Below are 56,826 nucleotides of genomic sequence, written 5' to 3' on the forward strand. Positions count from 1 at the left end.
GTCTCGATGGGCCTCGGCCCGCTCGGCGCGATCTACCAGGCCCGGATGAACCGCTACCTGGAGCACCGCGGCATCAAGGACACCTCCGACTCGCAGGTGTACGCCTTCCTCGGCGACGGCGAGATGGACGAGCCCGAGTCGCTCGGCCAGCTGTCCCTGGCGGCCCGCGAGGGCCTGGACAACCTGACCTTCGTGGTGAACTGCAACCTGCAGCGCCTCGACGGCCCGGTCCGCGGCAACGGCAAGATCATCCAGGAGCTGGAGTCCCAGTTCCGGGGCGCCGGCTGGAACGTGATCAAGCTCATCTGGGACCGCAGCTGGGACCCGCTGCTCGCGCAGGACCGCGACGGCGTGCTGGTCAACAAGCTGAACACCACGGTGGACGGCCAGTTCCAGACCTACGCCACCGAGTCCGGCGAGTACATCCGCGAGCACTTCTTCGGCTCCGACCTGCGCCTGCGCAAGATGGTCGAGAGCATGACCGACCAGCAGATCCAGCACCTGGGTCGCGGCGGCCACGACCACAAGAAGATCTACGCGGCCTTCAAGGCGGCCCGCGAGCACAAGGGCCAGCCGACGGTCATCCTGGCCCAGACGGTCAAGGGCTGGACGCTGGGCCCCAACTTCGAGGGCCGCAACGCCACCCACCAGATGAAGAAGCTGACGGTCGAGGACCTGAAGCGCTTCCGCGACCGGCTGCACCTGCCGATCACCGACAAGCAGCTCGAAGAGGGCTACCCGCCCTACTTCCACCCGGGCCGCAACTCGGAAGAGATCCAGTACATGCACGACCGCCGGCAGGAGCTCGGCGGCTACGTGCCGACCCGCAAGGTCCGCCCGCGCAAGCTGGAACTGCCCGGCGACGACGCGTACAAGGCGGTCAAGAAGGGCTCCGGCAACCAGACCATCGCCACCACCATGGCGTTCGTCCGGCTGCTCAAGGACCTCATGCGGGACAAGGGCATCGGCAACCGCTTCGTGCCGATCGCGCCGGACGAGTACCGCACCTTCGGCATGGACTCGCTCTTCCCGTCGGCGAAGATCTACAACCCGCTCGGCCAGACCTACGAGTCGGTCGACCGGGACCTCCTCCTCGCCTACAAGGAGTCGCCGACCGGCCAGATGCTGCACGACGGCATCTCCGAGGCGGGCTGCACCGCCTCGCTGATCGCCGCCGGCTCGGCCTACGCCACCCACGGCGAGCCGCTGATCCCGGTGTACGTCTTCTACTCGATGTTCGGGTTCCAGCGCACCGGCGACCAGTTCTGGCAGATGGCCGACCAGCTGGCCCGCGGCTTCGTGCTCGGCGCCACCGCCGGCCGCACCACCCTGACCGGTGAGGGCCTGCAGCACGCCGACGGCCACTCGCACCTGCTGGCCTCCACCAACCCGGGCGTCGTCGCGTACGACCCGGCGTACGGCTTCGAGATCGCGCACATCGTCCAGGACGGTCTGCGCCGGATGTACGGCTCCAGCGCCGAACACCCGAACGGCGAGGACGTCTTCTACTACCTCACCGTGTACAACGAGCCGATCAAGATGCCGGCCGAGCCCGAGAACGTGGACGTCGAGGGCATCCTCAAGGGTCTGCACAAGTACGCGCCGGGCACCGCCGGCCAGATCCCGGCCCAGATCCTCGCCTCCGGCGTGGCCGTGCCGTGGGCCCTGGAGGCCCAGCGCATCCTCGCCGAGGAGTGGAACGTCAAGGCCGACGTCTGGTCCGCGACCTCCTGGAACGAGCTGCGCCGCGACGCGGTGGAGGCCGAGGAGTTCAACCTGCTGCACCCCGAGGAGCAGCAGCGCGTGCCGTACGTCACCCAGAAGCTCCAGGGTGCCGAGGGCCCGGTCGTCGCGGTGTCCGACTGGATGCGCGCGGTGCCGGACCAGATCGCCCGCTGGGTGCCCGGCCAGTACCAGTCGCTGGGCGCCGACGGCTTCGGCTTCGCCGACACCCGTGGCGCGGCCCGTCGCTTCTTCCACATCGACGCGCAGTCGGTCGTCCTGGCGGTGCTCACCGAGCTCGCCAAGCAGGGCAAGGTCGACCGCTCGGCGCTGAAGGACGCGATCGACCGCTACCAGCTGCTGGACGTCACCGCGGCCGACCCGGGCGCCGCCGGCGGCGACGCCTGATCACCCTCCGGTGACCGAAGGGGCCGGACCTCCACAGGAGGTCCGGCCCCTTCGCGTTCCGCGTCCTGCTCCTCACACCGGTGCGAGGAGCCCGGCCGGACACCACGACGGCCCCGGACTCCGCCGAGTCCGGGGCCGTGGCGTTGCGGGGCCGGTCAGATGTGCACGGCGGGGCCCGCGTCGGTGGTGCCGCGGCGGGTGAGCAGGCCGAGCACGGCGGCGGCGAAGGCCACCACGGCGGCGACCGCGAAGGCGAGCGACATGCCGCTGACGAAGGACTCGTGGACGGCGCCGGCCATCGCGTCCACCGCCTGCTGCGGGGTGCCGGGCGGGGCCGGCGGGGCGATGCCGAGCTGGGCCGCCTGCTTGAGCCCCTCGGCCTGCGGGCCCTCGACGGGCGGCAGGCCGGCCTTGGCCCAGTTGCCGGGCAGCGCGTCGCCGACCTTGGCGGCCATCAGCGCGCCCAGCACCGCGGTACCCAGGCTGCCGCCGACCTGCATCGCGGCCTGCTGCAGGCCGCCGGCCACGCCGGACAGCTCCAGCGGGGCGTTGCCGACGATCACCTCGGTGGCGCCGACCATGACCGGGCTGATGCCGAGGCCCATCAGGACGAACCAGAGCGACATCACGCCGGTGCCGGAGCCGGTGTCCAGGGTGGACATGCCGAACATCGCGGTGGTGGTGATCAGCATGCCCGCCACGATCGGGATCCGCGGGCCGAGCTTGCCGATCGCGATGCCGGCCACCGGCGCGCCGATGATCATCATGCCGGTCATCGGCAGCAGGTGGACGCCGGCCTCGACCGGCTTCATCCCGTGCACGTTCTGCAGGTAGAAGGTCACGAAGAAGATCGCGCCGAAGAACGCGAAGGCCATCAGCACCATCAGCAGGACGCCCGCCGACAGCGGCACCGAGCGGAACAGGCCGAGCGGGATCAGCGGCTCGCGCGCCTTGCCCTGCCAGAGCGCGAAGAGCACCATCAGCACCACCGCGCCGCCCAGGAGCAGCAGCGTCCTCGCGTCGCCCCAGCCCCACTCGGGGGCCTTGATGATGCCGAAGACCAGTGCGAACATCCCCGCCGACAGCAGCACGATGCCGGGTACGTCGAAGGACTTGGCGGCGTTCTCGGCCCGCACGTCCCTGAGGATCCACAGGCCGAGCGCCAGGGCGATCAGACCGACCGGGATGTTGATGAAGAACACCGACTCCCAGCTGACGTGCTCGACCAGCAGGCCGCCGACGATCGGGCCGGCCGCGGTGGAGGCGCCGATCACGCCGCCCCAGATGCCGATCGCCATGTTGAGCCTGTCGGCCGGGAAGGCGCCGCGCAGCAGGCCGAGCGCGGCCGGCTGGAGCAGCGCGCCGAACAGGCCCTGGAGCACCCGGAAGGCGATCACGGTCCGGATGTTGCCGGCGAAGCCGATCGCGGCGGAGGTGGCGGCGAAGCCGACCGCGCCGACCAGGAAGGTGGTCTTGTGGCCGAAACGGTCGCCGATCTTGCCGGCGGTGATCAGGAAGACCGCCAGGGCGAGCAGGTAGCCGCTGGTGACCCACTGGATCTCGGAGGGCGCCGCGTTCAGCTTCTCCTGGATCACCGGGTTGGCGATGGCGACGATCGTGCCGTCCAGCGCGACCATCATGACGCCGACCGCGACGGTCAGCAGGGTCAGCCAGGGGTGCCCCTTGAGGCCGCCCCCGGACGGTGGCGTCGGCGGCGGTGCCGCGTCCGCCTCGGAGTTCTTGACGACGGACTGGCTCATCTGGGCCCTCCGGGGGCGTGGCTCGGTCGGAACGTGGTCGTGGCGCCCCGGCCCACCCGTCCCCACAGGTGCCCCGGCCCGACGGGCGCCACTCGCGGCAGATTATGTCAGCAACTGACATTCGGCAAACAGTGACTTCTGGCCATTACTGCCATTTGTCAGAACGCTAAGGTTGTGCTCCCACCCGCCACACCAGCGCCCCGGAAGGCCCCCGCCATGGCCGCTCACGCCCCCCGCCCCACCGGCACCCCGGAGGACCTCGGTCGGACACCCGGGCTGCGCGAGCGCAAGAAGCAACAGACCCGGTACGCCCTGGTCCAGGCCGCCCACATGCTCTTCCTCAGCCAGGGCTTCGCCCGGACGACCGTCGACGAGATCGCCTCCGCCGTCGACGTCTCCCAGCGCACCTTCTTCCGCTACTTCGCCAACAAGGACGAGGTCGCGCTCGCCGTCATGGCCGAGGCCGAGGACTACTTCATCGAGTGCCTGCGCCACCGCCCCGTCGACGAGGCCCCGCTGCAGGCCCTGCGCGCCTCGATCGTCAAGGCCTGGCGCGACCTCGGGAACGCCGAGGCCTCCGGCCCCGGCTCGATCACCAGCGCCCTCGAACTCATGCGGATGATCGAGGACGCGCCCACCCTGCTCGCCGCCCACCTGCGCCGGGTCACCGAACAGGAGCGGATCGTGGTCCGGGTGCTCGCCGAACGCGAGGGCCTGGACCCGCGCGAGGACCTGCGCCCCACCGTGCTCGCCGCCGTCTTCGGCAGCGTGCTGCGCGCCGCCCACCTGTCCTGGACCGCCGACCGCGAACCCGACGGCCCGGAAGGCATGATCGCCCTGATCGAGCGTCACTTCGACCAGCTCGGCCCCGCCCTGGCCGGCCACTGGCGCACCGCCGGACCGCAGCCCGAGTAGCACCCCCCTGTCATACCGGGGTATCACCCGGTACCCCGGTGGCAGCCGGAAGATCGCGCTGGAGTGCGACTCCCGTCGGGCGCCGCGCTCCTAGGCTGGCCCACGATGAAGAACCTCACCGTCGCCGATCTCCGCCGGACTGCGGGCCGCCTGCTGCGCTCGCTCTGGCTCCACCTCACCACACCGAGCGCCAACCACACCCCGCTGCTCGGGGAGTCGCCACGGGCCTGGCTGCGCAGGCTCCCGTACTTCGTGGCGCTGGCCCTGCTGTCCTCGCTGATCCCCACCGGGATCGTCGTCCTGGTCGACTCCTACGCCCTGGTGCTCCCGGTGGCCGGCGCGCTGACCGTCGCCCAGACCGTGCCGCTGCTGCTCGCCGTCACACGGCCGCTGCCCGCCTGGTGGATCAGCGCAGCCACCCTGGTCGCCACCGCCTCCGTCACCGCCCGGTACGACCAGCACGGCGGCACCTGGCCGTGGACCGCGCCCATGATCCTCGCCTACGTCTTCCTGCTGTTCGCCCTGGCACTGCGGGAGAGCCGGGCCACCCTGATCGCGGTCTGGGTCGCCACCGTCGCGCTCACCGCGCTCACCACCACGCTCGGCCTGCCCCGCTCCGGCGACGGCACCACGATGCTGATGATCGCGCTCAGCGGCGCCGCGCTGCTGCTCGGCTGGGCCGTCCGCGACCGCGCCGAGGCCCGCCGGCTGCTCAGCGAGCAGGAGCAGATCAGCGAGGTGGAACGCGAACGGCGCACCCTGCTGGAGGAACGCGCCCGGATCGCACGGGAGTTGCACGACGTGGTCGCCCACCACATGTCGGTGATCGCGGTCCAGGCCGCCAGCGCGCCCTACCGCATCCCCGACGTACCGGCCGACGCCGCCGAGGAGTTCACCGCGATAGCCGGCACCGCCCGGGAGTCGCTCACCGAGATGCGCCGGCTGCTGGGCGTGCTGCGCAGCGAGGAGTCCGGCGGGGAGACGGCCCCGCAGCCCGGCATCGGCCAACTCGCCCAGCTGGCCGAGACGGTCGGACGGGCCGGGGTGCCGGCCGAACTCGCGGTGGACGACGGGCTGGTGGCGGCGGTGCCGCAGGCCGTCGGCCTGTCGGCGTACCGGATCGTCCAGGAGGCGCTGGCCAACGTGGTGCGGCACGCCCCCGGCGCGCAGGCCTGGGTATCGCTCTCCGCGGACGGCCCGGCCCTGCTGGTGACCGTGGTCAACGGGCCGCCGCCGGAGCGCACCGAGTCGCTGGAGGCGTCGGCCGAGGGCACCGGGCACGGTCTGGTCGGAATGCGTGAACGCGTCCGGCTCGTCGATGGCAGGCTGGACACCGGCCCGCTGCCGGACGGCGGCTTCAAGGTGGCCGCCGTGCTGCCCCTCGACACCCCTGCCGACCGCGACGCCCGTGACGCCCGCGATCCGCTCGACACCCCCCGGGAGACCACCGCATGACCATCCGCGTGATCATCGTCGACGACCAGGCCATGGTCCGCGCGGGCTTCGCCGCCCTGCTGGGCGTCCAGAGCGACATCGACGTGGTCGGGGACGCGGCGGACGGCGCCCAGGCCCTGGAGGTCGTCGGCCGCACCCACCCGGACGTGGTGCTGATGGACGTCCGGATGCCCGTGATGGACGGCCTGGAGGCGGCCCGGCGACTGCTCGACCCGGCCACCGGTCCACGGGAAGGAGGGAGCGCCCACCGGCCCAAGGTGCTGATGCTCACCACCTTCGACGTGGACGACTACGTCTACGAGGCGCTGCGCGCCGGGGCCAGCGGCTTCCTGCTCAAGGACGCCCCGCCGGCCGACCTGATCGCCGCGGTCCGGGTGGTCGCCGCCGGCGAGGCGCTGCTCGCCCCCTCGGTGACCCGCCGGCTCATCGAGGACTTCGCCCGCACCCGCCCGGCCAAGCGCCACGACCCCAAGGTGCGGCTCAACGGCCTGACCCCGCGCGAGACCGAGGTGCTGGAGCTGATCGCCCGCGGCCTGTCCAACCAGGAGATAGCCGCGAAGCTGGTGCTCGCCGAACAGACCGTCAAGACCCACATCGGGCGCATCCTCGCCAAGCTCGACCTGCGCGATCGCGCCCAAGCGGTGGTGCTGGCCTACGAGTCCGGCCTGGTGACCCCCGGCCAGTAGGGGGGATGTCCCCCTGATACCCGGGTAGCACCCGGGAGTTGGCCCCGCGGTGTGACGTCCGCGGGGCCGTCGCGTTCCTACCTTCCTCCTCGTCGCAAGCCGAACGAACGAGGGGAAGAAGGACCATGCGCGGATTCCGGATCAGGCGGGCACTCGCCGCCGCGGTGGCACTGGCGGCGGTGCTCGGCACCGGCGGCTGGGCCGCCGACACCCAGACGCCCGTCACCGGTCCGCCGCCCGGCAGCGCCGCCTGGACGGCCGACACCTCGCTCGGCCTGAGCCTGCCCGACCCGGCCACCACCACCCCGGACCGGGTCGCCGCGTTCTTCGCCGCACTGGCACCGGCCGCACAGGACGCGCTGGCCGTCCGGCACCCGCTGGTGGTCGGCAACCTGGACGGCGCCCCGGTCGCACTCCGCTACCGCGCCAACGCCCTGGCCCTCGCCGCCGAACGCACCCGCGAACTCGCCCGCGCCGCCGACCCCGCCCGCACCCCGCAGGACCACGAGGCCGCCCGCACCCGCGCCGAGCGCTACCGCACCCTGCTGGACGGCGGACGGCAGGTCCTCGCCTTCGACCCGCGCGGCCGCGGCCAGGTCGCCGAGGTGTACGGCGACCTCGCCGGCGCCCGCCGCACCGCCGTGATCGTCCCCGGCTCGGACATCGACCTGCTCGACTTCGACCGCACCGCCGATCCGTACGGAACCCCCGCCGGCATGGCCCGCGCGCTGTACGAGGCCACCGGCCGGCAGACCGCCGTGATCGCCTGGACCGGCTACACCACCCCGGTCGGACTCGGCCTCGACGCCGCCACCGAGGACCTCGCCCGGGCCGGCGCCACCCGCCTCACCCGGCTGCTCGACGGACTCGCCGTCAGCACCCGCCCCCAGGCCCCGGCCACCGTGTTCTGCCACAGCTACGGCTCGGTGGTCTGCGGCCTGGCCCGCCCCACCCCGGCCCAGGCCTCCGGCGTGGTGGTGCTCGGCTCCCCCGGCATGGGCGTCGACTCGGCCGCCGGCCTCGACCCGCACGTCCCGCTGTGGGCCACCGCCCGCAACGGCTCCGACTGGATCGGCGACGTGCCCAACGTCCGGCTGCTCGGTCTCGGCCACGGCGCCGACCCGACCGCCCCCGGCTTCGGCGCCCGCCCGCTGCCCGCCACCGGATCCCGCGGCCACACCGGCTACTTCGCCCCCGGCACCGCCTCGCTCGCCGCCTACGCCGCCGTCGCCCTCGGCCGCGCCTGACCGCCCGCACCGGAAGGAGCACCACCATGGCCCACCCCCTCACCGCCCTGCGCCGCGCCGCCCGACAGGTCGACGCCCGGACCCCCGCCACCCGCGACCGCGCCCTGGACGGCCTGCGCGCCCTCGCCCTGCTCGCCGTACCGGTCGGGCACTGGATGCTCGGCGGCTTCACCCGCTCCCCCGACGGCGCCCTGCACAACGCCAGCCCGCTCTCCTCACTCGGCTTCTTCGCCCCGATCAGCTGGGGGCTCCAGATGCTCGGGGTGTTCTTCCTGGTCGGCGGCCACTCCTCGGTCCGCTCGCTGGAACGGTCCCGCGCCCGGGGCGAGTCCTACGGCGGCTGGCTGCGCGCCCGTACCGTCCGGCTGCTGCGCCCGGTGCTCGGGGTCACGGCCGTCTGGGCGCTGCTGATCCCGCTGCTGCCCGCGCTCGGCGTCCCCGCGGACACCCTGCGCACCGGCGCGACGCTGGTGGTGCAGCCACTCTGGTACATCGCCGTCTACCTGGGGCTGACCGCGCTCACCCCGCTCTGCGTGGCCGCCGGACGCCGGCTGGGCGGCTGGTCGGCGGGCCTGCTGGTGACCTCGGTCGCCGCCGTCGACCTGCTGCGGTACGGGCCGTGGGCGCAGGCGGTGCCGTCCTGGGTCGCGCTGCTGAACATCCTGCCGGGCTGGCTGTTCGGCTACCAGCTCGGCGTGCTCTGGGCGCAGGGCCGGCTCGGACGGCCGACCGCCCGGGTGCTGCTGCTCGGCGGCGGCGCTCTGTTCGCCACCCTGCTGCTGGTGTTCCACTACCCGGCCAGCATGGTCGGCGTGCCCGGGGCCGAGCGCACCAACTCGCACCCGCCGTCCCTGCTGGTGCTCGCCCTGGCGGCCTTCCAGTGCGGCGCCGCGGTGCTGCTGCGGGAGCGGCTGGGCCGGCTGCTGACCCGCCGTCCGCTGCTGTGGCTGCCGGTGGTGGTGGTCAACCTGTCGGCGATGACGATCTTCTGCTGGCACCAGAGCGCGATGCTCACGGTGGCGGTGCCGGGCGCGGCCGCCCTGGGCAGCGTCCCCGGCCTGACCACCGCGCCGGACTCGCTCGGCTGGGTGGCCGCCCGGCTGGCGCTGCTGCCGCTGTTCGGCGCCGTCCTGGTGTCGATCGGGTGGTTCACCCGGCGGTTCGACGGGCCGTGGACGTCCTTCTCCCGGGCCGGCAAGGCGACGGCCGGCGCTGCGGCGGCCCTGTTCGCGGCGTACGCGCTGGGCGTGGTGTGACCCGCGCCGGGCGGGAAGCGGCCCGCATCGGACGGCGTCACCGAGCGGATGTATCCGCATGCGAACCACCACGCACTGTGATCTCCTGTGACGGTCGGCGACCATCGCAGGACCGCGCCCGCCCACGGCCGTCCGTCCGCATTCGCCACCCCCTCCCCCGAACACCCCGCACTCCCGAGGAGTCCCATGTCCCTGTCCCCACCACGCCCTCGACCGCGGCACGGGGCCCGCCGCCGACTGGCGGGCACCGCCGTGGTCCTCGCGGTGACCGCCGGCACCCTGCTGAGCAGCGTCGCCCCGGCCCTCGCCCACGGCGGACCGGCCGCCCCCGGGGCCGACGACCTCACCCCGCACGTCGACTCCCCCCGGGTGATGGCCGAACTGCGCGAGGACGAGGTCGCGGCGCTCGGCCAGGAGCACGCCGAGGAGCACGCCCGGATGCGCGCCGCCATCCGCGGCATCGGCGACTACCCGCAGACCACCCGCACCAACCGGTACAACGCGCTGACGGCCTCCCAGGCCGATCGCAACAAGGCCTTCGCCCCGGAGACGTTCGGCGCGTTCAACCAGTACTTCGACTCCCCCGACTTCGGCGACCACGTCGCGCTGCTGCCGACCGGCAAGGTGCTGCTGTTCTCCTTCGAACGGATCGAGACCAACCCGGAGAAGGAACCCGCCCCCACCCAGACCACCGGCAAGGAGAACGCCGGCCGGGCCTTCCTCTGGGATCCGAAGAAGAACTACGGGCCGGACGCGTTCAAGCAGGTCAACCCGCCGGTCGTCGACATGCCGGACGGCCTCGGCGAGCAGCGCCCGGCGCCGTTCTTCTGCTCCGGCCACTCCTTCCTGCCCAACGGCATGCTCGGCGTCTTCGGCGGCAACCTCGGTGGCAACGGCGGCACCGGCGCCAAGCTCTCGCTGATCTTCGACCCGTGGACGGAGACCTGGACCCGCAACCCCGACATGTCGGTGGGCCGCTGGTACCCCTCGGTGGTGACCGGCGCCGACGGCCGCCAGCTGATCATGTCCGGCCAGTCCGAACTCGGCTACGGCACCCCGACGCCGGTGGTCGAGCGGTTCCCCGCCAAGCCCTTCGCGGTGCCGGTGCAGAAGACCGACCTCCCCACGAACACCCCGGTGGACCGGTTCAAGGTCGACGCCCCGTTCACCACCGACTACCCGCACCTGTTCTCGCTCAACGACGGCAACATCTACGGCTTCGGCCGCCAGGCCGCCGAGCAGTGGAAGTTCGACCCGGTCGCCGAGTCCCGCACCGACCTGGCCGCCCGCCCGGACGGCCGCAAGCGCAACTACGGCTCCGCCGTGCTGCTCCCCAACGGCGCCAACGGCCCGGACTCCGCGCTGGTCCTCGGCGGCGACCGGGACAACCCGAGCACCCTGCGCTTCTCCAACGGCACGTGGACGGCCGAGAAGTCCCGCGCCTTCGGCCGCACCCAGGACGACACCGTCCTGCTGCCCACCGGCCGGCTGATGACCGTCAACGGCGCCTATGACATCCGCGACTACGGCAACGGCCCGTACAACCCCAACGCGGACCTCAAGTACCGCCAGATCGAGCTGCGCGACGACCAGGGCAACTGGCAGCTCGGCCCGGTCCAGCGCCTGCCGCGCGGCTACCACTCCAACGCGGTCGTGCTGCCCGACGGACGCGTCCTGGTCACCGGCGACGAGCTCCAGCAGTTGGCCAACAACACGGACGTCAACCGCACGGTGAGCGGCATCCCCGGCACCACCGGCCCGGTCACCATGAACGGCACCATCGAGATCTACGAGCCCGCCTACCTCCACCAGGGCGGCGGCCGGCCCGACCTGGACGACGCGCCGACCGTGCCGATCGGGTACGACAAGAAGTTCACCGTCTCCAGCTCGACCTCGGACCAGGTGGTCAAGGCCGTCCTGCTCGCGCCGACCACGTCCACCCACTCGGTCAACACCAGTCAGCGCCACCTCGACCTGCGGATCACCAGCCAGGCCGGCAACCGGCTCCAGCTGCAGGCCCCGCCGGACGCCAAGGCCGCGCCGCCCGGCTGGTACATGGTCTTCCTCCTCAACGGCAAGGGCGTGCCCAGCGAGGCGAAGTGGATCCAGCTCAGCCCGTCCGCCTGACCCCACCCCACAGCGAAAGGAACACACCCATGGCAACGGACCTGAGCCTGCGCGAGAGCGACGAGATCCAGGGCGACGTCCTCGCAGGCTTCAAGAAGGACAACGTCAGCGTCCTCTTCCTCAAGTTCGAGGACGCGGCACGCGCGCGCGACTGGCTCCGCAAGCTGACCCCGCAGATCTCCACCACCCGCGAGGTCGCCGCGTTCAACGAGGCGTTCAGCGAGGCCAGGCAGGCCTCCGGCGGCGACGACCCCAAGTCGCTGACCGCCACCTGGCTCGGCATCAGCTTCACCTACGAGGGCCTGCTGATGCTCTCCGGCACCGACCCGCTCGCGACGCTCCCGCAGGGCGACACCGGCCTGAAGGCGTTCAAGGAGGGCGCGGCGAAACGGGCCGGCGGGCTCGGCGACACCGGCGACAACTCCCCGGAGAACTGGCTCTTCGGCAACGGCAGGACCCAGTCGGTCCACGCCGTCCTGAAGATCTCCGCGGACACCGAGAAGGACCTGCAGACGGCCGTCGAGGCCCAGCGGATCGCCGCCGCCGAGTCCCGGGTCGTGATCGTCTACCAGCAGAACGCGAAGACCCTCCTGGGCAGCCGCCGCGGCAAGGAGCACTTCGGGTTCAAGGACGGCATCAGCGAGCCCGGCGTCAAGGGCTTCGACCGGCCCAGCCCGACCGATCCGGAGCAGGTGGACGGCCACCCCGGCACCCGGATCATCCCGGCCGGCGAGTTCGTCTGCGGTCTGGACAACGACCAGTTCAGCTTCCCCAAGGACCAGTTCCCGGCCTGGACGCTCAACGGCTCCTTCCAGGTGGTCCGCCGGCTCGCCCAGGACGTCCCCGGCTGGTGGTCGCAGGTCGCGATCAAGCTGGGTGAACTCCGGAAGGCCAAGGCCGTCCCGGACCACGCCACCACCGAGTGGCTGGCCGCCCGGATGGTCGGCCGCTGGCGCTCCGGCGCCCCGGTCTGCCACTTCCAGGACCGGGACGTCCCGAACAACCCGACCGCCGCGAGCGACAACGCCTTCGACTTCTCGGACGACCCGGAAGGCCTGGTCACCCCGCTCTGGTCGCACCTGCGCAAGACCGAGCCGCGCGCCGGCCTGCAGGAGAGCCCGGACAAGCCCCCGTTCCCCGCCGACATCCTCAACGGCCGGCGGATCATCCGCCGCGGCACTCCGTACGGAGAACCGTTCGACCCGGCCTCCGAGGGCCCGGGCGGCCCCGACGACCCGCGCGGGCTGCTGTTCATCTGCTACCAGGCGGACCTCAAGCGGCAGTTCGAGTTCATCCAGGCCAGCTGGATGGACCGGGCGAACTTCCCGCCCAACCGCTCCTCGCAGGACACCACGCCGCCCGGGCACGCGAACCCCAGGCCCGTGCCCGGCCGGGACCCGGTCACCCAGAACTGCACCGACCCGGACACGGGTGAGGTCACCCCCGTCGACTACGAGAGCCGGGACACGAGCGGCCTGATCCAGCACACCCCGCTGAACTTCGCCCAGTTCGTCCAGACCACCGGCTCGGTGTACGCCTTCATGCCCTCGATGAGCATCCTGCGGGGGCTGAGCGAGGGCCGGCTCGCCCCGGTGGCCGGGCAGACCACCGGAGGCCAGGGCACTCAAGGCCAGACCACCGGCGGGCAGACCACCGGCGGCCAGACCGGAGGCGGTCGGCCGCAGCCCGCGCCGCAGCCGGTGAAGGCGTACCCGTGCGACGAGTTCGTCGGTGTCCCGGACCAGTACCGCCGGGCCGGCCAGAGCCGCTACTGGGCGTTCCACGGCGACCTCTGCCGGCTGATCTCGGTCGCCGACGGCTCCGCCCACACCGACCGCAAGGTCGAGGACGACACCTGGCTGACCGGCTGGTCCTGCCTGCAGGGCGTCGGCCGGGTCGACTGCTTCCTGCCCGTGCCGGACCAGCAGGACCCGGCCGGCAAGAGCTGGTACTGGGTCTTCCACAGCACCGCCGGCCGCCAGCAGTACCGGCTGGTCTCCATCACCTGCGGCGGCGGCCGGTACACCACGGCGCTCGAACGCTCCGACCGCGACCTCACCTCCTGGGGCTCGCTCAGCGGCGTCGGCCAGGTGGACTGCTGGCTGCCCGTCCCGGACCAGCAGCGGGTCGGCGGCAAGAGCTGGTACTGGTGCTTCCACACCACGGCCGGCCGCCAGCAGTACCGGCTGATCTCGATCGCGGACGGCTCCTCGCACACCGACGTGCGCGAACGCACCGACCGCGAACTCTCCCAGTGGAGTTCGCTGAACGGCCTGAACCGGGTGGACTGCTTCCTGCCCGTCCCGGACTGCCAGCGGGTCGGCGGGAACAGCGAGTACTGGGTGTTCAGCGGCCAGAACTACCGACGGATCTCGATCGCCGACGGCAGCGGCCACCCGGACCGGCTGGTCGCCGCCGACCGCTCCTGCGACGCCTGGGCCTCGCTCTCCTGACGCGGATCCCACCGTCCCACCGACGACGCGCCCCCGCCGCGCCACCGCGCGCTCCGGGGGCGCGTTGTCACTGCCCTGCTCTAACCTGCCGCCATGGTGACGTTCGACGAGTTCCGCGCGATGGCACTGGCCCTGCCGGAGGCCGCCCAGGAACCGACCTGGGACATCGAGACGCTGCGGGTCCGCAGCCGGATCTTCGCGATGGGCGCGCCCGACGGGGACCGGGTCACCGTCAAGGCCTCGCCCGAGGACCAGGCCGAACTGCTCGCCGCCGAACCCGAGGTGTTCTCCTCCGCCCCCTACGTCGGGCGGCACGGCTGGGTGAGCGTCCGGCTGGACCTGGTGGACCGGGACGAGCTGCGCGACCTGGTCACCGAGGCCTGGCGGCGGACGGCACCGAAGCGGCTGGTACGGGAGTTCGACGCCTGAGCGGACGGCCGTCCGGGCCGCGGCCCGCACCTCAGGGAGACGCCGCCAGGACACCCCCGGTTCATGTGATCCATCCCACAGTTTAGGCGCGCCCGCCGCCCCTTCGAGCCCCCTAGGCTTGCGCAGGGAAGTCAGCAAATCCTTATCGCACCCTCCGGGCACCGCCCGAGAAACGGTGACGGGCCCCAAGGGAGTTGGTGCGGTGCGCAACCGTCGACGCTGGAAGCGGGTACTGATCGGAGCGTTCGCGGGCTGCGCCGTGCTCGCCGACGCCGGCGCCTCGGCCGCCGCCGCCGCGGTCTCCTCCGAGCAGCTGGCGATCTCCACGCCCCCGGCCGGCAGCGCCGCCTGGATCCAGGACCACTCCTTCGGCCGCTCCCTGCCCGACCCGGCCACCACCGGTCCGGCCGCCGCCGCGGAGTTCTTCGCCTCGCTCGCGCCCACCGAGCTGGACCGGCTGATCCAGCAGTACCCGCTGGTCGTCGGCAACTACGACGGTGCCCCGCTGGACCTGCGCTACCGGGCCAACCGGATCGCCCTGGCCGTCGAGCGCGACAAGGCCCGGGCCCGCGCCGCGGACCACAAGCTCGACTCCGACACCCGCGCGCTGGCCGTCTCCCGCGCCAACGACGTCGAGCACCTGCTCGCCCCCGGCCGGCAGATCCTGGCCTTCGACCCGCGCGGCCGCGGCCTGGTCACCGAGGTGTGGGGCGACCTCGCCGACGCCGAGCGGATCTCCGTCCTCGTGCCCGGCTCGGACGCCGACCTCGGCCACTTCGACCAGACCGCCGAGCCGCTGCGCTCCCCGGCCGGCATGGCCCGCGCCCTCCACGCCGAGGAGCAGCGCCAGGCCCCGGGCACCCGGACCGCCGTGATCTCCTGGACCGGCTACGTCACCCCCTCCGGCCTCGGCCCGGACGCGGCCACCTCCCGGCTCGCCGACGTCGCCGCGCCCCGGCTGGAGCGACTGCTCGCCGGGCTCAAGGAGACCACCCGGCCGGACGCGCCGCCGTCGCTGCTCTGCCACTCGTACGGCTCGGTGGTCTGCGGCACCGCCGCCCCGAAGATCCTCCGCGCCGCCGCCTCGCCGTCCGACACCTCGGGCATCACCGACATGATGGTGTTCGGCTCCCCCGGCATGGGCGTGCAGAGCACCGCCGACCTGGGCACCGGCGTGCACGTCTGGGCCGCCCGCAACCCCAGCGACTGGATCGGCAACGTCCCGTTCCTGGAGGTCGGCAAGCTCGGCCACGGCGCCGACCCGACCGGCAGCGGCTTCGGCGCCGAGCAGATCTCCTCGGCCCGCGCGGTCGGCCACAACGGCTACTTCACCGACGGCACCGACAGCCTGCACAACTTCGCGGCGATCTCGCTCGGCCACTACCGGGCCGTGGTCCGGACCGAGCCCAACTCCTGAGCCCGACTCCTGGTCGCGGCCCGGCTTCCACGGCCGGCCCCGGTCACGCCGGCCGGCCCGGGCGACGACGGCCGGCCCGGCTACGACGGCTGGTCCTGGTACAGCCGCAGGGCGTCCGCCGCCGCCCGGGCCAGCTCGCGCCGGGCGGCCGGCGGGGCCAGCACCTCGACGTCCGCGCCGAAGGCCAGCAGCGACCGGACCGCCGCCGGGGCCGGGAAGGCCATCGCCACCTCCACCCACTCCTCGGCCGACCCGGCGCCCGCCTCCGGCGGCTGCACGGTGACCCGGCCGCCGTGGATGCGCAGGAACAGGTCCAGCCGCCCGCGGCGGACCCGCACCCGCACCGACAGCTCCTTCGGGAGCCGCTCCACCTGCTCGCGGAGCACCGCCCAGACCTCGCCGAGCCCGACCCCGGCCCGACGCCGCACCGCCTCCTCGGCGGTCTCGGCGGCCAGCACCCGGTCGGCCCGGAACAGCCGCGGCTCGCCGTGCAGATCGGCCACCAGGTACCAGACCGAGGCCTTGCTCACCAGCCCGTACGGGTCGACGGTGTACTCCACCGGCGCGGGCGTGCCGCTGTGCCGGTAGCGCAGCCGCAGCCGGCGGTCGGCGAAGACGGCGTACTGCAGTTCACCCAGGTCCGGGCCGGACGCGGCGGTGGACGCACCGCCCTGCATCCAGCGCGCCGGGTCGACCAGGATCCGTTCGCTGATCCGCTCGGCGGCCGGGCGGTGCGGGGCCGGCAGCGCCGCCATCACCTTGCGCAGCGCCGAGCCGAGCGCGCCGTCCAGCCCGAGGTCGCTGTGCGCGCCCTGGGCGGAGAGCACGAACAGCGCCCTGGCCTCGTCCGCGGTCAGGCCGGTGACGTCGGTGCGGTAGCCGGGCAGCAGGCCGATGCCGCCGTGCCGCCCGCGCTCGGTGAACACCGGCACCCCGGCGGCGGAGAGCGACTCCACGTCGCGGTAGACGGTGCGGACGGACACCTCCAGCCGCTCGGCGAGTTCGGTGGCGGACACCCGGCCGCGGGTCTGGAGCAGGAGGAGGATGGAGAGCAGGCGATCGGCCTTCATACGACAAGAATCCCAGTAATCCTGACGGTAGTTGTCAGGTTTTACTGGGAGATTGCGTTCCGAGCCCGAAAGACCGACCCACAACGGGGAGTTGACCGCACGTGAACGCCGTCCAGGACGCCCGCCCGCAGTACCTGCTCGCCCTCGCCCAGCTGGAGAAGCTGTTCGCCACGATCACCCCGGCGGACCTCGACCGGCCCACCCCCTGCACCGAGTTCACGCTGCGACAGCTGCTGAACCACGTGGTCGGCGGCGTCCACCGCTTCGCGTACCTGGGTGAGGGCGGCCGCTACGAGGACATCGTGCCCGCCATCGAGGACCCGTCGGACGAGGGCTGGCCGGCCGCGCTGGACCGGGCCCGCGCCCGGGCCGCCGCCGCCTGGGCCGACGACGCCAAGCTCGGCCGCCCCACCGTCGCGCCCTGGGGCGAGGTGCCCGGCGGCGCCGTGGTCGGCGGCTACGTGATGGAGACGGTGACCCACACCTGGGACATCGCCACGAGCCTGGACAACGGCTTCGAGCTGGACCACGCCCTGGCGCAGACCGCGCTGGGCATCGCCCAGGCCGTCCTGCCGCCCGAGGCCCGCGTCGAGGGCGTCCCGTTCGCCGAGGTGCAGCCGGTCACCGAGGACGCCGACGTCCACACCCGCCTGGCGGGCTGGCTGGGCCGCAAGGCCTGAGCCGTACGACGGGCAGGGCCCGGGGCGCCGTCGGCTCCCCGGGCCCTGCCGGCTGTTCCGGTCCGGGCCGCGCCCGCGTCGGCGAATCGAGCAGGACCGTGCCGAACCGATCAGGGACCGTGTCGGACCGGTCGGGACTACTCCCGGCCGACCGAGGTGAAGCCCATGTCCGCGTAACGGTCCCCCGCCACCCGGCCGGCCACCGGCTCCAGCAGCGCCAGCTCCTCCGCGCTCAGCCGCAGCGTCGCCGCCGCGGCGTTCTCGGCGAGGCGGCTGCGCTTGCGGGTGCCCGGGATCGGCACCACGGTCAGCCCGTGCACCTCCGCCCGCTGGTGCACCCAGGCCAGCGCGACCTGCGCCAGGGTGACCCCGCGGGCCGTCGCGACCTCCCGCAGCGGCGCGAGCAGCTCGCCGTTGGCCGCCGCGTTGTCGCCGGTGAAGCGCGGCTGGGTGCGGCGCACGTCGTCCGCCGCGAGCTGCTCGGCGGCCTGGAAGGAGCCGGTCAGGAAGCCGCGCCCGAGCGGCGAGTACGGCACGAAGGCGATGCCCAGCTCGGCCGCCGCCGGCACCACCGTGCGCTCGACGTCGCGGGCGAACACCGACCACTCGGACTGCACCGCCGCGATCGGGTGGATCGCGTGCGCCTCGCGCAGCTCGGCTCCGGTCACCTCGGACAGGCCCAGGTGGCGCACCTTGCCGGCCTCGACCAGCTCCGCCATCGCGCCGACCGATTCGGCCAGCGGCACGGCCGGGTCGCGGCGGTGCATGTAGTAGAGGTCGATCTCGTCCACGCCGAGGCGGCGCAGCGAGGCGTCCACGGCGGCCCGGATGTACGCGGGGTCGTTGCTGATGCCGCGGTAGCCCGGGTCCTCCTCCTTGCGCACCAGGGCGAACTTGGTGGCGAGCACCACCTTGTCCCGGTTGGCCCGGACGAAGGGGCCGATGAACTCCTCGTTGCCGCCGTAGCCGTAGGCGTCGGCGGTGTCGAACAGGGTGACCCCGGCCTCCAGCGCGGCGGCCAGGGTGGCCAGCGCCTCGTCGGAGTCGGTGGGGCCGTAGAACTCGCTCATGCCCATGCAGCCGAGGCCCTGGACGCCCACCAGCGGGCCGGCGGTGCCGAGTTCGGCGGTGGGAAGGACGGGGTGAGTCATGCGCTCTGCTCTTCCTCTACACGGTTGTACTGGCATCGGACCGGGGCGCCGGCGGTGTCGGCGGCCTTCCCGGCATAGATATCGATCTTGTAGTCGAGGACGGCGAGGGTGGCCTGGAGGTCGACGATCCGCTGCCGGACCTCCTCGCGCTGGGCCTCCAGCAGCAGGCGCCGCCCCTCGTAGGTCCGCTCGCCCTCACGGGCCATGTCGACGTACTTGAGCATGTCCGCCACGGACATGCCGGTCAGGCGCAACCGGCCCAGGAAGGCCAGCCGGTACAGGTCGCCGTCGCAGTAGCGGCGCTGGCCGCCGGCCGCGCGGTCGACCGGGTCCAGCAGGCCGATCCGCTCGTACCAGCGCAGCGTGTGGGCGGTCAGGCCGCTCGCCGCGGCGACCTCGCTGATGGTGTGCCGAGGGGTGCGGTCCGGGTCTCCGCCCGGAGCCCGGTTGAACACCTCGGAGCAGCTGCGCAGGTCGATCTCGACTCGTGCGGGTGTGGCCATCGAACATTTCCCCCTGTCCTGTGCGACGGGAACGACGCTACCGAGTTGGAGTGCACTCCAAGCAAGCCGGACCGGCCCGGCAGCCTGGTGTCTCCACCACCCGGCTGACACCGGGGTGCGCCGCCGCCCCGCGCCGGCCCCGACTACAGTCGGGCCCCATGGAGAGCTTGCGCGTGATCGAGAACTGGCCGGTGCCCAACGCTGCGGCGGCGGTGGTCCGGGGGTCGGACGGCGCGGTGCTGGGGGCGCACGGGCCGCAGCAGCAGCTCTTCCCGCTGGCCTCGGTGACCAAGCTGCTCACCTCCTACGCGGCGCTGGTCGCGGTCGAGGAGGGTGTGTTCGAGCTGGACGACCCGGCCGGGCCGCCCGGTGCGACCGTCCGCCACCTGCTCGCCCACACCTCCGGCCTGGGCTTCGACGAGGACCGGGTGTTCGCGGAGCCCGGCAACCGCCGGCTCTACTCCAACGCGGGCTTCGACGCGCTGGCGCGGACGCTCTCCGAGGCCGCCGGGATCGAGTTCTCCCGCTACGTCGCCGAGGCGGTGTTCGAGCCGCTGGGCATGACCGACACGCTGCTCAACACCGCGCACAAGTCCCCGGCGGGCGCCGGCGGCCTGTCCACCGTCGCCGACCTCGCCCGGTTCGCCGCCGAGCTGCAGGCGCCCAAGCTGCTGGACCCGTCCACCGTCCTGCGGGCCACCCGCGAGGTCGCCTTCCCCGGCACCAGCGGCGTGCTGCCCGGCTACGGCCACCGCCGCCCGAACGACTGGGGCCTCGGCTTCGAGATCCGCGACGGCAAGAGCCCGCACTGGACCGGCACGGCCAACTCGCCCGCCACCTTCGGCCACTTCGGCCAGTCCGGCACCTTCCTGTGGGTCGACCCGCAGGCGGGCGCCGCCTGCGTCGCGCTCACCGACCGGGACTTCGGCCCGTGGGCGGTCGAGGCCTGGCCGGCCTTCTCCGACGCGGTCCTGGCCGAGCTCGGCTGAGGCGGCTACGCCGCAGCGCCCGGGCTCAGCCGTACGAGACCGGCGAGTGCATCTCCCACAGCAGGAGTTCCGCGCCGGTCTCGCCCGCCGTCGGGGCGGCGAAGGCGTCGCCGGTGATCCGCACGCTGTCGCCCGGGGCCATCGAGCGGCCGCCGCCCTTGGGGCCCGGGATCGTCCGGTAGCCCAGCGCCCCGGCCGTCAGGTGGGCGTACCGCCAAGGGGCGGCGGGCAGCTCGGGCAGCGGCTGCCACGGCCCGGCGCTCACCAGCCAGAGCGCGGCGTCGCTGCGGCGCAGCCGCAGGGCCTCCGTCCCGGAATCGCGCTCCAGGCCGGAGGCGAGCAGTGTCAACCCGTCGCCCGCCGGTTCCACCTTGCGCAGCCCGTACGCGGGGGCCGCGTCGAACTCGTCCGGCTGCAGCCACATCTGGACGAAGCGGACCGGGCCGGTGGCGCCGCCGACGTTGCGCTCGGTGTGGGTGACGCCGGAGCCGGCGCTGAGGTGCTGGACCATCCCGGGGCGGACCACCCCGCCGTGGCCGTGGGAGTCCCGGTGGGCGAGCGCGCCCTCCAGCACCCAGGTGAGGATCTCGGTGTCCCGGTGCTTGTGCTCCTCGAACCCGGAGCCGGGGGCGAGGAGTTCCTCGTTGCACGCGAGCAGCGCGCCGAAGTGCGTGTTCTTCGGGTCGTAGTGGCCGGAGAAGGAGAACGCGTGGCGGGTCTCGACGCCCTCGGCCGGAGCGGAGCGGTAGCGCTCGGCGGTGCGGCGCAGGTCGGCACGGGGGCGGTCAGCGGCTTCGGTCACGGCCCCCACGGTAACGGGTGTGTCCCTTGCCACCGCGCCGCTCCGCCGGGGGGGTGTGCACGAGCAGTCACTCACGTGAGGCAGTCTTGTCCTTGTGCCAGCCGCATCCGCGAACTCCAAGAGCGAACCCAGTCCCGTACCCGAACCGACCGGTGGGAGCCCGGCTCCCCGGACCGCCCGCGACCGCCCCGGCCGCCCCGCGCCCCGTCTGACGGCGCAGGAGCGCAGAAACGCCGCCGAGCGGGCCGAGCGCCGGGCCGCGACGCTGAAGCGGCTGGAGAAGTCCTCGGGCAAGCTGGCCACCGCCGCCATCTCGCGGATGGACGACCAGCTCGGCTGGTACCGGCGGATGCCGCCGGAGCACCGCTCCTGGATCGGCCTGGTCGCCCAGGCCGGCATCGCCGCCTTCACCGAGTGGTACCGCCACCCCGAAGCCGCCCGGGCGATCTCCACCGACGTCTTCGGCACCGCCCCGCGCGAGCTGACCAGGGCGATCACCCTGCGCCAGACCGTCGAGCTGATCCGCACCACGATCGAGGTGATGGAGGAGGCCATCGAGGAGGTGGCCGCGCCCGGCGACGAGGCGGACATGCGCGAGTCGGTGCTGGTCTACGCCCGGGAGATCGCCTTCGCCACCGCCCAGGTGTACGCCCAGGCGGCCGAGGCGCGCGGCGCCTGGGACGCCCGGCTGGAGGCGCTGGTGGTCAACTCCCTGCTGTCCGGGGACGCCGACGAGGGCGTGCTCTCCCGCGCCGCGGCGCTCGGCTGGGGCCAGCCCAGCCAGGTCCGGGTGGTGATGGGCAGCGCGCCGGACGGCGACAGCGAACTGGTGGTGGAGGCGATCCGCCGGGCCGCCCGGTACGCCAAGCTGAACGTGCTGACCGGGGTGCTGGGCAAGCGCCTGGTGGTCGTGGTCGGCGGCGAGAAGGAGCCGGTGCACGCCGCCCGGGCGCTGATCGGCCAGTTCGCGCCGGGGCCGGTGGTGGTCGGCCCGACCGTGCCCGACCTGCTCTCCGCGACCCGCTCCGCGCACGCCGCCGCGGCCGGGCTGCGCGCCTGCGCCGCCTGGCCGGACGCCCCCCGCCCGGTGCTGGCGGACGACCTGCTGCCCGAGCGGGCGCTGGCCGGCGACCAGGCCGCGCGCCACCAGCTGGTGGAGGAGATCTACACACCACTGGACGAAGCGGGCTCGGCACTTCTGGAAACGCTGAGTGTCTACCTGGAACAGGCCTCGTCCCTGGAAGGGGCGGCCCGGATGCTCTTCGTCCACCCCAACACGGTGCGCTACCGGCTACGACGTGTGACCGACGTCACGGGGTACGCCCCCTCCGACGTACGTTCGGCGTTCACTCTGCGGATCGCACTGGCCCTCGGCCGACTGACCGCCGCGGGAGAGCCCGGCTGAGCCGGAGTGTAGGGACCATACAATCCCGGATGGTTTTCTTCGTTACCGTCGCCTACCCGCCCCTGGGCGCCTGGCGAGAGAGGGTTGAACCGTGCTCGTAATCGTCGCCCCTGGACAGGGTGCCCAGACCCCCGGTTTCCTCAGCCCCTGGCTGGAGCTCGACGGTGTCGCCGACCGCCTCCGCGGCTGGTCGGACGACGCCGGGCTCGACCTGGTGCACGCCGGCACCGAGGCGTCCGCCGAGGAGATCAAGGACACCGCCGTCGCCCAGCCGCTGCTCGTCGCGGCCGGCCTGGTGACCGCCCGTGAGCTGTTCCCGGACGAGGACGCCGCCCGCAAGCTGGTCGGCGCCGTCGCCGGCCACAGCGTCGGCGAGATCACCGCCGCCGCCGGCGCCGGGGTGCTCAGCGCCCGGGACGCGCTGACCTTCGTACGCGAACGCGGCCGGGCCATGGCCGCGGCCGCCGCCGTCACCGAGACCGGCATGACCGCCGTGCTCGGCGGCGATCCGGAGGTCGTCGCGGCGAAGCTCGCCGAGCACGGCCTGACCGCGGCCAACAACAACGGCGGCGGCCAGATCGTCGCCGCCGGCACGCTGGCCCAGCTGGAGGCGCTGAAGGCGGACCCGCCGGCCGGCGCCAAGCTGATCGCCCTGAAGGTGGCCGGCGCGTTCCACACCGAGCACATGGCCCCGGGTGTCGAGCGGCTGGCCGAGCTGGCCCCGACCCTGACCGCGGCCGACCCGCTGGTCCGCTACGTCTCCAACAAGGACGGCGCGGTCGTGGACTCCGGTGCCGAGGTCCTCGCGCGCCTGGTGTCGCAGGTCTCCAACCCGGTCCGCTGGGACCTCTGCATGGAGACCCTCGGGCAGCTGGGTGCGACGGCCGTGATCGAGCTGTCCCCCGCGGGCACCCTGACCGGGCTGCTCAAGCGCAACCTCAAGGGTGTGGCCACGCTCGCCCTCAAGACCCCCGCCGATCTGGACAAGGCCCGCGAGCTCGTCGCGGAGCACGGTGGTCAGGACCAGGAGATCCAGGCATGACGAAGCCGCAGATCCGTCCCGCCACGGGTGCGCAGTACTCGCGCATCCTCGGCGTCGGCGGCTACCGCCCGGTCCGGGTGATCCCCAACAGCGAGGTCCTGGAGTGGATCGACTCCTCGGACGAGTGGATCCGCACCCGCAGCGGGATCGCCGAGCGCCGCTGGGCCGGCCCGGAGGAGTCCGTCGCCGAGATGTCGGTCCAGGCCGCCGGCAAGGCCATCGCCCAGGCCGGGATCTCCCCCGACCGGATCGGCGGCGTGATCGTCGCGACCGTCTCGCACCTCAAGCAGACCCCCGCGATCGCCACCGAGATCGCCGAGCGGCTCGGCTGCGGCACCGCCCCGGCCTTCGACATCTCGGCCGCCTGCGCCGGCTTCGGCTACGGCCTGGGCCTGGCCGACGGCATGATCCGCGGCGGCAACGCCGAGTACGTCCTGGTCATCGGCGTCGAGCGGCTCAGCGACCTGACCGACCAGTCGGACCGCTCGACCGCGTTCATCTTCGGCGACGGCGCCGGCGCCGCGATCGTCGGCCCGTCCGACACTCCCGGCATCGGCAAGCTGATCTGGGGCTCGGACGGCTCGCAGGCCGACCTGATCGCCCAGACCGAGGCCTGGGACACCGCGTTCGCCAAGCCCGACGCCGTCAACGGCGCGGGCGAGGAGACCAGGTGGCCGGCCCTGCGGATGGACGGCCAGCCGGTCTTCCGCTGGGCGGTCTGGGAGATGGCCAAGGTCGCCCAGCAGGCGCTGGACGCCGCCGGGGTGACCGCCGACCAGCTCGGCGCGTTCATCCCGCACCAGGCCAACATGCGGATCACCGACGCCATGATCAAGGCCCTGAAGCTGCCGGAGTCGGTGCCGGTCGCCCGTGACATCGCGGAGACCGGCAACACCTCCGCGGCCTCCATCCCGCTCGCGATGGAGCGCATGCTGGAGACCGGCGAGGCCCACAGCGGCGACCTGGCGCTGATCATCGGCTTCGGGGCGGGTCTCGTGTACGCCGCGGCAGTCGTTACGCTCCCCTAGGTGCGTTACGCCCACTGATCCACAAGCCTGTGTCCGGCCGCCGGTCGGACACGATCAACACTGTAGAGGAGCAGCCAGTATGGCTACCAAGGACGAGGTCCTGGAAGGTCTCGCCGAGATCGTCAACGAGATCGCCGGTATCCCGACCGAGGATGTCGCGCTCGACAAGTCCTTCACCGATGACCTGGACGTCGACTCGCTGTCCATGGTCGAGGTCGTCGTGGCCGCCGAGGAGCGCTTCGACGTCAAGATCCCGGACGACGAGGTGAAGAACCTGAAGACCGTGGGCGACGCGGTGGACTACATCCTCACCAACGCCTGAGCGATCGACTCGTTCGACTCGGCCAGCCTGTCCGGCGTCCCGCACGCCTCCGACGGCTGACCTGTCGGCCCGGCTCACCGAGCCCGGCCGACCCGCCGGCCGGGACGCCCCACCGGGGCGCCCGGCCGGGCCCATCCTCGGCTCCCGCCGACCCCCCGCACAACGTGAGAGAAGAAGAAACCAGTGACCGCTGAAAACCGCACCGTGGTCGTCACGGGTATCGGCGCCTTCACGCCGCTGGGCGCCGACGCCGCCGGCACCTGGGAGAACCTGGTCGCCGGTAAGTCCGGTGTGGCGGCCCTGACCGAGGAGTGGGCCGAGGAGCTGCCGGTTCGGATCGCGGCGCGCACCGCCGTCGAGCCCGGCGAGATCCTGCCCCGCCCGCTGGCCCGCAAGCTGGACCGTTCGGCCCAGTTCGCCGTGATCGCCGCTCGCGAGGCCTGGGCCGACGCCGGCTACGAGACCCCCGCGACCGACGAGTCCTCCAAGCTCGCCCCCGAGCGCCTCGGCACCGTCATCGCCTCCGGCATCGGCGGTGTCACCACCCTCCTCGACCAGTACGACGTGCTGAAGGAGAAGGGTGCCCGCAAGGTCTCCCCGCACACCGTCCCGATGCTGATGCCCAACTCCCCGGCGGCCAACGTCGGTCTGGAGGTCGGCGCCCGCGCGGGTGTGCACACCCCCGTCTCCGCCTGCGCCTCCGGCGCCGAGGCGATCGGCTACGCGATCGAGATGATCCGCACCGGCCGCGCCGACGTCGTGGTGGCCGGCGGCACCGAGGCGGCGATCCACCCGCTGCCGATCGCCGCGTTCGCCAGCATGATGGCGATGTCCAAGAACAACGACGACCCCCAGCACGCCTCCCGCCCGTACGACAAGGCCCGTGACGGCTTCGTGCTGGGCGAGGGCGCCGGCGTGGTCGTCCTGGAGTCCGTCGAGCACGCCGAGGCCCGTGGGGCCCGGATCTACTGCGAGGCCGTGGGCCAGGGCCTGTCCTCGGACGCCCACCACATCGCCCAGCCCGAGCCGACCGGCGCCGGCGTGGCCCGCGCGCTGGCCGACCTGTTCGAGCGCAACGAGCTCGACAAGGCCGAGATCGTGCACGTCAACGCGCACGCCACCTCGACCCCGCAGGGCGACACCGCCGAGCTGAAGGCGCTCCGCAAGGAGCTCGGTGACGACCTCGACCACATCGCCGTCTCGGCCACCAAGTCGATGACCGGCCACCTGCTGGGCGGCGCCGGCGGCGTCGAGACCGTCGCCACCGTGCTGGCCCTGTACAACCGCCTCGCCCCGCCGACCATCAACGTCGACGAGCTGGACGACGACGTGGACGCGGACATCGTGCGCGGCGAGGCCCGCAAGCTGCCCGAGGGCCGGATCGCGGCGCTGAACAACTCGTTCGGCTTCGGCGGCCACAACGTGGTGCTGGCCTTCCGCACCCGCTGACGCCCACCACGAAGGGGCCGGCGCTCGCCGCGAGCGCCGGCCCCTTCGTCGTACCCTCCGGTCTCAGACCACCTGGTGCAGCCAGCGCACCGGCGCGCCCTCGCCCGCGTAGCGGAACGGCTCCAGTTCGTCGTCCCAGGGCTTGCCGAGCAGCCGGGCGATCTCGGTCTCCAGGTCGGCCCCCTCGCTGCGGGCGCGCAGCAGGACGGCGCGCAACCGGTCCTCGGGGATGAGGATGTCGCCGTGGATGCCCGTGACGGCGTGGAAGATGCCGAGCGTGGGCGTGCTGCTGTACCGCTCCCCCTCCGCCGTGGCGCAGGGCTCGCTGGTCACCTCGTACCGCATCAGCTGCCAGCCGCGCAGCGCGGAGGCGAGCTTCGAGGCCGTGCCGGGCTCCCCCTGCCAGGAGAGTTCGGCACGCCAATGCCCGGGTGCGGCCGGCTGGCGGATCCAGTCCAGGCTCACCCGCACACCGAGCACCCCCGCGACGGCCCACTCGACGTGCGGGCACAGCGCGCGGGGCGCGGAGTGGATGTAGAGAACTCCACGTGTCGTCACCGGGACCTCCAGGCTGTGGACGAGGGTCGCCTTCCCCAGCTGCCTCGTGCCTGCGGTGCCTGCAGTTGATCCACAGTTACCCACGTTAGCCGACATTAAGCCACTAAATTGAGCAAAACGGACAGGCTTTCGCTCAATGCTAGTCGAATCCTCAACGAGGTCTACCCCTCGGTCGGATCTCTCCCCCGAACGGCCCCATCGCCAGGCGGGACCACCGTACCGCGCCTTCCCGCACGATGACTGACGCACTTTCGGATCCGGCCGGAATGCGGTAGTGCGGACCGGCCCCCTGCGCCCGACTGCGAACCGTCCGCCGTGGGCGTGCACGGCGAACCGCCCCGCGCGCCCGGTCGGGTGGCGGGGCGGTCGGCGTCCTGACGCGGCCTGATGCGGCGTCAGCCGTCCAGGCGGACGACCATCTTGCCGGTGTTGGCGCCGCGCAGCAGGTCGAGGAAGGCCTCGGCGGTGTTCTCGAAGCCGTCCACCACGGTCTCCTCGTTGCGCAGTTCGCCGGACGCCAGCCAGCCGCCCACCTCGGCGACGAACTGCCCGCGCAGCGCGAAGTGGTCGCCGACCAGCATGCCCTCCAGGCGCAGCCGCTTGCCGATGGCGAGCGCGAGGTTGCGCGGGGCCGCGGGGGCGGCGGTCTCGTTGTACTGGGCGATCGCACCGCAGAGCACCGCGCGGCCGTGCACGCCGAGCGCGCCGATCGCGGCCTCCAGGTGATCCCCGCCGACGTTGTCGAAGTAGAGGTCGATGCCGTCAGGGGCGGCGGCGGCGAGCTGCTCGCGGACCGGGGCGTCCTTGTAGTTGAAGGCGGCGTCGAAGCCGCACTCCTCCACCAGCTTGGCGACCTTCTCCGCCGAGCCGGCCGAACCGACCACCAGGGACGCGCCCTTGAGCCGGGCGATCTGCCCGACCATCGAACCGACCGCGCCGGCCGCGCCGGAGACGAAGACCCGGTCGCCCTTCTTGAGGCCACCGACGGTGAGCAGTCCGGCGTAGGCGGTGAGGCCGGTCATGCCGAGCACGCCGAGGTAGGCGGACAGCGGGGCGGCGGCCGGGTCGACCTTGACCGCGTGCGCGGCGTCCAGGGTGGCGTACTCGCGCCAGCCGAGGCCGTGAAGCACCGCGTCGCCCGGGGCGAAGCCCTCGGCCTGCGAGGCGACCACGTAGCCGACCGCGCCGCCGTCCATCGGCTCGCCGAGCCGGAACGGCGGGACGTACGAGGGCACATCGTTCATCCTGCCCCTCATGTACGGGTCCACCGAGAGGTAGGCGTTGCGGATCAGGATCTCGCCCGGGCCCGGGGTCCGGACCGGGGCCTCGACCAGGGCGAAGTCGGCCGGCACCGGCCAGCCCTGCGGGCGGGCGGCGAGGTGCCATTCACGGGCGGTCGCGGGGGCGGCCTGCTCTGCCATGGGTGGTGCTCCTTGCGGTTCAGGTGCATGAAAGGTTGAGGAACTGAAGTAACGATGGGCATGAAAGGTTCACCTTGTCAACTTTTCAGGTAGACTCTGGCGCATGGACACTCAGCCGGCCCGGGACGCCACGCCGCAGCCCGACGAGATCACCCGTGAGGTCGTCGACCTGATGGCCAACCTGGTCGCGCTCTTCCACCGCGAGTACGAGGACGCCGCCGCCGCCCGCTCGCTCACCGGCGCCCAGGCCAAGGTGCTCGCACTGCTGCGGCGCGGGCCGATGCCGATGCGCCAGATCGCCCAGACGCTCAGCTGCGAACCGTCCAACATCACCGGCATCGTCGACCGGCTGGAGTCCCGCGGCTTCGTCACCCGCGAGGCCGACCGGCAGGACCGCAGGGTCAAGCTGGTCGCGGCCACCGACACCGGCTCGGCCGCCTCCGCCGAGCTGCGCGAATCCCTGAACTTCGCCCGCGAGCCGCTGGCCGCGCTCGGCCCGGACGAGCGGACGGTGCTGCGCGACCTGCTCCAGCGGATGCTCGCGGGCGCCTCCGGCCCCGGGGCGTGACCAGCATCACAGGCCTGACGGGCGATCCGTTCGCCCATCGGGGGTAACCGAACCGCCTCCCGGAACGTCTAACGTTCGAATCATCGAACGCGAGATATCTGAAGACGGGGGGCACGGAGGATGAGCAGCAGCACGCGCCGGCGCCGCTACCTGCGGACCGCCATCGGCCTGGCCGCCGTTCTGGTGCTGTCGGTCGTGGGGGCCGGGGCCTGGTTCTACCACCGGCTGGACAGCAACATCACCACCTTCGACGCGGGCGGTGTCGCCACCGAGCGCCCACCGGCCCCCGTCCCGGCCAGCCCCGGCGCCTCCGTGCCGGTCAACGTGCTGCTGCTCGGATCGGACACCCGCGACGGCGGCAACAACGCGCTGGGCGGCGGCGACGAGGGCGTCGGCCACTCGGACACCGCGATCGTGCTGCACATCTACGCCGACCACAAGCACGCCGTGGGCGTCTCCATCCCCCGCGACAGCCTGGTCACCATCCCGTCCTGCCGGCTGCCGAACGGCTCCTGGACGACGCCCAGGAACGACCAGATGTTCAACTCCGCCTTCACCGTGGGCGCCGACCCCAAGGGCAACCCGGCCTGCACGCAGAACACCGTGGAGAAGCTCACCGGGCTGCGGATCGACCACACCGTCGTGGTCGACTTCAAGGGCGCGGCCGCGATGGCCGACGCCGTGGGCGGCGTCGAGGCCTGCGTGCCCAACGACGTCAACGAGTACGGCATCCACATGAAGAAGGGCCTGCAGAAGCTCTCCGGGCAGTCCGCCGTGGACTACCTGCGGGCGCGCCACGGCATCGGCGACAACTCCGACGTCGGCCGGATGAAGCGCCAGCAGGCCTTCCTCTCCTCGATGATCAAGAAGGTCCAGGGCCAGGGCTTCTCACTGCCCACCCTGCTGCCGCTGGCGGACGCGGCCACCAAGTCGCTCACCGTGGACGAGGGGCTGGGCACCGCGATGAAGCTGGTGGACTTCGCCCGCTCGGTGCAGGACATCAAGCTCTCCGACGTCACCTTCGTCACCGCGCCCTGGCGCTTCGCGGGTGAGCGGATCCGGCTCGTCCAGCCGGACGCCGACACCCTCTGGAAGCTGCTGCGCGAGGACCGCACCCTGGACGGGCAGAGCACCGCCGGGACGGGCCAGGTGGCCTCCTCCCCCACCGCGGCCCCGGGCGCCGACACGCCGCTCACCCCCGAGCAGGCCGCGGCGCCGGTCACCGTGGTCAACGGCGTCGGCACCCCGGGACTCGCGGGCTCCGGCGAGCAGACGCTCAAGGCCCGGGGCTTCCGCAACATCACGCTCGGCTCCAACAGCCCGGGGCACCAGGTCACCCGGATCGCGTACGACCCCGCGCTGAAGGCCACCGCCGACCAGGTGGTGGCGCTCTTCCCCGGCGCCCAGGCGGTCGAGGAGCCCGGCTCGGAGGCGATCACCGTCACCCTCGGCGCCGACTACCGGCCGGCCGGCACGCAGATCAACTCGCTGTCCTCCCCGAGCCCGGCGGCCGGCACCACGGCCGACGGCACCGCGGCCGACGGCACGCCGGGTGCCACGCCGAACACCGCGCCGAACACCGCGCCGAGCGGCAACATCCCCACCGGCATAGCGGAGAACACCCGCAACGCCGACACCGACCCGTGCGCCAACCTGACCTTCGGCTGACCGGGCGGGTCACGTTCGCCCGGCCCCCGACTGTTCGGGGTCGGGCAGCCCGGTGACCACGGCGGTGAGGCGGGTGCCGGGAGGGAAGGCGCCCGCCCCGGCGAGGTCGGCCAGCGCGGCGAGCAGCTTGGCGACGTAGCGCCGCTCCAGCGGGACGCCGTGGCGGCGCTCGAACCGCTCGGCGAAGGCCGCCAGCTCCGCCGGGACCCTGCCGTAGCCGCCGCCGTGGTGCGCGTGGTCGATCCGCCAGTTGTCGAACCCGCGTCCGTACGCGGCCCGGTGGAGCCCGGCGACCTCCGCCTCCAGGTAGCCCTCGCCGCCGCGCAGCACGGCCACGCCGAGCGCCCGTGCGCCCGGCGGAAGGCCCGCCGCGATGCCGGCCAGGGTGCCACCGGTGCCGACCGGGCAGCAGACCACGTCGCGGGCGCCCAGATCGGGCAGCTCGGCCGGGATCGCGGCGGCGCCGACGACGGCCAGGGCGTTGGAGCCGCCCTCCGGGAGCACCAGGCAGGGGCCCCAGCGGCGCTGCAGGTCGTCCGCGGCGCCTCCCTGGCCGTCCGCCGCCCGACCGGTGGCCTCCCGGTACTCGGTACGGGTCAGGAACTCCAGCCGCATGCCGTCCCGCTCGGCCGCCCGCAGCGACCAGTTCCGCGGCCGGTCGGCCAGCTCCTCGCCGCGGACCAGCCCGACGCTCTCCAGCCCGAGCGCCGCGGCGGCCGCCGCGACCGCCCTCAGGTGGGTGGAGTACGCCCCGCCGAAGGTCAGCAGCCGGGTGTGGCCCCGCTCGACGGCGGCGGCCAGGTTGGGCGCCAGCTTGCGCCACTTGTTGCCGGGGACGGTCGGGTGCAGCAGGTCGTCCCGCTTGAGGCGCAGTTCCACCCCGGCCCGGGCGAACACCTCGTCGGTGCAGTCCACCAGCGGGGTCGGCAGCAGGGCGGGTTCGAGCACCGGGCCAGCTTACGCGGGCCCTGAACGCCGGGAGCCCGGCCGCCGGACCGGCGACCGGGCTCGCGCGGGAGGGCCTGGTCAGCCCCCCGCCGCGCCGTCCGCCCGGCTCGCGTTCACGGCCCGGCGCAGCGCGCGCGGGACGGGGCCGGCCGCGGGGGCGAGCTTGTCGATCCTGGTACGGAACTCGCGCCTCTGGCGCCAGGTCAGGGCCGACCCCAGCTGGGCGGCGTCGGCCAGGACGACCAGGGCGGCGTCCGCCGGGTCGACCCGGCTGAACGGGCCGTTGAGCGCCGAGCCGACCGACATCACCAGCGACTTGCGCAGCCGGGGCTCCGGGAGGGTCACCCGCGCGCACGGGAACAGTCCGAGCAGCCGGTGCTGCTCGACCCGGATCCGGCCGGCCGCCGCCAGGCCGTCCCGGACCACCCGCGCGGCGCGCGCCGTCGGGCCCCGGTTCCGGCCGACCCAGCTCTGCCAGCTGCGCCGCCGCTCCTGGCGGATCTGCTCCAGCAGCGCGGCAGTGAGCGGGTCGAGGCCGTCGGTCGGTCCGCCGGCGACGGCGGCCGGGTACCGGCCGTCCTCGCGGATCAGTCCGCGTCGCAGGAGTTCGGCGAGCGCCGCCGCCCGCATCACCAGGTCGAGCCGGTCGGTGGCGGTGATCCGCTCGCGGCCCGGGTCGTACGCGAGCAGGTAGAGCTTCTCGGGGAGGGTGGCGGGCAGGTCCATGTCGGTCTCCGAAGATCTTCGCGTGCCCGGCCGCCGGTCAGTCCTCCGCGGGACCGGCGTCCTCCGGGCTCTCCTTGGGCGGGCGTCCGCGCCGGGGAAGCCGGTTCGCACCGCTGGGCATCCGCCCCGCGTCGGTGAGCGCGCGGCGGAGCAGGAACTCGATCTGCGCATTGGTGCTGCGCAGGTCGTCCGCGGCCCATCTGGCGAGTGCGTCGTGAACCGAAGGATCCAGTCGCAGCAGGAGCTTCTTCCGTTCCGTCGCCAATGCCGCGCCTTACTGGTAGAGGGAGCCCGTGTTCACGACGGGCTGGGTGCCGCGGTCGCCGCAGAGCACCACCAGGAGGTTGCTCACCATGGCAGCCTTGCGCTCCTCGTCCAACTCCACCACGTCGCGTTCGGCGAGCCGGTCGAGCGCCTCCTCGACCATACCGACGGCGCCCTCGACGATCAGCCTGCGCGCCGCAACCACGGCCCCGGCCTGCTGACGCTGCAGCATCACCTGGGCGACCTCCGGCGCGTACGCGAGCCTGGTGATCCGGGACTCGACCACCCGCACGCCGGCCGAGGCGACCCGGGCGGCGATCTCCGCGGAGAGCTTGCGGGCGATCTCCTCCGCCCCGTCCCGCAGCGACAACTGACCCTCGTGGTGGGCGTCGTACGGGTAGCTGGTGGCGATGTGCCGTACGGCCGTCTCGGTCTGGATGGCGACGAAGTCGGTGTAGTCGTCCACCTCGAACATGGCCATCGCGGTGTCCTCGACCTGCCAGACCACCACGGCGGCGATCTCGATCGGGTTGCCGTCCGCGTCGTTGACCTTGGTGGTCTCGGTCTCGTGGTTGCGGATCCGCAGGGAGATGTGCCGACGGCTGGTGAAGGGGTTCATCCAGGTCAGGCCCTCGGCCCGGACGGTGCCCCGGTAGCGGCCGAGCAGCTGGACCACCCGGGCCTGGCCGGGCGAGACCACCGTCAGCCCGCACAGCGTCAGCAGCGAGCCCAGCACCAGGACCGGCCCGGCGATCATCAGGGCGGCGCCCAACCCCTGGTTGTTCCCGGCCAGTTGGATCCCGCCGGTGATGAGCGACCCGACCCCCGCGACCAGGCCGAGCAGCGAGCCGAACAGCACCGGCAGCCCGGCGGCACCGGTGATGACCCGCTCGGTGATCCTGGGGACCGGGAGGTCCAGGGCGGGGCCGTCCTCGACGGCGAATTGCGGCGTGGTCATGAGAGCGACTCCTCCAGCGAGCGTCCGCGTCCGATGGCAAAGTGATATCACTTTTTTCGCGCAGTACGCCAGGGGCCGGCAGTCGGGGAACACGGGCACGGCTGCGACACGGCTGCGAAACGGGGGCAGCACGGGGCACGGGGGGAGGCCGGGAGCGATGTCCACGGGCGGGTGAATTCCGGCGCGCCACACGGGAAAGGAGGCGGTCGCGCCCTAGACTCTGCGTCGTCGCAGGCGGCCGAGCTCCGGCTCGGGGGCCTGCCCTCGGACGGTCCTACGACCCTCGTCACGCATCGAGATGGTGGGGCGGGTGGGACTCGAACCCACGACCAAGGGATTATGAGTCCCCTGCTCTAACCGGCTGAGCTACCGCCCCGGTTCGCCGCGCGCGCCGGTCGTCGGCCACGGCAGCAGCAGACGGCCCCAGCGAGGCCGTCCCGGGCAGCATAGCCGGTCGATCACCCGTGGTGCGCGCCGGGGGCGCACCTGGGTGCGGGACGGTGCGCGCCTCTCCGGGCGGCGCAGCCCGGCTGGCGGCGCGGCACCCCTCCCGGGCAGCCTGGGCGGATGACGACACGTAGGGCGGGGGCGGGGGCGGCGGCCGGCGCGCTCGCGGCGGTGCTGGCCGCGGCGGGCTGCACCACCTCGGCGGGGCCCGGCGGGGGCGTCCCCACCGTCACCTCGGCGCCGGCCACGGCCGCCTCGGGGGACAGCCACGGCTGGAGCAGGCAGCGGCTCAAGGGCGCGGTCGCCCGGCGCACCGGGGTCACCCGGACCGCCAAGCCCACCGTGCTCAACGGCCTGGTCGGCGCGGTGTTCACCCGCAACGCCGACGGCGACCACTTCTGCACGGCCAGCGTGGTCGACAGCGCCGGGCTCAACCTCATCGTCACCGCCGCCCACTGCGTCTGGGACCCGAAGCTCGGTCAGCGCAGCGACCTGGTCTTCGTCCCCGGCTACCGGGACGGGGACACCCCCAGCGGCGTCTGGCCGCTGCTGGCGGTCACCGTCGACGACGGCTGGAAGGACCACGCCGACCCGGACGCGGACGTCGCCTTCGCGGTCGTCCAGGCCCAGAACGGGCAGCAGGTCCAGCAGGTGCTCGGCGCCAACCGACTGGGCGTCAACCGCGGCTACCGGCTCCCGGTGAAGGTCACCGGCTACCCGGGCAGCAGCGACGTCCCGATCACCTGCTCCAACACCACCTCCGAGCAGAGCCCCACCCAGCTGCGGATCGACTGCCCCGACTACACCGGCGGCACCAGCGGCAGCCCCTGGGTCACCGACTTCGACCCGGCCACCAGGACCGGCACCGTGGTCGGCGTGATCGGCGGCTACCAGGAGGGCGGCGACACCCCCGACACCTCGTACAGCAGCTACTTCGGCGACCGCGTGCAGGCGCTCTACGACCGCGCCACCGGCTGACCGGGGCGGCGCCGGCCCCCGACGGTGGCGCCGCCCGGCACGGCCTGGTAGATCTTCCTCACGAACGGCGGAACGCACGGCCCCGGTGCCCGCCCCGAGGAACGAGACGGAGCCCCGATGGCCCCCCGCCCGGCACGGCCCGCGCGCACGGTACGTACGGCCGCCCTGGCCGCCCTGCTGCTCGCCGCCGCCACCGCGTGCGGCGGGCAGGACGGGGCGCCGACCGCCGAGGTTGCCGGCCAGAGCCCCGCCCGGGACCGGATCGGCACGCTCTCCGTCCACACCGCACAGGGCCCCAGGGCCTGCACCGCGAGCGTCGTACAGAGCCCCCGGCGCAACCTGCTGGTGACCGCGGCGCACTGCGTGCAGAGCCGCCGGATCGGCCTGCTGGACGGTCTGGTGTTCACCCCCGGCTACCGCAACGGGTCCACCCCGTACGGGACTTGGCCGGTGCAGTCGGTCACCGTCGACCCGCGCTGGGCCTCCGACGACGACCCGGAGTACGACGTGGCGTTCGTGACGGTGGGCACCGTCGACGGCCGGCAGATCGAGGACGCGGTCGGCGGCAACCCGATCTCCACCGGGCAGGGCTTCGGCCTGTCCGTCTCGGTGACCGGCTACCCGAACGAGAGCGACGAGCCGATCACCTGCTCGGTGCGGACCCGCTCGCAGAGCGCCACCCAGGAACGCTTCGACTGCGGCGGCTACACCGACGGCACCAGCGGCAGCCCGTGGGTGACCGAGAAGGGCGCGGTGGTCGGCGTGATCGGCGGCTACCAGGAGGGCGGGGAGACACCGAGCACCTCGTACAGCGTCGCCTTCGACCAGCGGGTGACCGACCTCTACCGGAAGGCGACCACCTGATTCCCGGGCCGTCGTGGGCGTACGTCACGACGTGCGCCCACGACGTGACGTACGCAACACCGTGCGGCGGCAACACGAAGGCCCCCCGGTCGACCGAGGGGCCTTCGCTCTGAGCAGTCACCGGGCGTACCCGGTGCAGCTCCCGCAATTGGACTCGAACCAATAACCTGCCGATTAACAGTCGGCTGCTCTGCCAATTGAGCTATGCGGGATCGCGGTACCGACTCGCGTACCACGGACGGGATCAGGACCTCGAAAAGTCCTCCTCCCGAGCTCCCCCAATTGGACTCGAACCAATAACCTGCCGATTAACAGTCGGCTGCTCTGCCAATTGAGCTATGGGGGATCGGCCACCGCCTCGGCCCCCGGTTTCCCGGGCTCCGCGGCGCTCGCTGCGGGACATACATTAGCGCACTCGGGGGGGTGGTCCGCCAATCGCTTTCGCCGGTTGCCCCGGGGTTGCCGCCCGGCGTGCCCGGCGCGCGCCCCCGGCCGCGTCCGGGGATGCTGGGGGCGCGGACGGTTCGCCGTCCCGACGGACGGGTAGGGCATTGCGGCAGAAGGCCGCCAGGAGAGGGTGGATCCGACCATGTGGAAGCTGTCGTTGGCCGCAGGCTTCGCGGCCGGCTACGTGCTGGGCTCGCGAGCCGGGCGTCGGCGCTACGAGCAGATCGCCAAGGTCACCCGGCAGATCGCCCGGAACCCCACGGTGCAGGGCGCGGCCGACCGGGCGCGGCAGCAGGCCGGCGCGGTGGCCGGGAAGGCCGCGGGCGCGGTCGCCGACCGGGTCGGCGACCGGCTGCCGCCGGCCGTCACCGACCGGGTGCCGTACTTCAACCGGGCCCGGGCGGAGGACGACGGCTGGGGTACCTTCCGCCCGTGACGGGGCGGTGACCCGAAGGCGAAGCGGGACCCAACCAGGGGTTCCGAACGGGCAACGGCTCACCCGGCCCGGACGCGTCCCGGGCCGGGCTGAGGCATGATCTCGACATGGCCATCGTCGCGGGGATAGACAGCTCGACCAACCGCACCCGGATCGTCGCGTGCGACACGGAAACCGGAGCCGTCCTGCGTTCCGGCAAGGCACCCCACCCCGTCCCCGAGGACCAGGACCTGCGCCCCGGCGAGGCCGACCCGCAGGTCTGGCTCCACTCGCTCGGCGACGCCGCCGCGGGCGGCCTGCTGGAGGGCGTCCGGGCGATCGGCGTCAGCGCGCAGCAGCACGGCATGATCGGCCTGGACGCGGGCGGGGTGCAGGTCCGACCCGCGATCCTGTGGAACGACCCGCGCTCCAGCGGCGCCGCCGCCAAGCTGCTGGACGCCCTCGGCGGCCCGGCCGGCTGGACCGCCGCGATCGGCGCCGTGCCCGCCCCGACGTACACCATCGCCAAGCTGCGCTGGCTCGCCGAGTTCGAGCCCGCCAACGCCCGCCGGGTCGCCGAGGTGCTGCTGCCGCACGACTGGCTGGTCTGGCAGCTGCTCGGCCACCCGAAGCGCCGCACCACCGACCGCGGCGACGCCTCCGGCACCGGCTACTGGTCGCCGATCACCGGCGAGTACCGCCAGGACCTGGTCGAGCTGGCGCTCGGCCACGGGCTCAGGCTGCCCGACGTCCTCGGCCCCGCCGAGCCCGCCGGGCACACCCCCGAGGGCCTGCTGATCTCGGCCGGCACCGGGGACAACATGGCCGCCGCCCTGGGTCTGGGCCTGCGCCCGGGCGACGCGGTGGTCTCACTGGGCAGCGCCGGGACGATCTTCGCGGTGCACGAGGAGGCCGTGGTGGACGCCTCCGGCCTGGTGTCCTCCTTCGCCGACGCCAGCGGCCGCCACCTGCCGATGGTCGCCACCCTCAACGCGGCCCAGGTCCTGCTCTCCACCGCCGCGCTGCTCGGCCGGGACCTGGAGGGCCTGAGCGACCTCGCCCTGCACTCCTCCCCCGGCGCGTACGGGCTGGTGCTGCTGCCGTACCTGGACGGCGAGCGCACCCCCGCGCTGCCGCACGCGGCCGGCACCCTGACCGGCCTGCGCGCCGAGGCGATGGCCCCTCAGCACCTGGCCCGGGCCGCCGTCGAGGGCATGCTGTGCAACATCGCGGACGCGTTGGACGTGCTGCGCGCCCAGGGCGTCGGGGTGAAGCGGGTGTTCCTGCTCGGCACGGCCGGGCGGCTGCCCGCCGTCCGGCACATCGCCCCGATGCTGTTCGGCGTCCCGGTCGTGGTGCCGCCGCCGGGCGCGCACGCCGCCCGCGGGGCCGCCCGGCAGGCCGCCTGGGCGCTGGCGGGCACCGCGGAGCCGCCGGAGTGGGAGCTGCCGGACGCGGAGACCGTCGAGCCCGACGGGGAGCACGACCTGGCGATCGGCTCGGCGGTGCGGCAGCAGTACCGGGCCGCCCGCGACCAGATCCACCCGGAGGCGGCGGTCTGACCGCTCCGCCGCACTGCCGGCCGGTCTGACCGCTCCGCGCGGTGCCGGCCGGTGGGGCCGCGCAGCCGCCGGGAGGCCCTGTCGGTGCTCCGGGTGGTCTGCCGCGACGGCTTGTCCCGCGACCTCGGCGACCTGCTGTCGGCCGGCCTCGGCCGCGTGCTGCCGGAGCTGCGCTGCCGGCCCGCCCCGCTCGACGAGCTCGGGGTGCGGGCCGACCGGGCTCCCGCCGCTGAGGCACGCCGCAGGAACGTCACGGCGGGAGGGCACAGTGAAGCGCCCTCCCGCCGGTGTCCCGGGCGGGCCGGGGCAGCCTCCCCCCGCGAGGCTGCCCCGGCTCGGTGGGGGAACCGGGACGGATTCCGGACGACCGGCGCGCGAGCGTCCGGTATCCGGACGAACCCGCCGGGCGGTCGACCGCTCCGACCAGAGAACTCTGCACGACGGCCACATGGTTGTTCGAGCGTCACCTGGGCTTGTGAGACACTTCCGTCCGTCTCAGCGCCATGACCAGGGGATTGAGACGCCAGGCCGATGAGGTTGGAGACGCGGAGACACCCGAACGGCCCGGGCCGGAGCCCGTTCCGCCCGTCCACGTCCCCCGTTCCGCCCCTCACATTTGGAAGGCCCGCATGGGTTCCGCCTGGAAGAACCTGCCCGAGGAGCTGTCCGAGCCCGCCAGACAGCTGGCCGAAGAGCTCCGGACCATCAAGGACGCCGCCGGACTCTCGCTGTCCGAGCTGGCCTCGCGCACGCACTACAGCCGGGCCTCCTGGGAGCGCTGGCTGAACGGCAAGCGGGTCGTCACCGAGCAGGCGCTGGACGCGCTGATCGCGGCGGTGGACTGCGACGGGTCCGCACTGCGCGCGCTCTGGGAGCGGGCGGTGACAGCGCCCGGGGAACCGGCCGAGCCGTCGGCTCAGGACGCCCCGGCCGCGGAGCCGGTGTCCGGTCCGGCGTCGGATACGCCGGTGGGGGCGTCCGCCGGGGAACCGGAGGAGGCGCTGGTGACCGGCCAGACGCCGGAGCCCGCCCCCGTCGCCTGGTGGCGGCGCCCGGCGACGCTGCTGGCCGGCGCGGCGCTGTTGGCGGCCCTGCTGGTGCTGGTCGGCCTGCGCGCCGTCCGGCACGACGGGCAGCAGAGGGCGGCCGTCGTGCCGCCCCCCACCGCCGCCACCACCTCCCCGGTCGCCACCGCGTCCCCGGCCGCGACCACCCCCGCGGCCCGGCCCATCCCGGCCACGCCCACCTGCCAGGCCATCGGCTGCGACCACAAGGACCCCAAGTACACCGGCTGCGGCAAGGACGCGCGGACCCTGCACACCGACGTCATCGGCAAGGTGGTCATCTACCTCCGTTACAGCCAGACGTGCCAGGCCGCGTGGGCGGCGATCACCGAGGGCGAGCCGAACGACTTCGCCACGATCATCGACAGCACCGGCGACAGCGAGCAGGCCCTCATCCACTACGGGTACGACAACTACTCGAACATGCTGAACGCGTCGGACCCGACGATCGGCTTCCACCTCTGCGGGCACCAGCCGGCCGGGGACCTCTGCACCTCGGAGGTCTTCGACCTGGCCGCCGTGGTGGCCTCGACCCCGATCCCGATCGGCCCCGCCTCGCCGCCGCCGGGCACCGGAGCGGGAGCGGCCACCACCCCCGCGACGGACCCGACGACGGCACCGGCCCCGGCTCCGGCAGCCGCGACCGACGCGCCGACGCCCTCCTAGTCGAGGTACCCGCGCAGCTGCTCGGCGAAGGCGTGGTCGCGCAGCTTGACCAGCGTCTTCGACTCGATCTGGCGGATCCGCTCCCGCGTCACGCCGAACACCGCACCGATCTCCTCCAGCGTGCGGGGGCGCCCGTCGTCCAGCCCGTAGCGGAGCTGGACGACCTGGCGCTCCCGCTCCCCCAGAGTGGCCAGCACCGCGTCGAGGTGCTGACGCAGCAGCAGAAAGGTCGCGGACTCGGCGGGCGAGGCGGCGTCGGCGTCCTCGATCAGGTCGCCGAGCGCGACGTCGTCCTCCTCGCCGACCGGGGTGTGCAGCGAGATCGGCTCCTGGGCCAGCCGGAGCAGTTCCCGCACCCGTTCCTCGGTCAGCTCCAGGACGGCCCCGATCTCGGCCGCCGTCGGTTCCAGGCCGCGCTCCTGCAGCAGCCCCCGCTGGACCCGGACCACCCGGTTGATCAGCTCGACCACGTGGACCGGCACCCGGATCGTCCGGGCCTGGTCGGCCAGCGCCCGGCTCATCGACTGGCGGATCCACCAGGTCGCGTACGTGGAGAACTTGTAGCCGCGGGCGTAGTCGAACTTCTCCACCGCCCGGATCAGGCCCAGATTGCCCTCCTGGATCAGGTCCAGCAGGGTCAGCCCGCGGCCGACGTAGCGCTTGGCCACCGAGACCACGAGGCGCAGATTGGCCTCGATCAGGCGGCGCTTGGCGATCCGGCCCCGCACCACCAGGGTGTCCAGCTCGCCGGCCAGCGGGTCGGGCGGCGGCGGGTGCCCGTTCAGCCGCTCCTCGGCGAACAGGCCGGCCTCGACCCGGCGGGCCAGCTCGACCTCCTCGACGGCGGTGAGCAGGCGGATCCGGCCGATCTCGCGCAGGTACTGGCGCAGCAGGTCGGCGGCCGGTCCCACGTTCTCGGCCGCCTCGCGGCGTTCGTCCGCCGTGTCGACACCGGGGTCTCCCCCGGGATCGCCCCCGGCGTCCGCTTCGGGTCCGGCGTCCGCTTCGGGCCTGGCGTCCGCGTCGGGGCCGGCGGCGGGCTCGGGCCCCGCTTCCGGACTGTCCGGGTGGCCCTCCGGCAGGCCCTGGGCAGGAACCCGCGCACCGCCCGGGGGTGCCGCCCCGGCCCGGCCGTGGTCGGTCTCCTGCTCCCCGGCCGGTCCGGCGGGGTTCGCTCTCGTACTGGTGGTGGTCGCTGCGACGAGGCCTTGCTCCACGGGCATCCCCTCGGGGCGGGCGCGACTCTGGCGGACCCGCGCTGTACGGAGGTGGGACGCCCTCCAGTGTGCGGTACGCCACACTCCGTGGCCGATACTCGTGCGCCGACTTTCTGCGCAACCGTCCTACAGCGCCGCGGCACCCCGGCTGCGCAGCGCCTGCCCGTACTGCTGGAGCTGCCACAGCTCGGTCTGCACCGCGTGCAGCTGCTCGGCGTCGGCCCGGTGGCCGAGCCGCTGGAGGTAGCCGCGGACCTCGTCGATCCGGCGGTCGACGGCCAGCAGGCGCAGCTTGACCAGGAACTCCCCCGCGTAGATCGCGTCCACCTTGCGGCGCGAGCGCACCGGCTCGACGGTCAGCTCGGTGACCAGCGAGCGCACCCGGTCGTCCGGGGAGGCCTCGCGCACCGCGCTGGTGAAGTCCGGCAGGGTCGCGCCGTACGCCGCACCGCCCGCCTTGGCGATGGCCTGCCGGACGGCGCTGTACGGCGGGGTCGGGAACTCGTCCTCGCCGTAGTGGTCGAAGGCCGGGCTGACCAGGTCCGGGTGCTGCAGGGCCAGCTTGAGCAGCTCGCGCTCGACGAACTGGGCCGGGTCGCGCGGGTTGAGCCGGAAGGCGGACTGCGCGGGGCGCGGCGGCTGGACCGGCTCGGGGCGGCGCTGCGCGGCGCCGCGCGGGTTCTGCTGGCGCTCGCGGTCCCAGCGGGCCAGCTGGGAGACCCGGCGCACCACGAAGGGCTCGTCCAGGATGCCGAGCATGCCGGCCAGCCGGACGGCGTACTCGTGCTGGATCGAGCGGTCCTTGATCTTGGCGACGATCGGGGCCGCCTCCTCCAGCGCCGCCGAGCGCCCCTCCGGGGTGTCCACCCGGTGCCGGGCCACCACCGAGTTCAGCGCGAACTCGAACAGCGGGACCGGGTTGTCGATCAGCTGCTTGACCGCCTCGTCGCCCTGGGCCAGGCGCAGCTCGCACGGGTCCATGCCCCCGGGGCTGACCGCGATGGAGGTCTTGGCGGCGAACTTCTGGTCGTCCTCGAAGGCCCGCAGCGCGGCCTTCTGGCCCGCCGCGTCGCCGTCGAAGGTGAAGACCGTCTCGCCCCGGTACTGGGAGGTGTCCATCAGCAGCCGGCGGATGATCTTGATGTGGTCCTCGGCGAACGCGGTGCCGCAGGTGGCCACCGCCGAGGTGACCCCGGCCAGGTGACAGGCCATCACGTCGGTGTAGCCCTCGACCACCACCGCGCGGCCCGACTTGGCGATCTCCTTCTTCGCCAGGTCGATGCCGTACAGCACGTGGGACTTCTTGTAGATCGGCGTCTCGGGGGTGTTCAGGTACTTCGGGCCGTTGTCGTCCTCGCGGAGCCGGCGGGCGCCGAAGCCGACCACCTCGCCGGCGATGTCCCGGATCGGCCACACCAGCCGGCCCCGGAAGCGGTCGATCAGGCCGCCGCGCTGGCCCTGCGAGGCCAGGCCGCCGAGCAGGATCTCCTTGTCGGTGAAGCCCTTGCCGCGCAGGTAGCGGACCAGGTGCTCCCAGCCGGCCGGCGCGTAGCCGACGCCGAAGGTCGTGGCCGCGTCCTCGTCGAAGCCGCGCTCGGCCAGGAAACGGCGACCGATCTCCGCCTCCGGCGAGGCCAGCTGCTCCCGGTAGTAGGCGGCGGCCACCTTGTGCGCCTCGACCAGGCGGGTGCGCTCGCCCTGCTGGTGGCGCGGGCTGTAGCCGCCCTCCTCGTAGCGCAGCGTGATGCCGGCCTGGGCGGCCATCCGCTCGACGGCTTCGGCGAAGGTGAAGTGCTCGATCTTCATCAGGAAGGCGATGGTGTCGCCGTTCTCCTGGCAGCCGAAGCAGTGGAAGACGCCCTTGGCGGGGTTCACGTAGAAGGAGGCGGACTTCTCGTCGTGGAAGGGGCAGACGCCCTTGTACTCGCCGCCGCCACCATTGGTCAGCTGTACGTAGTCGCCGACCACCGCGTCGATCGGCAGTGCGCTGCGCACCGCCTGTACGTCTTCGTCCCTGATCCGCCCGGCCACCCCGGAAGTCTACTGGGGTGGCCGGACTTTCCGGCTGCGCCCGGGGGCGGGGCCGCTCACGCCCGGGCGGGGCCGCTCACGCCCGGGCGGCGCCGCTCACGCCCGGGCGGCGCCGCTCACGCCCGGGCGGCGCCGACGAGCCTGGCGTGCAGGGCCAGGGCCGAGGCGTCGGTCAGGGTCGCGATCTGGTCGATGACCGTGCGCAGGGCGGCCCGGTCGTCCTCGGCCTCGCGGTACATCGCGGCGAACACCGGGTCCAGGCCCTCGGGGGCGCGCCGGGTGAGGACGTCCGCCAGCTCGGCGATCACGACCCGCTGGCGGGCCCGCAGCTGGGCCTGCTCGTCGCGCTGCATGACGAAGCGGACGGCGAGCGCCTTGAGCACCGCGCACTCCAGCCGGACGTCCCGCGGCACCACCAGCTCGGCGGCGTAGCGGGTGAGCCGGCCGGGGCCGTAGCGGGCGCGGGTGGCCTGCTCGGCGGCCAGGCAGAAGCGGCCGATCAGCTGGCTGGTGAGGTCCTTCAGCCCGGCCCGGTCGCGCGCGGTGCCGTCGTACGAGCGGGGCCACCACTCCTGGGCGAGCAGCCGGTCCAGGGCGGCGGCCAGCTCCTCCGGCTCGGCGTCGGACGCGTAGCGCCGGGCGACCTCGAAGACCTCGACGCGCTCGCTCGGGGCACGCAGCGCGGCCGGGTCGATGTGGCCGGCCTGGAGGCCGTCCTCGACGTCGTGGGTGGAGTAGGCCACGTCGTCGGACCAGTCCATCACGGTGGCCTCGAAGCACTTGCGCCCGGCCGGGGAGCCGGCCCGCAGCCAGCGGAAGACCGGCAGGTCGTCCGCGTAGACGCCGTACTTGGGCGAGGCCGGGTCGACGGGGTGGTCGCCCTTGGTCCACGGGTACTTGGTGGCGGCGTCGAGCGCGGCGCGGGTCAGGTTGAGGCCCACGCTGCGGCCGGGCCAGGGGGCGAGCCTGGTCGACGGCTCCTCCTTGGGGGCGAAGCGCTTGGGTTCGAGCCTGGTCAGGATGCGCAGCGACTGGGCGTTGCCCTCGAAGCCCCCGCACTGCTCGGCGGCCTGGTCGAGGGCTTCCTCGCCGGTGTGGCCGAAGGGCGGGTGGCCGATGTCGTGGGCCAGGCAGCCGGCCTCCACCAGGTCCGGGTCGCAGCCCAGCGCCGCGCCCAACTCCCGCCCCACCTGGGCGCATTCGAGGGAGTGGGTGAGCCTGGTCCGCGGGAAGTCGCTGCGCATCGGGGCGACCACCTGGGTGGTACCGGCCAGCCTGCGCAGCGCCGCCGAGTGCAGCACCCGGGCGCGGTCGCGCTGGAACGCCGTCCGGCCCGGGCGCTTGTCGGGTTCGGGGACCCAGCGGGCCTCGGCGGAGTGGTCGTACGGGATCGGGTCGGCGAGGCGGTACGCAGTGTCGTCCATATGCCCCTCACGGTACGCCGCACCCCCGACACGCGGGGTGTGCCGCGCACGAAGGGGCGCGGGCGGGAGCGTGAACCCTTGCCCCCACGCCCTTGCGCGCCACTACGCTGCCACCATGTCCGACTCATCGTCACCGGCCGGCCCGCGTCCGGCGCGGATGCCCGAGCTGGTCCTGCGCGGCCCCCGCGTCCAAGCCCGGCTGGAACGGCGGCACGTGGTCGTCGAGCAGGGCGGGACGACCCACCGGATCCCCGTCGAGGCCGTCGAACGCGTCGAGTCCCGGCCGGGCGTGGTGGAGGTGGTGCTGCACTCCGCGACCGCACCCGGCACGGTCTTCGCGATAGGCCACCGCAACCGTCGCGCGGCCGAGGCGTTCACCCGGGTCCTGTCCGACGCGCTGCCGGTCGCGGACCGGGCCGCGCGGCCGGTGGACGGCGCGGCCCTGGTGACGACGGAGCACGAGGAGCGTGCGCCGGCCGGGCGGCTGCGGCTCCTCCTGTTCTCCTGGCCGGGCCTCCTCGGCTGCGTCTACCTCTGCGGCCTCCTCGCCATCCCGTTCGGCCCCGCCGGGCACCGGACGGGCGCGGCCGTCCGGTGGCTGCTCAGCCCACTGGCGATCGGGGCGGCCTACGGCGCCTGGGACCCGATGCTCCGCACCCTCAAGGGCTGGGTGCTGCTGAGGCGGGGCATCACCGTGGTGGCCCGGGTCGTCGGCCACGAGACCGACGACTCCGGCGAGAGCACGCTCCACTACGCCACGTACGAGTTCGTGGACGCGACGGGCCGCACGCGCACCCACACCGAGGAGGACAAGGAGGAGTACGTCCTCTCGGACACCGTGCAGATCAGCTACGACCCCGACGACCCCCGGCTGGTCCGGCGGCGCGACCGGCTGGGTCCGCGGGTCCTCGGAGCCGGCGCGGGCCTGCTCCTGATCGCCCTGCCGCTCGCGCTCCTCGGGCTGTACCTCAGCGTCGGCTCGATGTGGGAGGTCTTCACCACGACCGGGGCTGCGCCCGGAGAGCGGTAGCCCCCGGGCGGTGGTAGCCCCGGGGGCGCCGGCTCAGCCGCGATGGCGGTTCAGCCCCGGGCGGCGGTCAGCCCCGGACGGCCTTCAGGACGACGCCGGCCACCGCCTCCTGCCCCTTGGCGTTGGGGTGGATCGGCGCCAGGCCGCGGGCCGGGAACGGCGGCTCGATCCACCGCTCGCCCTCCCCCGCGCACATGTCGTGCCCCGCCGAGGGCCCCGCCGTGTCCACGAACACCGCGCCGGCGTCCTCCGCGTGCTTCTTGAGCATCCCGTTGAGCTGCTTCTCCTTCTCCACCAGGAAGCCCAGGTCGGGGAGGGCCACCGTCCTGCCGAGCACCGGCAGGCAGCTCGACGGGTCGGCCGGCAGCAGCGTCGGGTACCCGATCACGTACACCCGGGCCTGCGGGGAGCGCCGCTTGATGTCCTGGAGGGCCCGGCCGAGCCGGTCGCCCGCGGTGTCCACCTTGCGCTGGACCTCGTCGGTGCCGTCGGCCGCGGAGTAGTGGTCACGGCAGGGCGAGGCGGCATGGGTCTGCTTGATCACGCCCTTCACCGCGTCCACCAGGTTGTCCTTGGCGCATTCGAGCACGACCTCCATGAAGCCGGCGTCGTTGCCGCCGATCCCGAGGGTGACCAGCCGGGTGTCCGCGTCCAGCGCGTCCAGCTGGGCCGGGTTGCGGCCGTTGCCGGTGGTCTGCGGCCCGGTCAGGTCCTCGGTGGTGGCACCGCTGCAACTGACGTCCCGGAACTGCCCGGACGCCACACCGAGGCCCTTGGCCACCAGCGACGGGTAGTCGACCCCGGAGCGGAAGCAGCCGCTCGGCTCGCCGGTCTGCGGCGGGATCTGCATGCCGGCGGTGTACGAGTCGCCGAGCGCGACGTACGGGCCGCTGGGCGGCGGGGTGGGTGTCGCGGACGGGGTCGCACCGGCCTGCGCACGGCCGGGCACGGCGCCCGCGAAGCCCTTCCCCCCGCTGTCCGCACTGCTCCCGCCGGTGCACCCGGCCAGCAGCAGCGCGGTCAGCCCGGCCGTCACGGCGACGGTCGGGCGTGTGGTCCTGGGCATGGCATCCCCCCGGGGGTACGACGAGTCACGGTCGGCTCCTCATGGCAGCCCGTCCCCCGGGCACCTCATGCTCCAACGTACGGCTGCCGAGGATGACTCCCGCCTCCGCGAAATCCTCCCAAGGGGAATCCGCGTCCCCGACGGGGACGCCGCCGGGGCCTTTCCGCGCGTGGCGCGCGCGTTCCGCTCGTGCGGCGCGCGGCGCCCTGCGGCTACTCCGCGCCGCGCTCGTGCTCGGCCAGGAACTGCTCGAAGCGCCGCCCCAGTTCGTCCGCCGACGGCAGGTCCGCCGGCTCGGCCAGCAGGCTCTCCCGGCCCTCGGCACCCGCCACCGCGTCGTACTGGCCCTCCATGCCGCGGATCGCCGAGCGCAACTCGCCGTCCCCCTGCGTCAGCTGCTCCTCGATGTCGGCGTAGACCTCGCCGACCCGCTCGCGCAGCCGGGTGCCGGGCAGCACCAGCCCGGTGGCGGACTGCACCGCCTCCAGGACCAGCACGGCCGCCGCCGGGTAGGCCGAGCGGGCCACGTAGTGCGGGACGTGCACGGCGAAGCCCAGGACGTCGTGCCCGGCCTCGGCCAGGCGGTACTCCAGCAGCGCCTGCGCGCTGCCCGGCACCTGGGCCTGTTCGAACCACTGCGGGTACCCGGGCGCGAGGTCGAGCCGGTTGCCGTGCGGCGTCAGGCCGACCGGGCGGGTGTGCGGCACGCCCATCGGGATGCCGTGGAAGTCGATCGAGAGGCGGACCTCGAAGCGCTCCACCAGCTCGCGGACGGCGCCCGCGAAGCGCTCCCACTCGACGTCCGGCTCGGGGCCGCTGAGCAGCAGGAACGGCGCGCCCGCCGCGTCGTGGACGAGCTGGAGCAGGATCTCCGGCGGGTCGTAGGACGTCCAGTGGTCGCGGTCGAAGACCATCGCCGGGCGGCGGGCCCGGTAGTCGACCAGCCGGTCGTGGTCGAAACGCGCCACCACCTGCGGCGATCCCGTCTCCAACAGGTGGGCCACCACCTGGCCGCCGGCCTCGCCGGCGTCCATGAAGCCCTCGAAGTGCTGGAGCAGCACCAGACCGGCGCCGGTGTCGCGCAACTGCGCGGTGGCGGCGGCCACCGCGGCCACGCCCTGCTGATCCAGCTCGTACAGCGCCTGGAAGTCACGCACCGCGCACCCAACCCCGTTCTCTGCTCGTCGTCCGACCGGCTTCTCGTCCTCTCCAGCGTGCCGGGCGCCGCCGGAATTCCCGCCACGCCGGACGACTCGCCCCGGGCCGTGGCCGACCGGTCCGGACCATGATCGCACCCGGGGGAAGAGTCCCTGGTCACGGGCGTGCGGAGGCCCGTTCCGGGGCGCGCCCGAGCGGCCCGCGCGGCCATTCGCGCGCCGCGAAGTGACGCACCGCCTTCTGGCGGGTATCGTCCTCTCGCTGCCTCGCATCGTCGCGTCGTCGTCACGTCGTCCGTAACGCCGTCGGCCACGTCCCGGTCCGGTGCTCGGCCAGCCACCCACGACGCATCTTGCCTTCACCTGGCCGCCTGCTTCCCTTCGCGCTCTCGTTCCCTCTTCGGCCATTTCGCGGACGCACACTGTCCCCTCGCTCTTCCCGCCGGACCGGTCCGAGGACCCGTGTCCGTTCCGGCACCCCGCGCCGCCCGTTCCGGGCCGCCGCCCCCGCCCCGCCCGACCGGATCCTCCGGCGTGCACGGCTACCCGGCGGACGGTCACGGGCCGGGGCGAAACGTCCACCGCACCCCGTGCTGCACCCCGGCCCGGGCTGCACCCTCCGACCGATGAAGGACCGAAGGTTCCGTGCCCGTACCTGTCATCCTCACCGGCCGCACCGTGCGGCTGGAGCCACTCGCCGCGCACCACGCCGAGGCCATCGCCGAGGCCGGCGCCGAGGACCGTACGACTTACGCCTTCACCCCCGTCCCGCACGGCCTGGAAGCGGCCCGCGACTACATCGCGCGTGCCCTCGCCGACCAGGCCGCAGGACGGTCGCTGCCGTTCGCGACGGTGAACGTCGCCGACGGCCGGGTGGTGGGCTCCACCCGGTTCCTGGAACTGGACTACTGGCAGGGCCCGATGGTGTGGCCGCCGGTGCCCGGCGTGCCGTTCGGCGATCCGGCCACGGCCGTGCCGGACGCCGCCGAGATCGGCAACACCTGGCTCTCGCCGCGCGCCCAGGGCACCGGCATCAACACCGAGGCCAAGCTGCTGATGCTGCGCCACGCCTTCGAGACCTGGGGCGTGCAGCGGATCTCGCTGCGCGCGGACGCCCGCAACCAGCGCTCGCGCGCCGCGATCGAGCGGCTCGGCGCGACGGCGGAGGGCGTGCGCCGGGCCCACTCGCGCGGGCTGGACGGGGTGGTGCGCTCCACCGCGTTCTACTCGATCCTCGACGCCGAGTGGCCGGCCGTCCGGGACATCATCGAGCTGCGGATCGCCGCCGCCACGTCGCCGAGCGCCCCGGATCCGGCGATCAACCAGGAGTGCCTTAGACAGGGCGGCAGCGGCGCCGGGCACCTGATGATCACGGCCTGAGGGCGGACCGCTCACCGCTCGCGGCGTTCCGCAGGATCCGGGCGAGGAGGTCCGGGTTCCCGTCCGGGTCCTGCGGGAACCGGTGGTGGGCCGTCTCGGCGACGGCGGAGACCGGCCGCCAGCCGTTCCGGACGCGGACGACGGTGACCTCCCAGCGGGCCCGGCCGTCCGCACGGCACAGCCGGAGGGTGCCCTCGCGGGTGTGGAGCCGCCAGCGGTGGTCCGTCGTATCCGGACCGGATCCGGTCCGGATGCGCTGCCACTGCTCGTCGGTCCACACCACGTCGGGGACGGGGAAGGGCCGCGGCACCAGCATCCCCTCACGGCCCTCGCCGCCGGGGACGCTGCCGGGCTCCGGGAACGCCCAGTCGGGCAGCGGCTCGCGGGCGGCCAGCCAGGCGGCCGGGATGCCGCCGGTGCCGGTGCGGGCCGCGACCACTCCCCCGGTGACGGCGGCGACGGTGTCCATGTCGCCGCCCGCCGCGATCGCCTCCCGGACGGCGGTGCGGTAGTCGGTCAGCCTCCGGGCCGCGCACCACAGGGCGTACGGGACGGTGTCGGCGGCGGACGTCCGGCTGCCGTTGCCGAGCACCCGGGCGGCGACCCGGAGGTCTTCTTCGGCGGCCAGGTCGATCGCCTCCCGAAGTCCCTCGTGGACGGCGCCCAGCGGGGTGTGCAGGGCGACCGCACCCAGGAACTCCTGCGGTGTCGTGCTCGCGGTCCGGGCCCGGACCGCGAGGGCGGCCGCCACCGCGACGGCGATGGCCCCGTCCACCGCCTGTGGGTGGGTGTGGGTGACGACCGCCGTACGGGCGGCCAGCTGGACGACCTCGTCCAGGTCCTCGAAGTACGCCGCCCCGAGCGGCGCGACCCGCATCGCGGCGCCGTTGCCGTACGAGCCCTGGCCGTCGAAGAGTTCGGCGGCCAGCCGCCGGGCGTCGCCGCCCTCCCGGACCAGCCGCAGCATCCGGTTGGCGGCCGGGCCGTAGCCGCGGTCGAAGTCGTGGCGGCAGGCGAAGGCGTGGGTGAGGTCGAAGGTGTCGATCGAGCCGCGCTCGGTGTGGGCGGCGTACACCGAGCAGGCCATCTCGGTGTCGTCGGTCCACGGCCAGGGGCCGGGCGGGTCGGTGCGGGCGGCGAGGTGGGCGCGGGCGGTTTCGGGGACGAAGAACTGGGCGCCGAGGGCGTCGCCGACGGAGAGGCCGTCGAGCGCGTCGAGCGCGGGGCCGGTGTGTGGGGTCGTCATATGGGCCTCAGCTCAGCCGGTCGGGCGCCGCTTCGTCAACACGTTTGCCGGGAAGCCCCCGACGAGGGATGTTTCGCATACCTCCGATTCCGGCGGGCAGCACCCTGGCATGACCCGCACGAACCCGCTCCACCCGGTCGCCCTGCTCGGCGCCGACCAGCAGCACATCACCACCCGGGCGCAGCTGCGCCGGCTCGGGGTGCCCTCCGGCACCATCGCCCACCGACTGCGGCCGGGCGGGCCGTGGCAGCAGGTGCTGCCCCGGGTGATCTGCCTGCAGAGCGGACGATTGACGGCTCATCAGAAGCTGCGGGCGGCCCTGGCCTACGCGACCCCCAAGGGGCGCGAGCCGCGAGTCGGCGAGGTACTGCTGACCGGCTTCGCGGTGCTGGCCGACGCCGGGCTGCCGAGCGCCGGCCACCCGGCCGACGTCGGCGCGGTCGACGTCCTGATTCCACGTCAACGTCGGGTCTGCGACCGGGAGTTCGTCCGGATCCACCGCGCGTCCGGCGTGATGCCGGGCGGCTTCGAGCGGGACGACGGACTGTGGAGCACCACCGTCGCGCGGGCCCTGGCGGACCTCGCCCCGGGCGAGACCGGGCAGCGCCGGTTCCGGGCGCTGTGCGCCGAGGCCGTCCAGCGGCAGCACTGCGAACTCGGCGAGCTGCTCGACCAGTTGCTCACCCGGCCGGGCGCGCTCGGACTGCCGCACGTGGCCCGGGTGGTGGAGGACCTGACCGCCGGGGTGCGCTCGGTGGTCGAGGGCGAGGCCCGCGAACTGCTCGCGCACGCGGGTCTGCCCGAACCGCTGTGGAATCCGGTGCTGTTCCTGGACGGGCGCTTCCTCGCCGTCCCGGACGCCTACTGGCCGCACGCCTGCGTGGCGCTGGAGGTCGACTCCCGGGCGTGGCACCTGCGCCCGGCCGACCACGAGCGCGGCCTGGCGCGCGCCAACCGGCTCACCGCCGCCGGCCTCCCGGTCGTCCGCACCACCCCGGTCCAGCTCCGCCGCGACCCGGCCCCGGTGCTCCACGAACTGACCGCCCTGGTCACCACCGGCCCGCACGGCCCCCACGGCCGCATCACCTGGCGCCGCGCGAGGTGAGCCGGAGGAGGCGGGACGGGGTGCGGACGACCGCTCAGCAGCGGGGGTCGATCTCCTGGAAGGTGGCGTAGTGGTCCCCGGACCAGTACTGCTCGCCGGCGTTGCCGGTGACCACGCGGCGGGTGCCGCGGTCGTCGGAGCCCGGGGTGACGACGGTGTACTCGTGGTAGTAGCCGTCGGACTTCCGGGGGAGGCGGCTCTCGCGGTTCTCGAAGACGATGCCGTCGCGGCTGTAGGGGTAGGGGCCGCCCTTGGCGATCAGGCCGAGGGTGTCCTGGGCCTGGCTGGGGAGCTTGGTGCGGCAGACGTCGGCCAGTGCGGGGTCGGCGGGGACCCAGACGCCGGACGGCGGGGACGGCTTGGGGGCCGAGGGCTTGGGGGCCGCGGACCCGGCCGTCGAGGGCTGCGAGGTCGAAGGGCCCGCGGTGGCGGCCGCCTTGGGGCTCGCGGCGGCCTTGGGGTGGCTGCCGCCGCCCTTGTCGGCGAGCAGGTAGCCGACCCCGGCGAGGACCGCCAGGATCAGGACGGCCACGACGACGAGCGGGCTCTTGCTTCTGGTCATGCGCCCCAGCTTGGCAGGCGCCGACGCGCCGACCGTCGTGTCGCACACGTGGCCGAGGCCACACGGACGTACGGCCGGGCGGGAACGGACGCCGTTGTCCGTTCCCGCCCGGCCGTTTCACGTACGCCGGTTCTCCTGCGCCGAGCTCCGGTGTACGCCCTCCCGGTGGGAGGGGGAGCGGTCAGTCGTGCCCGCGCGTGAGGAGGGGATGCCTTCCCTCCCTCAGCGCGAGTCGCTGCCCGCCGACTCGATGGCGGCGCGGCCTGCCTCCAGGCGCGCCACCGGGATCCGGAAGGGGGAGCAGGAGACGTAGTCCAGCCCCACCTCGTGGAAGAAGTGGACCGAGTCCGGGTCGCCGCCGTGCTCGCCGCAGACGCCGAGCTTGAGGTCGGGGCGGGTGGCCCGGCCGGCCTCGACGGCGTGCTTGACCAGCGAGCCGACGCCGTCGCGGTCGATGGTCTCGAACGGGGAGACCCCGAAGATGCCCTTCTCCAGGTAGGCGGTGAAGAACGAGGCCTCCACGTCGTCCCGGGAGAAGCCCCAGACCGTCTGGGTCAGGTCGTTGGTGCCGAAGGAGAAGAACTCGGCGGCCTCGGCGATCTGACCGGCGGTCACCGCGGCGCGCGGCAGCTCGATCATGGTGCCGAGCTTGATGTCCAGCTGGACGCCGGTGGACTGGGCGACCTCGGCGAGCACCCGCTCGCACTCGTCGCGGACCAGCTCCAGCTCCTGGACGGTGCCGACCAGCGGGATCATCACCTCGGGGCGCGGGTCCCCGCCGGCCAGCTTGCGCTCGGCGGCGGCCTCGGCGATGGCCCGGACCTGCATGCCGAACAGGCCGGGGATGACCAGGCCGAGGCGGACGCCGCGCAGGCCGAGCATCGGGTTCTGCTCGTGCAGCTTGTGCACCGCCTGGAGCAGGCGCAGGTCGTTCTCGTTCGGGTCCTTGCGGGCCTCGGCGAGGGCGACGCGCACCGACAGCTCGGTGATGTCGGGCAGGAACTCGTGCAGCGGCGGGTCGAGCAGGCGGACGGTGACCGGCAGGCCGTCCATCGCCTGGAAGAGCTCCAGGAAGTCGCCCTTCTGCATCGGCAGCAGGGTGGAGAGGGCGAGCTCGCGGTCCTTGTCGTTGTCCGCGAGGATCAGGTGCTCGACCTCCTTGCGGCGCTCCTCGCCGAGGAACATGTGCTCGGTGCGGCACAGGCCGATGCCCTGGGCGCCGTAGCGGCGGGCGCGCCCGCCGTCCTCGGCGTTGTCGGCGTTGGCGCGCACGGCCAGCCGGCGGCGGCCGTCGGCGTGCGACATCAGCCGGTGCACGGCCTGGACCAGCCCGCCCTGGACGTCGGCGCCGGCGTGCAGGGTGCCCTCGAAGTACTCGACCACGGGGGACGGCAGGACCGGTACCTCGCCGAGGTAGACCTTGCCGGTGGCGCCGTCGATGGAGACGACGTCGCCCTCGTGGATCACCAGGCCGTCGGCGGTGGTGAACTTGCGGGCCTTGGTGTCGACCTCCAGCTCCTCGGCGCCGCAGACACAGGTCTTGCCCATGCCGCGGGCGACGACGGCGGCGTGCGAGGTCTTGCCGCCGCGCGAGGTGAGGATGCCCTCGGCGGCGATCATGCCGTCCAGGTCGTCCGGGTTGGTCTCGCGGCGGACCAGGATGACCTTCTCGCCGGAGCGGGACCACTTGACGGCGGTGTAGGAGTCGAAGACGACCTTGCCGATCGCGGCACCCGGCGAGGCCGCGAGGCCCCAGGCGATCTGCTTGGACTCACCGGTCGGCGCGAAGCGCGGGAACATCAGCTGGGCCAGCTGGCCGCCGGTGACCCGCATCAGGGCCTCGTCCAGGTCGATCAGGCCCTGGTCGACCAGCTGGACGGCGATCCGGAAGGCGGCCGCGGCGGTGCGCTTGCCGACGCGGGTCTGCAGCATCCAGAGCTTGCCGCGCTCGATGGTGAACTCGATGTCGCAGAGGTCGCGGTAGTGGTTCTCGAGCTTCTGCATGATCGCCATCAGCTCGTCGTACGACTTCTTGTCGAGCTTCTCCAGCTCGGACAGCTGCAGCGTGTTGCGGATGCCGGCGACGACGTCCTCGCCCTGGGCGTTGGACAGGTAGTCGCCGTAGACGCCCTGGGCGCCGGTGGAGGGGTCACGGGTGAAGGCGACGCCGGTGCCGGAGTCCTCGCCGAGGTTGCCGAAGACCATGGTGCAGACGTTGACCGCGGTGCCGAGGTCGTTCGGGATGCGCTCCTGGCGGCGGTACAGCCGGGCGCGGTCGCCGTTCCAGGAGTGGAAGACGGCGTGGACGGCGAGGTCCATCTGCTCGCGCGGGTCCTGCGGGAAGGCCCGGCCGGTCTCGCGCTGGACGATGCCCTTGAACACCTCGACCAGTTCCCGGAGGTCGGAAGCGTCCAGGTCCAGGTCGTTGACGGTGCCCTTGGCGTGCTTGGCCGCGTCCAGGGCCTCCTCGAACAGCTCGCCGTCGACGCCCAGCACGGTCTTGCCGAACATCTGGACCAGGCGACGGTAGGAGTCCCAGGCGAAGCGCTCGTTGCCGGACTGGGCGACGAGGCCGACCACCGAGGCGTCGGAGAGGCCGATGTTCAGGACGGTGTCCATCATGCCGGGCATGGAGAACTTCGCGCCGGAGCGCACCGAGACCAGGAGGGGGTTGTCGGCCTGGCCGAGCTTCTTGCCCATCTCCTGCTCGAGGGCGTCCAGGTGGGCGCTGATCTCCTCGTGGAGGGAGGAGGGCTCGCTGCCGGTCTCCAGGAAGACCTTGCAGGCCTCGGTGGTGATGGTGAATCCCGGCGGGACGGGGAGGCCCAGGTTGGTCATCTCGGCCAGGTTCGCGCCCTTGCCGCCAAGAAGATCCTTGAGGTCCTTGTTTCCTTCGGTGAAGGAGTAAACAAACTTCTGCTGGGACGGCACGGGTCGGTCTCCTCGTACGCGGTTGCCCTGACGCCGGAGAACATACCCATTTCGAAGGCACTTCTCTGCCCTGAATAGGCCACCCGAGGCTGGTACCGAGAGGTAACCCGCTAGATCGAAAGCACATAAAGGCGTTCACCTCTGTTGGTGAAATCGTCCGCCTGACGCTAGCCAGCCTTCAACTCTTGAACGCAACGAAACCCGAAGATCACACGATCCGGACGCTGGGTAGCGGCCGTGGGTCCGTCGCGTTGCCCCGGCTTGATTTCCTGCACCCGGATCGCCCGATCCCCGGCCGACCGGCTTCGGGAAGCGATTCACGGCCGACCTGTCCATTTCGTCCACTGACCCGGCATCAGTCCCTGCGGCGTGTGGCAAGCGTCACCAGCGCGTCTCGCCGGTCGAACGTAGAACGCCTCCGCCGATCGTCGCACAGCGTCCAGAAACGTGCCCGTTCCGTGACATCCGAACGCCGAAAAGGAGCCCTCCTGTCCAGAATGGACAAGAGGGCTGGGACCTAGTGGCAATCGGGCCGGAGGGGCCGGTTTTGCCAGTCCGTACAGATCATCCGCCAGAGGTGTCCGATTCGGCGTCCGCACCCGGCCGGGCACAGTCGTACGGATCGTCCAACCAGCCGTCCGGCAGGACCACCCGGTTGTTGCCACTGGTGCGCCCGCGCGGGCCGTCCGCACCGGCCGGCCAGCCCTGGGACTGCTCCACCTCGGACAGCGTTTCGGCCAGTTCGGCCAACGAGGAGGAGTTGGCCAGCCGCACCCGCAGCTCGGAGCCGACCGAGAAGCCCTTGGTGTACCAGGCGACGTGCTTGCGGAAGTCGATCACGCCGCGCGCCTCGTCCCCGATCCACTCGCCGAGCAGCTGGGCGTGGCGCACCATCGCCCGCGCCACGTAGCCGAAGTCGGGACGGGCGTAGTCGACGTCGCCTTCGAAGATCGACACCAGGTCCTTGAACAGCCACGGACGGCCCAGGCAGCCGCGGCCCACCACGACGCCGTCGCAGCCGGTCTCGCGCATCATCCGCAGCGCGTCGTCCGCCGACCAGATGTCCCCGTTGCCCAGCACCGGGATGTGCGCCGGGACCGACTCGCGCAGCCGGGCGATCGCCGACCAGTCGGCCGTCCCGCCGTAGTGCTGGGCGGCGGTGCGCCCGTGCAACGCGATCGCGGACACGCCCTCCTCGGCGCCGATCCGGCCGGCGTCCAGAAAGGTGAGGTGGTCGTCGTCGATGCCCTTGCGCATCTTCATGGTCACCGGCAGGTCGCCCGCGTTCGCCACGGCCTCGCGCAGGATCTCGCGCAGCAGGTTGCGCTTGTACGGCAGCGCGGAGCCGCCGCCCTTGCGGGTCACCTTGGGGACGGGGCAGCCGAAGTTGAGGTCGATGTGGTCGGCCAGGCCCTCGTCCGCGATCATCCGGGCGGCCTTGCCGACGGTCACCGGGTCCACCCCGTACAGCTGGATCGAGCGCGGCTTCTCGCTCGGGTCGAACTTGATCAGCTGCATGGTCTTGGCGTTGCGCTCGACCAGCGCCCGGGTGGTGATCATCTCCGAGACGTACAGGCCCTTGCCGCCGCTCTGCTCGCGGCACAGGGTGCGGAACGGCGCGTTGGTGATGCCGGCCATCGGCGCCAGCACGACGGGCGGCCACACCCGGATCGGGCCGATGTCGAGCGGCGCGAACTCGGCGTCGGACGCGGTGGGTGCGGGCGTGGCTGTCATGCGCGGCTGACCTCGGGTAGGGGGACGGGACTCTCCATTGTCCCCCACCCGGGTGAGCGGCCCGCGCGGCGAC

At 73.4% G+C, this 56,826-nt stretch carries 47 protein-coding genes and 3 tRNA genes; 27 read left to right on the plus strand and 23 right to left on the minus strand.

What is annotated here, in order from left to right:
* Window positions 1-2,130: pyruvate dehydrogenase (acetyl-transferring), homodimeric type (aceE, locus tag ABTY56_RS17050; RefSeq protein ID WP_350629604.1), on the plus strand; the 2,130-nt coding region annotated here is incomplete at its 5' end.
* Window positions 2,131-2,285: 155 nt separating this feature from the next.
* On the opposite strand, the gene ABTY56_RS17055 is transcribed toward aceE, so the two are convergent.
* The gene (locus ABTY56_RS17055) at window positions 2,286-3,890 is read right to left on the minus strand and encodes an MFS transporter (RefSeq protein ID WP_350629605.1); all 1,605 of its coding nucleotides are present in this window, start codon (window positions 3,888-3,890) and stop codon (window positions 2,286-2,288) included.
* 216 nt (window positions 3,891-4,106) lie between these two features.
* Here ABTY56_RS17055 and ABTY56_RS17060 point away from each other — a divergent pair, with 216 nt between their 5' ends.
* From ABTY56_RS17060 to ABTY56_RS17100, 9 genes are all read left to right on the plus strand, one after another.
* Window positions 4,107-4,805, plus strand: a complete 699-nt coding sequence (locus ABTY56_RS17060; protein WP_350629606.1) for a TetR/AcrR family transcriptional regulator — start codon at window positions 4,107-4,109, stop codon at window positions 4,803-4,805.
* A 105-nt stretch (window positions 4,806-4,910) separates the two neighbouring features.
* Window positions 4,911-6,260 carry a sensor histidine kinase gene (locus ABTY56_RS17065; RefSeq protein WP_350629607.1) on the plus strand — a complete coding sequence of 450 codons (1,350 nt, stop codon included), beginning with the start codon at window positions 4,911-4,913 and terminating at the stop codon, window positions 6,258-6,260.
* The gene (locus tag ABTY56_RS17070) at window positions 6,257-6,946 is read left to right on the plus strand and encodes a response regulator (RefSeq protein ID WP_350629608.1); all 690 of its coding nucleotides are present in this window, start codon (window positions 6,257-6,259) and stop codon (window positions 6,944-6,946) included. The genes ABTY56_RS17065 and ABTY56_RS17070 overlap by 4 nt, the downstream gene beginning before the upstream one ends.
* Before the next feature lie 125 nt (window positions 6,947-7,071).
* Window positions 7,072-8,193, plus strand: a complete 1,122-nt coding sequence (locus ABTY56_RS17075; RefSeq protein WP_350629609.1) for an alpha/beta hydrolase — start codon at window positions 7,072-7,074, stop codon at window positions 8,191-8,193.
* Window positions 8,194-8,219: 26 nt separating this feature from the next.
* Window positions 8,220-9,449 (plus strand): acyltransferase family protein, encoded by a 1,230-nt coding sequence (locus tag ABTY56_RS17080; protein ID WP_350629610.1) that lies wholly within the window; start codon window positions 8,220-8,222, stop codon window positions 9,447-9,449.
* A gap of 186 nt (window positions 9,450-9,635) precedes the next feature.
* Complete coding sequence (locus ABTY56_RS17085; protein WP_350629611.1) at window positions 9,636-11,576, plus strand: galactose oxidase early set domain-containing protein; 1,941 nt, start codon at window positions 9,636-9,638, stop codon at window positions 11,574-11,576.
* Between the two features lie 29 nt (window positions 11,577-11,605).
* A complete protein-coding gene (locus ABTY56_RS17090) occupies window positions 11,606-14,029 on the plus strand; it encodes a Dyp-type peroxidase (RefSeq protein ID WP_350629612.1) in 2,424 nt (807 codons plus the stop codon).
* A gap of 93 nt (window positions 14,030-14,122) precedes the next feature.
* A complete protein-coding gene (locus tag ABTY56_RS17095) occupies window positions 14,123-14,458 on the plus strand; it encodes an MmcQ/YjbR family DNA-binding protein (protein ID WP_350523974.1) in 336 nt (111 codons plus the stop codon).
* 202 nt (window positions 14,459-14,660) lie between these two features.
* Window positions 14,661-15,875 (plus strand): alpha/beta hydrolase, encoded by a 1,215-nt coding sequence (locus ABTY56_RS17100; RefSeq protein ID WP_350629613.1) that lies wholly within the window; start codon window positions 14,661-14,663, stop codon window positions 15,873-15,875.
* An 80-nt stretch (window positions 15,876-15,955) separates the two neighbouring features.
* Here the strand turns inward: ABTY56_RS17100 and ABTY56_RS17105 are convergent, their stop codons facing one another.
* The gene (locus ABTY56_RS17105; RefSeq protein ID WP_350629614.1) at window positions 15,956-16,945 is read right to left on the minus strand and encodes a helix-turn-helix transcriptional regulator; all 990 of its coding nucleotides are present in this window, start codon (window positions 16,943-16,945) and stop codon (window positions 15,956-15,958) included.
* Window positions 16,946-17,046: 101 nt separating this feature from the next.
* On the opposite strand from ABTY56_RS17105, the gene ABTY56_RS17110 reads away from it, so the two are divergent.
* Window positions 17,047-17,625, plus strand: coding sequence for a TIGR03086 family metal-binding protein (locus ABTY56_RS17110; RefSeq protein ID WP_350629615.1), 579 nt, complete (start codon window positions 17,047-17,049; stop codon window positions 17,623-17,625).
* A 137-nt stretch (window positions 17,626-17,762) separates the two neighbouring features.
* Here the strand turns inward: ABTY56_RS17110 and ABTY56_RS17115 are convergent, their stop codons facing one another.
* On the minus strand, window positions 17,763-18,776 hold the full coding sequence (locus ABTY56_RS17115) for an aldo/keto reductase (protein ID WP_350629616.1): 1,014 nt from the start codon (window positions 18,774-18,776) through the stop codon (window positions 17,763-17,765).
* Entirely contained in the window at window positions 18,773-19,279 is a 507-nt protein-coding gene (locus ABTY56_RS17120; protein ID WP_350629617.1) for a MerR family transcriptional regulator, read from the minus strand. The genes ABTY56_RS17115 and ABTY56_RS17120 overlap by 4 nt, the downstream gene beginning before the upstream one ends.
* Before the next feature lie 158 nt (window positions 19,280-19,437).
* Between ABTY56_RS17120 and ABTY56_RS17125 the strand changes: the two genes are divergently transcribed.
* Window positions 19,438-20,268 (plus strand): serine hydrolase domain-containing protein, encoded by an 831-nt coding sequence (locus tag ABTY56_RS17125; protein ID WP_350629618.1) that lies wholly within the window; start codon window positions 19,438-19,440, stop codon window positions 20,266-20,268.
* 25 nt (window positions 20,269-20,293) lie between these two features.
* Here the strand turns inward: ABTY56_RS17125 and ABTY56_RS17130 are convergent, their stop codons facing one another.
* On the minus strand, window positions 20,294-21,070 hold the full coding sequence (locus tag ABTY56_RS17130) for a pirin family protein (RefSeq protein ID WP_350629619.1): 777 nt from the start codon (window positions 21,068-21,070) through the stop codon (window positions 20,294-20,296).
* A gap of 208 nt (window positions 21,071-21,278) precedes the next feature.
* On the opposite strand from ABTY56_RS17130, the gene ABTY56_RS17135 reads away from it, so the two are divergent.
* The 5 genes from ABTY56_RS17135 to fabF all read left to right on the plus strand — a co-directional run bounded on the left by ABTY56_RS17135 (window position 21,279) and on the right by fabF (window position 26,316).
* Window positions 21,279-22,475: a PucR family transcriptional regulator gene (locus ABTY56_RS17135; RefSeq protein ID WP_350629709.1), complete on the plus strand. Its 1,197-nt coding sequence runs from the start codon at window positions 21,279-21,281 to the stop codon at window positions 22,473-22,475.
* Between the two features lie 91 nt (window positions 22,476-22,566).
* Window positions 22,567-23,517 (plus strand): ACP S-malonyltransferase, encoded by a 951-nt coding sequence (locus tag ABTY56_RS17140; RefSeq protein WP_350629620.1) that lies wholly within the window; start codon window positions 22,567-22,569, stop codon window positions 23,515-23,517.
* Complete coding sequence (locus ABTY56_RS17145) at window positions 23,514-24,545, plus strand: beta-ketoacyl-ACP synthase III (protein ID WP_350629621.1); 1,032 nt, start codon at window positions 23,514-23,516, stop codon at window positions 24,543-24,545. Before ABTY56_RS17140 ends, ABTY56_RS17145 begins: the two co-directional genes overlap by 4 nt.
* Before the next feature lie 79 nt (window positions 24,546-24,624).
* Complete coding sequence (locus ABTY56_RS17150; RefSeq protein WP_189918130.1) at window positions 24,625-24,867, plus strand: acyl carrier protein; 243 nt, start codon at window positions 24,625-24,627, stop codon at window positions 24,865-24,867.
* 183 nt (window positions 24,868-25,050) lie between these two features.
* Complete coding sequence (gene fabF / locus ABTY56_RS17155) at window positions 25,051-26,316, plus strand: beta-ketoacyl-ACP synthase II (protein WP_350629622.1); 1,266 nt, start codon at window positions 25,051-25,053, stop codon at window positions 26,314-26,316.
* 63 nt (window positions 26,317-26,379) lie between these two features.
* On the opposite strand, the gene ABTY56_RS17160 is transcribed toward fabF, so the two are convergent.
* Window positions 26,380-26,874: a DUF3145 domain-containing protein gene (locus ABTY56_RS17160; protein ID WP_350629623.1), complete on the minus strand. Its 495-nt coding sequence runs from the start codon at window positions 26,872-26,874 to the stop codon at window positions 26,380-26,382.
* A gap of 395 nt (window positions 26,875-27,269) precedes the next feature.
* The gene (locus ABTY56_RS17165; protein ID WP_350629624.1) at window positions 27,270-28,295 is read right to left on the minus strand and encodes an NADP-dependent oxidoreductase; all 1,026 of its coding nucleotides are present in this window, start codon (window positions 28,293-28,295) and stop codon (window positions 27,270-27,272) included.
* A 103-nt stretch (window positions 28,296-28,398) separates the two neighbouring features.
* Here ABTY56_RS17165 and ABTY56_RS17170 point away from each other — a divergent pair, with 103 nt between their 5' ends.
* Window positions 28,399-28,863 (plus strand): MarR family winged helix-turn-helix transcriptional regulator, encoded by a 465-nt coding sequence (locus tag ABTY56_RS17170; protein WP_350629625.1) that lies wholly within the window; start codon window positions 28,399-28,401, stop codon window positions 28,861-28,863.
* A gap of 120 nt (window positions 28,864-28,983) precedes the next feature.
* Window positions 28,984-30,531, plus strand: coding sequence for an LCP family protein (locus ABTY56_RS17175; RefSeq protein ID WP_350629626.1), 1,548 nt, complete (start codon window positions 28,984-28,986; stop codon window positions 30,529-30,531).
* Window positions 30,532-30,540: 9 nt separating this feature from the next.
* Here ABTY56_RS17175 and ABTY56_RS17180 read toward each other — a convergent pair whose 3' ends face one another.
* The 5 genes from ABTY56_RS17180 to ABTY56_RS17200 form a co-directional block, all read right to left on the minus strand.
* On the minus strand, window positions 30,541-31,479 hold the full coding sequence (locus ABTY56_RS17180) for a 1-aminocyclopropane-1-carboxylate deaminase/D-cysteine desulfhydrase (RefSeq protein ID WP_350629627.1): 939 nt from the start codon (window positions 31,477-31,479) through the stop codon (window positions 30,541-30,543).
* Window positions 31,480-31,557: 78 nt separating this feature from the next.
* A complete protein-coding gene (locus ABTY56_RS17185; protein ID WP_350629628.1) occupies window positions 31,558-32,205 on the minus strand; it encodes a GOLPH3/VPS74 family protein in 648 nt (215 codons plus the stop codon).
* A 37-nt stretch (window positions 32,206-32,242) separates the two neighbouring features.
* The gene (locus ABTY56_RS17190) at window positions 32,243-32,470 is read right to left on the minus strand and encodes a type II toxin-antitoxin system antitoxin (RefSeq protein ID WP_350629629.1); all 228 of its coding nucleotides are present in this window, start codon (window positions 32,468-32,470) and stop codon (window positions 32,243-32,245) included.
* A gap of 9 nt (window positions 32,471-32,479) precedes the next feature.
* On the minus strand, window positions 32,480-33,427 hold the full coding sequence (locus ABTY56_RS17195; protein WP_350629630.1) for an SPFH domain-containing protein: 948 nt from the start codon (window positions 33,425-33,427) through the stop codon (window positions 32,480-32,482).
* A 299-nt stretch (window positions 33,428-33,726) separates the two neighbouring features.
* Window positions 33,727-33,803: transfer RNA gene (locus ABTY56_RS17200), tRNA-Ile, on the minus strand.
* A gap of 191 nt (window positions 33,804-33,994) precedes the next feature.
* On the opposite strand from ABTY56_RS17200, the gene ABTY56_RS17205 reads away from it, so the two are divergent.
* Both ABTY56_RS17205 and ABTY56_RS17210 read left to right on the plus strand, forming a co-directional pair.
* A complete protein-coding gene (locus ABTY56_RS17205) occupies window positions 33,995-34,852 on the plus strand; it encodes a trypsin-like serine peptidase (RefSeq protein ID WP_350629631.1) in 858 nt (285 codons plus the stop codon).
* 117 nt (window positions 34,853-34,969) lie between these two features.
* Window positions 34,970-35,716, plus strand: a complete 747-nt coding sequence (locus ABTY56_RS17210) for a trypsin-like serine peptidase (RefSeq protein ID WP_350629632.1) — start codon at window positions 34,970-34,972, stop codon at window positions 35,714-35,716.
* Window positions 35,717-35,855: 139 nt separating this feature from the next.
* On the opposite strand, the gene ABTY56_RS17215 is transcribed toward ABTY56_RS17210, so the two are convergent.
* Window positions 35,856-35,928 (minus strand) — tRNA-Asn (locus ABTY56_RS17215).
* 61 nt (window positions 35,929-35,989) lie between these two features.
* Window positions 35,990-36,062: transfer RNA gene (locus tag ABTY56_RS17220), tRNA-Asn, on the minus strand.
* Between the two features lie 243 nt (window positions 36,063-36,305).
* Between ABTY56_RS17220 and ABTY56_RS17225 the strand changes: the two genes are divergently transcribed.
* The 3 genes from ABTY56_RS17225 (at window position 36,306) to ABTY56_RS17235 (ending at window position 39,870) form a co-directional block, all read left to right on the plus strand.
* Window positions 36,306-36,599 (plus strand): hypothetical protein, encoded by a 294-nt coding sequence (locus tag ABTY56_RS17225; protein WP_350629633.1) that lies wholly within the window; start codon window positions 36,306-36,308, stop codon window positions 36,597-36,599.
* 107 nt (window positions 36,600-36,706) lie between these two features.
* The gene (locus tag ABTY56_RS17230; RefSeq protein ID WP_350629634.1) at window positions 36,707-38,140 is read left to right on the plus strand and encodes an FGGY family carbohydrate kinase; all 1,434 of its coding nucleotides are present in this window, start codon (window positions 36,707-36,709) and stop codon (window positions 38,138-38,140) included.
* Window positions 38,141-38,769: 629 nt separating this feature from the next.
* Window positions 38,770-39,870, plus strand: coding sequence for a helix-turn-helix domain-containing protein (locus ABTY56_RS17235; RefSeq protein ID WP_350629635.1), 1,101 nt, complete (start codon window positions 38,770-38,772; stop codon window positions 39,868-39,870).
* On the opposite strand, the gene ABTY56_RS17240 is transcribed toward ABTY56_RS17235, so the two are convergent.
* The 3 genes from ABTY56_RS17240 to ABTY56_RS17250 all read right to left on the minus strand — a co-directional run bounded on the left by ABTY56_RS17240 (window position 39,867) and on the right by ABTY56_RS17250 (window position 44,542).
* Entirely contained in the window at window positions 39,867-41,093 is a 1,227-nt protein-coding gene (locus tag ABTY56_RS17240) for an RNA polymerase sigma factor (RefSeq protein ID WP_502893140.1), read from the minus strand. The two genes, ABTY56_RS17235 and ABTY56_RS17240, sit on opposite strands and share 4 nt — an antisense overlap.
* 120 nt (window positions 41,094-41,213) lie before the next feature.
* Entirely contained in the window at window positions 41,214-43,118 is a 1,905-nt protein-coding gene (dnaG, locus tag ABTY56_RS17245; protein ID WP_350629636.1) for a DNA primase, read from the minus strand.
* A 116-nt stretch (window positions 43,119-43,234) separates the two neighbouring features.
* Window positions 43,235-44,542: a deoxyguanosinetriphosphate triphosphohydrolase gene (locus tag ABTY56_RS17250; RefSeq protein WP_350629637.1), complete on the minus strand. Its 1,308-nt coding sequence runs from the start codon at window positions 44,540-44,542 to the stop codon at window positions 43,235-43,237.
* 115 nt (window positions 44,543-44,657) lie between these two features.
* Between ABTY56_RS17250 and ABTY56_RS17255 the strand changes: the two genes are divergently transcribed.
* The gene (locus tag ABTY56_RS17255; RefSeq protein WP_350629638.1) at window positions 44,658-45,572 is read left to right on the plus strand and encodes a DUF3592 domain-containing protein; all 915 of its coding nucleotides are present in this window, start codon (window positions 44,658-44,660) and stop codon (window positions 45,570-45,572) included.
* 67 nt (window positions 45,573-45,639) lie between these two features.
* On the opposite strand, the gene ABTY56_RS17260 is transcribed toward ABTY56_RS17255, so the two are convergent.
* Window positions 45,640-46,638: an SGNH/GDSL hydrolase family protein gene (locus tag ABTY56_RS17260; RefSeq protein ID WP_350629639.1), complete on the minus strand. Its 999-nt coding sequence runs from the start codon at window positions 46,636-46,638 to the stop codon at window positions 45,640-45,642.
* A 212-nt stretch (window positions 46,639-46,850) separates the two neighbouring features.
* Window positions 46,851-47,795, minus strand: a complete 945-nt coding sequence (locus ABTY56_RS17265; RefSeq protein WP_350629640.1) for a PAC2 family protein — start codon at window positions 47,793-47,795, stop codon at window positions 46,851-46,853.
* A 645-nt stretch (window positions 47,796-48,440) separates the two neighbouring features.
* On the opposite strand from ABTY56_RS17265, the gene ABTY56_RS17270 reads away from it, so the two are divergent.
* Window positions 48,441-49,175, plus strand: coding sequence for a GNAT family N-acetyltransferase (locus ABTY56_RS17270; protein WP_350629641.1), 735 nt, complete (start codon window positions 48,441-48,443; stop codon window positions 49,173-49,175).
* Here ABTY56_RS17270 and ABTY56_RS17275 read toward each other — a convergent pair.
* Window positions 49,165-50,421: an ADP-ribosylglycohydrolase family protein gene (locus ABTY56_RS17275; protein ID WP_350629642.1), complete on the minus strand. Its 1,257-nt coding sequence runs from the start codon at window positions 50,419-50,421 to the stop codon at window positions 49,165-49,167. The two genes, ABTY56_RS17270 and ABTY56_RS17275, sit on opposite strands and share 11 nt — an antisense overlap.
* A 109-nt stretch (window positions 50,422-50,530) precedes the next feature.
* On the opposite strand from ABTY56_RS17275, the gene ABTY56_RS17280 reads away from it, so the two are divergent.
* Complete coding sequence (locus ABTY56_RS17280) at window positions 50,531-51,526, plus strand: putative endonuclease domain-containing protein (protein ID WP_350629643.1); 996 nt, start codon at window positions 50,531-50,533, stop codon at window positions 51,524-51,526.
* Between the two features lie 34 nt (window positions 51,527-51,560).
* On the opposite strand, the gene ABTY56_RS17285 is transcribed toward ABTY56_RS17280, so the two are convergent.
* The 3 genes from ABTY56_RS17285 to dusB all read right to left on the minus strand — a co-directional run bounded on the left by ABTY56_RS17285 (window position 51,561) and on the right by dusB (window position 56,753).
* Window positions 51,561-52,088, minus strand: coding sequence for a ribonuclease (locus tag ABTY56_RS17285; RefSeq protein WP_350629644.1), 528 nt, complete (start codon window positions 52,086-52,088; stop codon window positions 51,561-51,563).
* 222 nt (window positions 52,089-52,310) lie between these two features.
* Window positions 52,311-55,019 (minus strand): pyruvate, phosphate dikinase, encoded by a 2,709-nt coding sequence (gene ppdK / locus ABTY56_RS17290; RefSeq protein ID WP_350629645.1) that lies wholly within the window; start codon window positions 55,017-55,019, stop codon window positions 52,311-52,313.
* A 564-nt stretch (window positions 55,020-55,583) separates the two neighbouring features.
* Window positions 55,584-56,753 carry a tRNA dihydrouridine synthase DusB gene (dusB, locus tag ABTY56_RS17295; RefSeq protein WP_350629646.1) on the minus strand — a complete coding sequence of 390 codons (1,170 nt, stop codon included), beginning with the start codon at window positions 56,751-56,753 and terminating at the stop codon, window positions 55,584-55,586.
* Between the last annotated feature and the right edge of the window lie 73 nt (window positions 56,754-56,826).

It is taken from the genome of Kitasatospora sp. NPDC097691, from assembly GCF_040302665.1.
Taxonomy (GTDB): Bacteria; Actinomycetota; Actinomycetes; order Streptomycetales; family Streptomycetaceae; genus Kitasatospora.

What these genes read in the sequence shown, in the direction of transcription:
- ABTY56_RS17055 (WP_350629605.1), bottom strand. Translation starts at nt 3,890, where the DNA reads ATGAGCCAGTCCGTCGTCAAGAACTCCGAGGCGGACGCGGCACCGCCG.
- ABTY56_RS17060 (WP_350629606.1), top strand. Translation starts at nt 4,107, where the DNA reads ATGGCCGCTCACGCCCCCCGCCCCACCGGCACCCCGGAGGACCTCGGT.
- ABTY56_RS17065 (WP_350629607.1), top strand. Translation starts at nt 4,911, where the DNA reads ATGAAGAACCTCACCGTCGCCGATCTCCGCCGGACTGCGGGCCGCCTG.
- ABTY56_RS17070 (WP_350629608.1), top strand. Translation starts at nt 6,257, where the DNA reads ATGACCATCCGCGTGATCATCGTCGACGACCAGGCCATGGTCCGCGCG.
- ABTY56_RS17075 (WP_350629609.1), top strand. Translation starts at nt 7,072, where the DNA reads ATGCGCGGATTCCGGATCAGGCGGGCACTCGCCGCCGCGGTGGCACTG.
- ABTY56_RS17080 (WP_350629610.1), top strand. Translation starts at nt 8,220, where the DNA reads ATGGCCCACCCCCTCACCGCCCTGCGCCGCGCCGCCCGACAGGTCGAC.
- ABTY56_RS17085 (WP_350629611.1), top strand. Translation starts at nt 9,636, where the DNA reads ATGTCCCTGTCCCCACCACGCCCTCGACCGCGGCACGGGGCCCGCCGC.
- ABTY56_RS17090 (WP_350629612.1), top strand. Translation starts at nt 11,606, where the DNA reads ATGGCAACGGACCTGAGCCTGCGCGAGAGCGACGAGATCCAGGGCGAC.
- ABTY56_RS17095 (WP_350523974.1), top strand. Translation starts at nt 14,123, where the DNA reads ATGGTGACGTTCGACGAGTTCCGCGCGATGGCACTGGCCCTGCCGGAG.
- ABTY56_RS17105 (WP_350629614.1), bottom strand. Translation starts at nt 16,945, where the DNA reads ATGAAGGCCGATCGCCTGCTCTCCATCCTCCTCCTGCTCCAGACCCGC.
- ABTY56_RS17115 (WP_350629616.1), bottom strand. Translation starts at nt 18,776, where the DNA reads ATGACTCACCCCGTCCTTCCCACCGCCGAACTCGGCACCGCCGGCCCG.
- ABTY56_RS17120 (WP_350629617.1), bottom strand. Translation starts at nt 19,279, where the DNA reads ATGGCCACACCCGCACGAGTCGAGATCGACCTGCGCAGCTGCTCCGAG.
- ABTY56_RS17125 (WP_350629618.1), top strand. Translation starts at nt 19,438, where the DNA reads ATGGAGAGCTTGCGCGTGATCGAGAACTGGCCGGTGCCCAACGCTGCG.
- ABTY56_RS17145 (WP_350629621.1), top strand. Translation starts at nt 23,514, where the DNA reads ATGACGAAGCCGCAGATCCGTCCCGCCACGGGTGCGCAGTACTCGCGC.
- ABTY56_RS17150 (WP_189918130.1), top strand. Translation starts at nt 24,625, where the DNA reads ATGGCTACCAAGGACGAGGTCCTGGAAGGTCTCGCCGAGATCGTCAAC.
- ABTY56_RS17165 (WP_350629624.1), bottom strand. Translation starts at nt 28,295, where the DNA reads ATGGCAGAGCAGGCCGCCCCCGCGACCGCCCGTGAATGGCACCTCGCC.
- ABTY56_RS17170 (WP_350629625.1), top strand. Translation starts at nt 28,399, where the DNA reads ATGGACACTCAGCCGGCCCGGGACGCCACGCCGCAGCCCGACGAGATC.
- ABTY56_RS17175 (WP_350629626.1), top strand. Translation starts at nt 28,984, where the DNA reads ATGAGCAGCAGCACGCGCCGGCGCCGCTACCTGCGGACCGCCATCGGC.
- ABTY56_RS17185 (WP_350629628.1), bottom strand. Translation starts at nt 32,205, where the DNA reads ATGGACCTGCCCGCCACCCTCCCCGAGAAGCTCTACCTGCTCGCGTAC.
- ABTY56_RS17195 (WP_350629630.1), bottom strand. Translation starts at nt 33,427, where the DNA reads ATGACCACGCCGCAATTCGCCGTCGAGGACGGCCCCGCCCTGGACCTC.
- ABTY56_RS17205 (WP_350629631.1), top strand. Translation starts at nt 33,995, where the DNA reads ATGACGACACGTAGGGCGGGGGCGGGGGCGGCGGCCGGCGCGCTCGCG.
- ABTY56_RS17210 (WP_350629632.1), top strand. Translation starts at nt 34,970, where the DNA reads ATGGCCCCCCGCCCGGCACGGCCCGCGCGCACGGTACGTACGGCCGCC.
- ABTY56_RS17225 (WP_350629633.1), top strand. Translation starts at nt 36,306, where the DNA reads ATGTGGAAGCTGTCGTTGGCCGCAGGCTTCGCGGCCGGCTACGTGCTG.
- ABTY56_RS17230 (WP_350629634.1), top strand. Translation starts at nt 36,707, where the DNA reads ATGGCCATCGTCGCGGGGATAGACAGCTCGACCAACCGCACCCGGATC.
- ABTY56_RS17235 (WP_350629635.1), top strand. Translation starts at nt 38,770, where the DNA reads ATGGGTTCCGCCTGGAAGAACCTGCCCGAGGAGCTGTCCGAGCCCGCC.
- ABTY56_RS17240 (WP_502893140.1), bottom strand. Translation starts at nt 41,093, where the DNA reads ATGCCCGTGGAGCAAGGCCTCGTCGCAGCGACCACCACCAGTACGAGA.
- ABTY56_RS17250 (WP_350629637.1), bottom strand. Translation starts at nt 44,542, where the DNA reads ATGGACGACACTGCGTACCGCCTCGCCGACCCGATCCCGTACGACCAC.
- ABTY56_RS17255 (WP_350629638.1), top strand. Translation starts at nt 44,658, where the DNA reads ATGTCCGACTCATCGTCACCGGCCGGCCCGCGTCCGGCGCGGATGCCC.
- ABTY56_RS17260 (WP_350629639.1), bottom strand. Translation starts at nt 46,638, where the DNA reads ATGCCCAGGACCACACGCCCGACCGTCGCCGTGACGGCCGGGCTGACC.
- ABTY56_RS17275 (WP_350629642.1), bottom strand. Translation starts at nt 50,421, where the DNA reads ATGACGACCCCACACACCGGCCCCGCGCTCGACGCGCTCGACGGCCTC.
- ABTY56_RS17280 (WP_350629643.1), top strand. Translation starts at nt 50,531, where the DNA reads ATGACCCGCACGAACCCGCTCCACCCGGTCGCCCTGCTCGGCGCCGAC.
- ABTY56_RS17285 (WP_350629644.1), bottom strand. Translation starts at nt 52,088, where the DNA reads ATGACCAGAAGCAAGAGCCCGCTCGTCGTCGTGGCCGTCCTGATCCTG.
- dusB (WP_350629646.1), bottom strand. Translation starts at nt 56,753, where the DNA reads ATGACAGCCACGCCCGCACCCACCGCGTCCGACGCCGAGTTCGCGCCG.